Annotated in this window: 49 protein-coding genes (1 of these 49 running past the window's edge); 23 read left to right on the forward strand and 26 right to left on the reverse strand. The window is 64.5% G+C overall.

All coding sequences use genetic code 11. From position 1 onward, the window contains the following. Positions 1-243 precede the first annotated feature (243 nt). Positions 244-918, reverse strand: coding sequence for a YiaD family glycine zipper/OmpA-like lipoprotein (locus tag QRN13_RS00005; RefSeq protein ID WP_055807033.1), 675 nt, complete (start codon positions 916-918; stop codon positions 244-246). 226 nt (positions 919-1,144) lie between these two features. Here QRN13_RS00005 and QRN13_RS00010 point away from each other — a divergent pair, with 226 nt between their 5' ends. Continuing rightward, positions 1,145-2,056, forward strand: a complete 912-nt coding sequence (locus QRN13_RS00010) for an isopenicillin N synthase family dioxygenase (RefSeq protein WP_284876582.1) — start codon at positions 1,145-1,147, stop codon at positions 2,054-2,056. A gap of 4 nt (positions 2,057-2,060) precedes the next feature. Here QRN13_RS00010 and QRN13_RS00015 read toward each other — a convergent pair whose 3' ends face one another. The 6 genes from QRN13_RS00015 to QRN13_RS00040 all read right to left on the reverse strand — a co-directional run bounded on the left by QRN13_RS00015 (position 2,061) and on the right by QRN13_RS00040 (position 9,213). Further along, on the reverse strand, positions 2,061-3,968 hold the full coding sequence (locus QRN13_RS00015; RefSeq protein WP_284876337.1) for a ubiquitin-activating E1 FCCH domain-containing protein: 1,908 nt from the start codon (positions 3,966-3,968) through the stop codon (positions 2,061-2,063). Positions 3,969-4,067: 99 nt separating this feature from the next. Continuing rightward, the gene (locus QRN13_RS00020; protein ID WP_284876338.1) at positions 4,068-5,963 is read right to left on the reverse strand and encodes a M2 family metallopeptidase; all 1,896 of its coding nucleotides are present in this window, start codon (positions 5,961-5,963) and stop codon (positions 4,068-4,070) included. 64 nt (positions 5,964-6,027) lie between these two features. Further along, entirely contained in the window at positions 6,028-6,720 is a 693-nt protein-coding gene (mtgA, locus tag QRN13_RS00025; RefSeq protein ID WP_112863119.1) for a monofunctional biosynthetic peptidoglycan transglycosylase, read from the reverse strand. Then, complete coding sequence (locus QRN13_RS00030) at positions 6,720-7,685, reverse strand: WD40 repeat domain-containing protein (protein WP_205683036.1); 966 nt, start codon at positions 7,683-7,685, stop codon at positions 6,720-6,722. The genes mtgA and QRN13_RS00030 overlap by 1 nt, the downstream gene beginning before the upstream one ends. 49 nt (positions 7,686-7,734) lie before the next feature. Continuing rightward, positions 7,735-8,685, reverse strand: coding sequence for a pirin family protein (locus QRN13_RS00035; RefSeq protein ID WP_284876339.1), 951 nt, complete (start codon positions 8,683-8,685; stop codon positions 7,735-7,737). A 39-nt stretch (positions 8,686-8,724) separates the two neighbouring features. After that, positions 8,725-9,213 (reverse strand): Lrp/AsnC family transcriptional regulator, encoded by a 489-nt coding sequence (locus QRN13_RS00040; protein ID WP_055754211.1) that lies wholly within the window; start codon positions 9,211-9,213, stop codon positions 8,725-8,727. 149 nt (positions 9,214-9,362) lie between these two features. Here QRN13_RS00040 and QRN13_RS00045 point away from each other — a divergent pair, with 149 nt between their 5' ends. The 5 genes from QRN13_RS00045 (at position 9,363) to lpdA (ending at position 15,392) form a co-directional block, all read left to right on the forward strand. After that, complete coding sequence (locus QRN13_RS00045) at positions 9,363-10,610, forward strand: thiamine pyrophosphate-dependent enzyme (protein ID WP_284876341.1); 1,248 nt, start codon at positions 9,363-9,365, stop codon at positions 10,608-10,610. 2 nt (positions 10,611-10,612) lie between these two features. Next, the gene (locus tag QRN13_RS00050) at positions 10,613-11,737 is read left to right on the forward strand and encodes a transketolase C-terminal domain-containing protein (RefSeq protein WP_284876342.1); all 1,125 of its coding nucleotides are present in this window, start codon (positions 10,613-10,615) and stop codon (positions 11,735-11,737) included. A 1-nt stretch (position 11,738) separates the two neighbouring features. Continuing rightward, on the forward strand, positions 11,739-13,394 hold the full coding sequence (locus QRN13_RS00055; protein WP_284876343.1) for a dihydrolipoyl dehydrogenase family protein: 1,656 nt from the start codon (positions 11,739-11,741) through the stop codon (positions 13,392-13,394). A 130-nt stretch (positions 13,395-13,524) separates the two neighbouring features. Beyond that, complete coding sequence (locus QRN13_RS00060) at positions 13,525-13,983, forward strand: hypothetical protein (RefSeq protein ID WP_284876344.1); 459 nt, start codon at positions 13,525-13,527, stop codon at positions 13,981-13,983. Next, a complete protein-coding gene (gene lpdA, locus QRN13_RS00065; RefSeq protein ID WP_284876345.1) occupies positions 13,980-15,392 on the forward strand; it encodes a dihydrolipoyl dehydrogenase in 1,413 nt (470 codons plus the stop codon). Before QRN13_RS00060 ends, lpdA begins: the two co-directional genes overlap by 4 nt. On the opposite strand, the gene QRN13_RS00070 is transcribed toward lpdA, so the two are convergent. Next, on the reverse strand, positions 15,393-16,190 hold the full coding sequence (locus tag QRN13_RS00070; RefSeq protein ID WP_284876346.1) for an SDR family NAD(P)-dependent oxidoreductase: 798 nt from the start codon (positions 16,188-16,190) through the stop codon (positions 15,393-15,395). It abuts the gene before it with no gap. A gap of 7 nt (positions 16,191-16,197) precedes the next feature. Continuing rightward, the gene (locus QRN13_RS00075; RefSeq protein WP_284876347.1) at positions 16,198-16,668 is read right to left on the reverse strand and encodes an Rrf2 family transcriptional regulator; all 471 of its coding nucleotides are present in this window, start codon (positions 16,666-16,668) and stop codon (positions 16,198-16,200) included. 168 nt (positions 16,669-16,836) lie between these two features. Here QRN13_RS00075 and QRN13_RS00080 point away from each other — a divergent pair, with 168 nt between their 5' ends. The 6 genes from QRN13_RS00080 (at position 16,837) to QRN13_RS00105 (ending at position 25,582) form a co-directional block, all read left to right on the forward strand. After that, complete coding sequence (locus QRN13_RS00080) at positions 16,837-18,813, forward strand: potassium transporter Kup (protein WP_284876348.1); 1,977 nt, start codon at positions 16,837-16,839, stop codon at positions 18,811-18,813. A gap of 47 nt (positions 18,814-18,860) precedes the next feature. Continuing rightward, entirely contained in the window at positions 18,861-20,198 is a 1,338-nt protein-coding gene (locus QRN13_RS00085; RefSeq protein WP_284876349.1) for an RsmB/NOP family class I SAM-dependent RNA methyltransferase, read from the forward strand. Between the two features lie 47 nt (positions 20,199-20,245). Beyond that, entirely contained in the window at positions 20,246-20,923 is a 678-nt protein-coding gene (rpe, locus tag QRN13_RS00090; RefSeq protein WP_284876350.1) for a ribulose-phosphate 3-epimerase, read from the forward strand. Next, positions 20,920-22,767 carry a heparinase II/III family protein gene (locus QRN13_RS00095; RefSeq protein WP_284876351.1) on the forward strand — a complete coding sequence of 616 codons (1,848 nt, stop codon included), beginning with the start codon at positions 20,920-20,922 and terminating at the stop codon, positions 22,765-22,767. Before rpe ends, QRN13_RS00095 begins: the two co-directional genes overlap by 4 nt. Positions 22,768-22,913: 146 nt before the next feature. After that, positions 22,914-24,518 (forward strand): bifunctional phosphoribosylaminoimidazolecarboxamide formyltransferase/IMP cyclohydrolase, encoded by a 1,605-nt coding sequence (gene purH / locus QRN13_RS00100; RefSeq protein WP_284876352.1) that lies wholly within the window; start codon positions 22,914-22,916, stop codon positions 24,516-24,518. A gap of 164 nt (positions 24,519-24,682) precedes the next feature. Next, positions 24,683-25,582 carry a dienelactone hydrolase family protein gene (locus QRN13_RS00105; protein WP_284876353.1) on the forward strand — a complete coding sequence of 300 codons (900 nt, stop codon included), beginning with the start codon at positions 24,683-24,685 and terminating at the stop codon, positions 25,580-25,582. 1 nt (position 25,583) lies between these two features. Here the strand turns inward: QRN13_RS00105 and grpE are convergent, their stop codons facing one another. Together grpE and hrcA are read right to left on the reverse strand one after the other, a co-directional pair. Then, complete coding sequence (grpE, locus tag QRN13_RS00110; RefSeq protein ID WP_153924513.1) at positions 25,584-26,171, reverse strand: nucleotide exchange factor GrpE; 588 nt, start codon at positions 26,169-26,171, stop codon at positions 25,584-25,586. Positions 26,172-26,215: 44 nt separating this feature from the next. After that, positions 26,216-27,310: a heat-inducible transcriptional repressor HrcA gene (hrcA, locus tag QRN13_RS00115; protein WP_055754458.1), complete on the reverse strand. Its 1,095-nt coding sequence runs from the start codon at positions 27,308-27,310 to the stop codon at positions 26,216-26,218. Positions 27,311-27,376: 66 nt separating this feature from the next. Here hrcA and rph point away from each other — a divergent pair, with 66 nt between their 5' ends. After that, positions 27,377-28,102 carry a ribonuclease PH gene (rph, locus tag QRN13_RS00120; protein ID WP_284876354.1) on the forward strand — a complete coding sequence of 242 codons (726 nt, stop codon included), beginning with the start codon at positions 27,377-27,379 and terminating at the stop codon, positions 28,100-28,102. A gap of 64 nt (positions 28,103-28,166) precedes the next feature. After that, positions 28,167-28,628, forward strand: coding sequence for a hypothetical protein (locus tag QRN13_RS00125; protein ID WP_284876355.1), 462 nt, complete (start codon positions 28,167-28,169; stop codon positions 28,626-28,628). On the opposite strand, the gene glmM is transcribed toward QRN13_RS00125, so the two are convergent. Further along, positions 28,625-29,971, reverse strand: a complete 1,347-nt coding sequence (gene glmM, locus QRN13_RS00130; protein WP_284876356.1) for a phosphoglucosamine mutase — start codon at positions 29,969-29,971, stop codon at positions 28,625-28,627. The two genes, QRN13_RS00125 and glmM, sit on opposite strands and share 4 nt — an antisense overlap. Positions 29,972-30,133: 162 nt before the next feature. Between glmM and glmS the strand changes: the two genes are divergently transcribed. Beyond that, positions 30,134-31,948 (forward strand): glutamine--fructose-6-phosphate transaminase (isomerizing), encoded by a 1,815-nt coding sequence (gene glmS / locus QRN13_RS00135; protein ID WP_055754226.1) that lies wholly within the window; start codon positions 30,134-30,136, stop codon positions 31,946-31,948. Here glmS and QRN13_RS00140 read toward each other — a convergent pair. The 7 genes from QRN13_RS00140 to QRN13_RS00170 form a co-directional block, all read right to left on the reverse strand. Next, positions 31,909-32,577: a Crp/Fnr family transcriptional regulator gene (locus QRN13_RS00140; RefSeq protein ID WP_284876358.1), complete on the reverse strand. Its 669-nt coding sequence runs from the start codon at positions 32,575-32,577 to the stop codon at positions 31,909-31,911. The two genes, glmS and QRN13_RS00140, sit on opposite strands and share 40 nt — an antisense overlap. A 52-nt stretch (positions 32,578-32,629) precedes the next feature. Then, positions 32,630-33,373, reverse strand: coding sequence for a Crp/Fnr family transcriptional regulator (locus QRN13_RS00145; protein WP_284876359.1), 744 nt, complete (start codon positions 33,371-33,373; stop codon positions 32,630-32,632). Next, positions 33,370-33,633: a DUF6894 family protein gene (locus QRN13_RS00150; RefSeq protein ID WP_055754229.1), complete on the reverse strand. Its 264-nt coding sequence runs from the start codon at positions 33,631-33,633 to the stop codon at positions 33,370-33,372. The genes QRN13_RS00145 and QRN13_RS00150 overlap by 4 nt, the downstream gene beginning before the upstream one ends. Before the next feature lie 69 nt (positions 33,634-33,702). Next, the gene (locus tag QRN13_RS00155) at positions 33,703-35,202 is read right to left on the reverse strand and encodes a phosphomannomutase/phosphoglucomutase (protein WP_284876360.1); all 1,500 of its coding nucleotides are present in this window, start codon (positions 35,200-35,202) and stop codon (positions 33,703-33,705) included. A 37-nt stretch (positions 35,203-35,239) separates the two neighbouring features. Next, positions 35,240-36,325 (reverse strand): glycosyltransferase family 4 protein, encoded by a 1,086-nt coding sequence (locus QRN13_RS00160; RefSeq protein WP_284876361.1) that lies wholly within the window; start codon positions 36,323-36,325, stop codon positions 35,240-35,242. A gap of 120 nt (positions 36,326-36,445) precedes the next feature. Further along, a complete protein-coding gene (locus QRN13_RS00165) occupies positions 36,446-38,665 on the reverse strand; it encodes an AGE family epimerase/isomerase (protein WP_284876363.1) in 2,220 nt (739 codons plus the stop codon). 127 nt (positions 38,666-38,792) lie between these two features. Then, a complete protein-coding gene (locus QRN13_RS00170; RefSeq protein ID WP_039243792.1) occupies positions 38,793-39,254 on the reverse strand; it encodes an Lrp/AsnC ligand binding domain-containing protein in 462 nt (153 codons plus the stop codon). Between the two features lie 109 nt (positions 39,255-39,363). Here QRN13_RS00170 and putA point away from each other — a divergent pair, with 109 nt between their 5' ends. From putA to QRN13_RS00195, 5 genes are all read left to right on the forward strand, one after another. Then, positions 39,364-42,495: a bifunctional proline dehydrogenase/L-glutamate gamma-semialdehyde dehydrogenase PutA gene (putA, locus tag QRN13_RS00175; protein ID WP_284876364.1), complete on the forward strand. Its 3,132-nt coding sequence runs from the start codon at positions 39,364-39,366 to the stop codon at positions 42,493-42,495. A gap of 110 nt (positions 42,496-42,605) precedes the next feature. Continuing rightward, complete coding sequence (locus tag QRN13_RS00180; RefSeq protein ID WP_284876365.1) at positions 42,606-43,382, forward strand: ABC transporter permease; 777 nt, start codon at positions 42,606-42,608, stop codon at positions 43,380-43,382. Between the two features lie 15 nt (positions 43,383-43,397). Further along, on the forward strand, positions 43,398-44,591 hold the full coding sequence (locus QRN13_RS00185; RefSeq protein ID WP_284876366.1) for a KpsE/RkpR family capsule polysaccharide export protein: 1,194 nt from the start codon (positions 43,398-43,400) through the stop codon (positions 44,589-44,591). Continuing rightward, entirely contained in the window at positions 44,588-45,262 is a 675-nt protein-coding gene (locus QRN13_RS00190; protein WP_284876367.1) for an ABC transporter ATP-binding protein, read from the forward strand. The genes QRN13_RS00185 and QRN13_RS00190 overlap by 4 nt, the downstream gene beginning before the upstream one ends. Continuing rightward, the gene (locus QRN13_RS00195; protein ID WP_284876368.1) at positions 45,259-46,167 is read left to right on the forward strand and encodes a hypothetical protein; all 909 of its coding nucleotides are present in this window, start codon (positions 45,259-45,261) and stop codon (positions 46,165-46,167) included. The genes QRN13_RS00190 and QRN13_RS00195 overlap by 4 nt, the downstream gene beginning before the upstream one ends. Before the next feature lie 3 nt (positions 46,168-46,170). Here QRN13_RS00195 and rfbA read toward each other — a convergent pair whose 3' ends face one another. Genes rfbA through QRN13_RS00225 form a run of 6 tightly spaced genes read right to left on the reverse strand, consistent with a single transcriptional unit; the run spans position 46,171 to position 51,343 of the window. After that, on the reverse strand, positions 46,171-47,043 hold the full coding sequence (rfbA, locus tag QRN13_RS00200; RefSeq protein WP_284876369.1) for a glucose-1-phosphate thymidylyltransferase RfbA: 873 nt from the start codon (positions 47,041-47,043) through the stop codon (positions 46,171-46,173). Beyond that, positions 47,040-47,942 (reverse strand): dTDP-4-dehydrorhamnose reductase, encoded by a 903-nt coding sequence (gene rfbD, locus QRN13_RS00205; RefSeq protein WP_284876370.1) that lies wholly within the window; start codon positions 47,940-47,942, stop codon positions 47,040-47,042. Before rfbD ends, rfbA begins: the two co-directional genes overlap by 4 nt. Continuing rightward, the gene (gene rfbB / locus QRN13_RS00210) at positions 47,935-48,990 is read right to left on the reverse strand and encodes a dTDP-glucose 4,6-dehydratase (RefSeq protein WP_284876371.1); all 1,056 of its coding nucleotides are present in this window, start codon (positions 48,988-48,990) and stop codon (positions 47,935-47,937) included. Before rfbB ends, rfbD begins: the two co-directional genes overlap by 8 nt. Before the next feature lie 22 nt (positions 48,991-49,012). Further along, positions 49,013-49,597, reverse strand: a complete 585-nt coding sequence (rfbC, locus tag QRN13_RS00215) for a dTDP-4-dehydrorhamnose 3,5-epimerase (protein ID WP_284876372.1) — start codon at positions 49,595-49,597, stop codon at positions 49,013-49,015. Continuing rightward, positions 49,590-50,363, reverse strand: a complete 774-nt coding sequence (locus QRN13_RS00220; RefSeq protein ID WP_284876373.1) for a class I SAM-dependent methyltransferase — start codon at positions 50,361-50,363, stop codon at positions 49,590-49,592. The genes rfbC and QRN13_RS00220 overlap by 8 nt, the downstream gene beginning before the upstream one ends. 23 nt (positions 50,364-50,386) lie before the next feature. Further along, positions 50,387-51,343, reverse strand: a complete 957-nt coding sequence (locus QRN13_RS00225) for an NAD-dependent epimerase/dehydratase family protein (protein WP_284876374.1) — start codon at positions 51,341-51,343, stop codon at positions 50,387-50,389. A 112-nt stretch (positions 51,344-51,455) separates the two neighbouring features. On the opposite strand from QRN13_RS00225, the gene QRN13_RS00230 reads away from it, so the two are divergent. Together QRN13_RS00230 and QRN13_RS00235 are read left to right on the forward strand one after the other, a co-directional pair. Next, positions 51,456-52,352, forward strand: coding sequence for a glycosyltransferase family 2 protein (locus QRN13_RS00230; protein WP_284876375.1), 897 nt, complete (start codon positions 51,456-51,458; stop codon positions 52,350-52,352). Next, complete coding sequence (locus tag QRN13_RS00235) at positions 52,349-53,584, forward strand: glycosyltransferase family 4 protein (protein ID WP_284876376.1); 1,236 nt, start codon at positions 52,349-52,351, stop codon at positions 53,582-53,584. Before QRN13_RS00230 ends, QRN13_RS00235 begins: the two co-directional genes overlap by 4 nt. Here QRN13_RS00235 and QRN13_RS00240 read toward each other — a convergent pair. Further along, the gene (locus QRN13_RS00240; RefSeq protein ID WP_284876377.1) at positions 53,576-57,262 is read right to left on the reverse strand and encodes a glycosyltransferase; all 3,687 of its coding nucleotides are present in this window, start codon (positions 57,260-57,262) and stop codon (positions 53,576-53,578) included. The two genes, QRN13_RS00235 and QRN13_RS00240, sit on opposite strands and share 9 nt — an antisense overlap. 181 nt (positions 57,263-57,443) lie before the next feature. Between QRN13_RS00240 and QRN13_RS00245 the strand changes: the two genes are divergently transcribed. Beyond that, on the forward strand, positions 57,444-57,671 hold the 5' portion of the coding sequence (locus QRN13_RS00245; protein ID WP_284876378.1) for a glycosyltransferase. Its footprint extends 1,866 nt past the window's final position; 228 of the gene's 2,094 nt are visible here — the first part of the coding sequence; its start codon is at positions 57,444-57,446; its stop codon lies off the right edge, out of view.

A 57,671-nucleotide genomic window follows, 5' to 3' on the forward strand; every position in this document is an offset into this window, starting at 1 on the left:
CGACGGTGTGCGCGAACCGCTCAACCGCCGCGCGACCATCGACATCAACTTCTAAGGCTTTCGGAGCCGACCGGTTCGTCCGGGTCGGCTTCGAGCTTCGAAGTCGTCGAAAGACAGAACGCCGCTTCCGAAAGGAGGCGGCGTTTTTCTTTGCGCCGTCTCACCCTCTGCGTGATGCGTCCACGCAGCCAAAAAGGCGGCGCCTTGCGACGCCGCCCCCAAGTATTCTGACTTAAGGCCTGATCAGCCGGTGAACGGGCGGATCAGGATTTCGACGCGGCGGTTCTGCGCCTTGCCTTCGGCAGTGGCGTTCGAGGCCACCGGGTTACGCGAGCTATTACCGGCGACATAGAGGCGCTGCGCGATCACGCCGCGACGCACCAGTTCAGAGGCGACGCTGCTCGCGCGGCGCTCAGACAGAGGCTGATTGATCGCGTCGCCGCCCGACGAATCGGTGTGACCGATCACGTCCACGGTCGACTGGTCATACTGTTGCAGAACGCGGGCGACGTCATCCAGCACCGGCAGGAAGCGCGGATCGATGGAGGACTGGTTTGTGGCGAAGGTCACGTCCGACGGCATGCGCAGCACGAGCAGGTCGCCTTGACGGGCTACGCCGACGCCGGAGCCGGACAGTTCGGCTTCCATCGCGCGTTGCTGACGATCCATGTATTGGCCGACGGCGGCGCCGCCCAGCGCGCCGATCCCGGCGCCGATGAGAGCGTTCTTGCGGCCCTGTTCGCCGTTCGAGGTGTTGGTCAGATAGCCGAGAACCGCGCCACCCAGAGCACCGGCGATGGCCCCGGTTCCGGTATTGTTGCGAACCGGACCCGAACGATAGGGGTCGGTGGTGGTGCAGGCTGCGGCCCCCAGCAGGGCGGCGATGGAAACGCTGGCGACGATAAACTTGGCGCGCATGGAATGGTCCCTTTCTTTTGAGCGATCTGGCGCGGAAACGTGCGCTTACTGTGAAGGTTCCAATCTGTACGGCGCATGAATGCCCGCCACGTCCGCGCTCGCCATGGCCCTGACAAAGGCGTCGATTGGGCGTATGGGAACCGCCGCACATCCCCAGATCGAGGACGACGCCGTGAGCGTGACCCAGACGGACAACACGACCAACCGCGCCATTCAGCCGGTTTCGATGACGCAGTACGACGCCGATTTTCAGGCGTTCAGCGACGCACTGGGCGCCTCCTTCTCGCGCTATGGCTTCGCTGTGGTCGCCGACCATGGTCTGGACGAGGCGCGCATCACCGCGGCCATCGACGACGCCAAGGCCTTCTTCGCCCTGCCGGAAGAGGTGAAGCGTCAATACCATCAGCCCGGTACGGGCGGCGCGCGCGGCCTGACCCCGTTCGGGGTCGAGGCGGCCAAGGACGCCAAGACGGTCGATCTGAAGGAGTTCTGGCACGTCGGTCGGGAACTGCCCGAAGGCCACCCCTATCGCCGCTATATGCGCGACAACGTCTGGCCGACCGAAGTCGAGGGCTTCCGCGAGCACCTGTATGGCATGTTCGAGGACCTGGATGCTTTGGGCGCCAAGATCCTGCGCGCCATCGCCCGCTACCTGAGGCTGGGCGACGACTTCTTCGCGGACAAGGTGGAGATGGGTAACAGCGTCCTGCGCATGCTTCATTACCCGCCGGTTCCGGCAGATGCGCCGGGCGTGCGCGCCGGGGCGCACGAAGACATCAATGTCATCACCCTGCTGCTCGGCGCCGAAGAGGCTGGTCTGCAGCTGAAGGACAAGGACGGCAGCTGGCTCGACATCGCGCCGCCGCCCGGCGCCCTGGTCGTCAATATCGGCGACATGCTGCAGCGGCTGACCAACCACGTCCTGCCGTCTACGACCCACCGCGTGGTCAATCCGGCGCCCGAGCGTCGCGGTTTCGCCCGCTATTCGACGCCCTTCTTCCTGCACTTCAACCCGGACTTCCCGATCGAGACCCTGCCCAGCGCCATCACGCCGGACAATCCCGATCGCTATGCGGGCAAGACCATCCTGGCCGAGGATTATCTGACCGAACGCCTGCGCGAAATCCGCCTGCTCTAGGCCGTCAGCGGGAAATCCGTAGTCGGGTGATGTCGCGTCCGATGGCCTGGAAGTCGTTGGACAGGTCCGCGCCCGACTGCGGCAGGAAGGCCTTGTCCTTGTCGGTGGCGCAGGTGCTGAGGATGTTGGCCGCGTCGCTGCCGGGCGTAATCGAGAAGCCCACGGTATAGACGATCACACCCTTGGCCTTCATGCCGGTGCAAAGCTTTGCGGCCTGATCGAACGGGTCGCCGTTCGTCGCATCGCAGGCGATCTTGTCGTAGAGATTACCGGACCCGGAGCCGGCGTCGCGGGCGATCACGCCGCCGCAATAGGGGGTGTTGAACTCACCGTCCGTCATCAGAATGACGGCCTTCAACACCTTGGTCGGCGCATAGGCAGCGGCGGGATTGGACGACCACAAACCATTGAATTGGTTGGATACCGTGTACCACCCCCAGGCCAGGCCGATCTGACCCGCCGTCGAGCCCGTGACAGACAGCCCGTTCACGAGGCTGGTCAGTGTGTCAATATTGGATGTCAGCGGTTGAATGATCGCTGCCGGACAGGGATTGCGTGGAGACGCATAGTTTCGGCCGACGTAGGCCGAACCGGGAGCCGTGTCGGTGTAGGCCGATGAGCCAGTGCGCTCGCTGACGCAGGTCGTGTTGTCGAATACGTTCAGACGATTGTATTGCGGATCGCGGAAGACACGCTTGGCGCATCCGTCACGGCCGCACTGAACCGCGCCGCCGTTGGAATAGTCGGCGTAGGTCGCGCCACCGACAGGCACAACGAAGGCGTCCTTGGATGTGCGCTCGTAAACTTCAAAGAGGCCGCTGCTGTTGTTCAGCGCCGTCATGCCATTCACGCCAGTGATCTGCACACCCTCGTCCTCAGACAGGCCGTGATTCACGGAGGTGATGGTGACAAAGCAGTCCGAGCGCATGCATTTGCGGATCTGACCGCCCGAGCTGTAGCTGCTGTATCCGCTGCTCGTGTTCAGCGCATACCAGTTCGCGCCCGATTGATATTGCAGGGACACCTTGTTGGCGTCGATCCGCACGACCTTGTAGGCGCGGTTGTTGATCTGGGTCATGCCGCTGACGCCGCTGATCCAGACGTAGTCGTCGGTCGATAGCCCGTGGCCGTTGGCGGTCACGACGCCCGGCGAAGCGCGCGTGATGCCGGAGATCGACTTGGCCGCCGCCGCCGCCCATGCGGCGCCGGTGATGCCGGTCGATCCGACCGAAGCGCCGCGCGCGGCGTCGGCGCGAGCGCCCAGATTTACGCCGATCGAATAGGGCACGATCGCCATGCGTGAATAGTAGGGCGTTTGTTTCGCCGCCGGCTGAACGACCAGTTTGATCAGCTGGTTTGCGGCGTTCTTCAAATCGCCGATCCGGTTGTTGCTGGCCATCGAGCCAGTGATGTCGAGCACCAGCGAAACCTCGATGTCCTTGGACGATCGATTCACCTCGGAGTGGACGCTGACCGGCAGGGTGTCGTCCAGTATCTTGCCATAGGGCGGCAGGACCACGTTGGCGATCAGGGTCTTCACCTGGACCTGGATGTCGGCGATGACGACCTGGTCTTTCGTCAGCTCGATCTTGATGGCGTCGTCAGCAAACGGTTCCACAGAGGCGTTGCGCAGATTGGCTCTCAGCGCCACCAGGGCGACGGTCTTCAGGTCGTTCGGATCGGTATACGACGACCGCGCCGCAGCTAGGGTGGCGGCGTCCAGCGCGTCTTGAACGCGAGCCTTGGCCGTCGTCACGCGGTTGATGTCGATGCCGCCCAGGGTCAGCATGATCAGCGCCGGCATCACCAGAGCGAAGATCATCACGACATTGCCGCCGCAGTCCGACGACAGGCGCGACGTGAACGCGCGCAGAGTTTTCACCGCCCTGCCGATCCGATTGGAAACCTTCACCATGCCCATCCCAAAGGACGCGGACCGCCCGATTAGCGCTCAGTTTGCCATCGGGCGGTTAAGGGAATTGTGAAGGGGACAGTTAACGCCGCCGCGTGATCAGGCGGCGCTCCATCCGCATTGGTGACCGCGGTTCTGTTCCTGGAGCCAGACGTTCAGCGGGGCGAAATAGTCGGCGATGGCCGAGGCGTCATTGCCGTCATCGCCGGTGAAGGCCTTCATCGCCTCCTGCCACGGCTGGGACTGACCCATTTGCAGCATGGCGTTGAAGCGGGCGCCCACTTCCTTATTGCCGTAAACGGAGCAGCGGTGCAGCGGCCCGGTCCAGCCGGCCTGTTTGCAGGCGGCGCGCTGGAACTGGAACTGATAGATCGCCGCCAGGAAGTAGCGCGTATAGGGCGTGTTGCCCGGCACATGGTATTTGGCGCCCGGATCGAAGGCGTTGGCCGGACGCGGGCCGGGCGGGACCAGACCCTGGTATTGCAGCATGTCAGCGGTCCAGGCGGTATTGTAGGCGGCCGGCGCCGTCTCGCCCGAGAAGACGTCCCAGCGCCAGCGGTCGACCATCAGGCCGAACGGCAGGAAGGCGATCTTGTCCAAGGCCATCTTGAGCAGGAAGGGAATGTCTTCCTCTGCGCCCGGGGTGGTTTTGAGCAGGCCGATCTGGTTCAGATAGGTGGGGGTCAGGGCCGACAGGCCGACGAAGTCGCCGATGGCCTCGTGGAAGCCATCGTTCGCGCCGTTCCGGAACAGCATCGGCTGATTCTTGTAGGCGCGCTGATAGTAGTTGTGACCCAGTTCGTGATGGACGGTGTAGAAGTCGTCGCCGTTGACGTTCGTGCACATCTTGATGCGGATGTCGTCGGCGTTGTCCAAGTCCCAGGCCGAGGCGTGACAGACGACTTCGCGGTCGCGCGGGCGGGTGATCTGACTGCGTTCCCAGAAGGTCTGAGGCAGGGGATCGAGGCCCAGCGAGACGTAGAAGCCCTCGCCCGTCCTGACCATTTTCGTCGCGTCGTAATCAGCTGCCTTCAGCAGTTCGGTCAGGTCATAGCTGGAGGCGCCGCCGCTGGGCGGGGCGACGACGTCGTAGATGTTGCCCCACTGTTGGGACCACATATTGCCCAGCAGATCGGCCCGGATCGGACCGTGATCGGGTTGCACCGCGTCGCCGTATCTGGCGTTCAGCCGGGCGCGCACATAGCAGTGCAGGTTCTCGTAGAAGGGCTTCACCTGGGCCCACAGCCGGTCGGTCTCGGCGGCGAAGTCGTCGGCGGGCATGTCGTAACCTGACCGCCACAGGGCGCCGGTGTCGGCGAAGCCCAGTTCGCGCGAGCCCTCATTGGCGATCTCGACCATGCGGGCGTAATCGTCGCGCATGACCGGCGAGATGGTGCGCCAGCCTTCATACAGCGCCTTGGTCTCGGCGGGATCGCGGCTGTCGGCCAGGATCAGCGAGGCCTCGTCCAGGGTGATCGGCTTGCCCTTGAAGTCGAACTTGCCGGTCGAATAGGTCGAGTCCAGCCGCGTCGTGATCTGGGCCAGTTCGTCGGCCGCGCCGGGGCGGTTGGGCGCCGGCAGAACCAGGCTGAGCCGCAGCAGGTTCAGCTTGCGCCGCACGACGGGATCAACCTGGACGTCGTTGAACTTGGCCGCTTGATTGGCCAGCTGGACCTGAAGCTCGGTCGCCTCGGCGTTGGCCTTGGACTCCAGCCACATGGTGTCGAAGGTGATGTTGGTGGCGCGCGCCCACTGGATGCGGGCGACATATTCGCTGACCTCGGCCCATTTGGTTTCGGCGTCGGCGATGAAGGCGGTCGCGCCCTCGGCGGTGATGGGATAGTCGGCGCGCATGCCGCTGACGGCCGGCGCGGGCGTCGTCGAGGCCGTCTGTTCGACGCCCGGGGCTGCGGCGGCGGGTTCGCTGGTGCTGGCGCAGCCGGCGGCGAAGGCGAGGGCGCAGACCGCGACGGCGGTCATCATCTGACGCTTCATGATGGATCTCCTGAACAGCGCGGGCAGGAGAGGTCAGGCCCGGTCGCCCGTCAAGCGTGACGGTTCAGCGACCGACGACGCAGGTGTTCAGACCTTCATTGCGCACCGTACCCATAGCCGCCTGAATACGCGCGGCGCGCCGACGCACATAGGGGCCGGGCGCGGCGGCTTCGTAACGACGCGGGGCCGGTAGGATGGCGGCCAGACGCGCCGCCTCACGCGGGCTCAGATCGCGGGCGTCCTTGCCGAACCAGTGGCGCGACGCGGCCTGGGCGCCATAGACGCCGGGCGCCCATTCCACCACGTTCAGATAGACCTCCATGATCCGGCGCTTGGACCACACGGCCTCGATCAGGACGGTGTAGCCCGCTTCCAGACCTTTTCGGATCCAGTCGCGGCCGGGCCAGAGGAAGACGTTCTTGGCCGTCTGCTGACTAATGGTCGATCCGCCGCGCAGGCGCCCGCCCTCGGCGTTATGGTCCAGGGCCTTCTGGATCGCCTCCATGTCGAAGCCGTGGTGGCTGCAGAACCGGGCGTCCTCGGCGGCGATGGCCGCATTGACCAGATTGGGCGAAATCTGGTTCAGACCGCGCCACTGGTAGTCCATGCCGTCGCCCCTCGCGAGCTGGCGCAGCATCAGTATCGTGGGCGGCGGCGGGACAATGGCGACGATCAGCACGCCCGCGACCGGGATCAGGGCCAGGATCAGAAGCGCGGTCAGCACCACGCGACGCCAGCTCTTGCGGCCCGTCGCCATCAGAGGATCAACACCCCGGCGGCGCCGTCTTCGTCGGCCCAGGCCACCTTGTCGACGGCGGGGCTGAGCGACAGGGCGACGATGGCCGGCCCCTTCTCGGCCTTGACGAAATTCAGACCCTGGGCCGCCGGATGCGCGACCCAGACCCGACCGTCGGTCAGGCCGGCGGCCAGCAAACCCTGATCGGCGCGGGCCGAGACCAGATTGACCAGGGTCGTGTCGTCATAGCCGATCTCGGTCGCCTCGCGCCCCATCGGTCCGTTCGATCCGATGAAGGGCCATAGGACCGCGCCCTGCGCGCCTGAGGTCGCCATCAGCTGACCATTGGCCAAAAAGGCCATCGAGCGCACCTTGCCCGGATAGCCGCCCATGCGCAGGTTCTTGGCGTCCTTGATGCGCCAGCCGTGCATCTGATTGTCCTGCATGGTCGTGACGACGAAGGCGCCGTCGGGCGAGAAGGCGACGCCGGTGTGCGACCCAGCCCAGGCCAGCTTCACCGGTTGCTGTTTTTCGATCCGTGCATACCACAGGGCCGCCCCGCCATAGGTCGAGGTGGCGATGCGCCGGCCCTTGGGCTCGAAGGCGACGCCGGAGACGGTGCGCTCATGCTGGAAGTCGCGCCGGAAGCCCACCTCCTTGGGGTCGATCACCGACAGGGTGCGGCCGAAGGAAAAGGCGATCAGGCCCGAGGCCGGGGAGGCGTCGATGGCGTCGATCCACTGGTTCTTGGCCGTGGCGAGAACGACCGGGTCCTCGTCGCGACGGGTCCAGACGACCTTGCCGTCATCGCCGCCTGTGACGATCCCGTCGCCGGACGGGTGAACGCAGGCGCACAGTACGGCGCCGTCGTGCGCCTCCACCCGCGTCCGGTCCTCGAACCGGATCGAGCCGTCGCCGAGGGCGAAGACAGCGCCGGTGTTGTCGAACAGGGCGGCGGTAACCTGGGCGTCGAAATCGAAGTTCATAGGCCGCATGTAGCGATCCGACCTTGCCGCGTCACCTTCTGCTTGACCGCTAGACCGGATCGGTCGGCTTGGGCGTCACTGGCGCAGGCTCCGCCTGCGCCTTTGCCGGTTCGTCGGGCAGGGGGATGAACTCCAGATCATCGGCGTACGGCAGCGTCATCCGGCCCGCCTTCCAATCGGCTTTCGCCTGATCGATGCGGGCCTGGCTGGAGGCGACGAAGTTCCACCAGATCAGCCGTTCCCCCACCGGCTCTCCGCCCAGCACCATGACGGTCGACTGGGTCAGGGCCTTGACCGTCGGTTCGGCCGTCGGCTCCAGCACGATCATCTGGCCCTCGTGGAAGGTGCGGTCGCCGACCTCGATGGCGCCCTTGGCCACATAGAGGGCGCGCTCGCTCATGCCTCCGCTTGGGCCCCCGGCGCGCTTGCCGGACGGCGGGGCCGTGCGCACGCCGGGCTGAAGCTCCCAATGGATATAGAACAGCGGCGAAGACACCGGCACAGCCGCCTTGGCGCCGTAAGCCTCGCCCGCGACCAGCCGCGCGAACAGGCCGCCGTTCTCGTAAGCCGGCTGGGCGTCCTCACCCAAGTGATGAAAGGCCGGGTCCATCTCCTCGGCCTCGTCGGGCAGGGCGACCCAGGCCTGCATGCCGTGCATCGGCCCGCCCTTGCTCTTCTTCAGCGGATCGGTGCGCTCGGAATGGACGATGCCCTTGCCGGCGGTCATCCAGTTGACCTCGCCCGGCCGGATCGCCTGATCGTAGCCGAGATTGTCGTGGTGCATGATCTCGCCCTCGAACAGATAGGTCAGGGTCGACAGGCCGATATGCGGGTGGGGTCGCACGTCGATGGCCGTGGCGCCCGGCGCGAACTGCGCCGGTCCCATCTGATCCAGAAAGATGAAGGGCCCGACCATCCGGCGCGAATGGAAGGGCAGGACGCGCCCGACCTCGAACCCGCCCAGGTCCTTGCGGCGTGCGTCGATCACCAGTTCGATCATGTGTCGGCTCCCAGTGCGGCCCGCGCCGCCTGAGCGACGTTATCCGACGTGAGGCGTGATGATGCCAAGAGGCAGGGCGGTCACATTCTTCACGCCGCGCGTGACGATGTGGCTTTCGCAGTCCGAGACGATGCCCAGGGCCAGCAGCTTCTCGCGCAGGAACAGGTCGAAGGCGTGCATGTCCGAGGTGATGATGCGCAGCACATAGTCCTCGCGCCCCGTGATGGTGGCGCACTGGACCACTTCCGGCCACTTGGCCACGGCGGCCTCGAAGACATTGAGATTGTCCGCCGAAGGCAGCATCAGTTTGACGATGGCGTAGACCTCGAAGTCCAGGCCCAGCAGCTGCGCGTTCAGCAAAGTGACGCGCTTGGTGATCAGGCCGGAGTCTTCCAGCCGCTTGATCCGCCGCCAGCAGGGCGAGGCCGACAGTCCGACGCGATCGGCGACCTCTGCGACCGACAGCCCGGCGTCTTGTTGCAGGATATCCAGGATGCGGGCGTCGATGGGGTCGAGTTCGTCGGCCAATGCGTTTCTCCGATTATGATTATCGCGAAATAAAATACCCGATATCGGGATTGCGCAAGGTCAAATTGAGCGAGCACCTGCTTAGGGGTCGTGTTATCACACGTCCAGAGGAAACACGGACGGACCCCAGAATGGATATGGACGCCCGCATGAACGATAAAATGAACAAAAAGAACAGCCAGCCCCTGTCCTTGCGCGTGCCGGAGCCGTCCGGCCGTCCCGGCGATACGCCGGACTTCAGCCATCTGCAGATGGACCCTGCCGGTGTCGTCGAACGGCCCGAGGTCGGGTCGACGCCCTATCAGATGCGCGATCTCGCCTTCCGCCTGATTCGGGTGCTGGATGATGATGGCGCCGCAGTCGGTCCGTGGAACCCGCGTCTAGATCCCGAGACGATGCGCCGGGGCCTGAAGGCCATGATCCTGACGCGCGCCTTCGACGACCGGATGCACCGCGCCCACCGCCAGGGCAAGACCAGCTTCTATATGAAGTGCACCGGCGAAGAGGCCATCGCTGTGGCGCAGGGCATGATCCTGAGCCGCGAGGACATGGGCTTCCCCACCTATCGCCAGCAGGGGCTTCTGATCGCGCGCGGCTATCCGCTGGTCGCGATGATGAACCAGATCTATTCGAACGCCGAAGATCCGATCAAAGGCCGCCAACTGCCGATCATGTATTCGGCCAAGGACTATGGCTTCTTCACCATCAGCGGCAATCTGGGCACCCAGGTCCCGCAGGCCGTGGGCTGGGCCATGGCCAGCGCCTATAAGGGCGACGACAAGATCGCCATCAGCTGGATCGGCGACGGCGCCACGGCTGAGGGCGACTTCCACAACGCCCTGACCTTCGCCTCGGTCTATCGCGCTCCGGTCATTCTGAACGTCGTCAACAACCAGTGGGCCATCAGCTCCTTCCAGGGCATCGCCGGCGGGCTTGAGACCACCTTCGCCTCCAAGGCCATCGGCTATGGTCTGCCGGCCTTGCGGGTGGACGGCAACGACTTCCTGGCGGTCTGGGCGGCGACCCAGTGGGCCGAGGAACGGGCGCGGTCGAACCAGGGGGCGACGGTGATCGAGCTCTTCACCTATCGCGGCGCCCCGCACTCGACCTCCGACGACCCCAGCCGCTATCGCCCCGGCGATGAGCATGAGAAATGGCCGCTGGGCGATCCGATCGAACGTCTGCGCCAGCATCTGACTGTCATCGGCGAATGGGACGACGAGCGTCACGCCGCCGCCCTGAAAGACGCCGTCGAGCAGGTCCGCGCCGCCGGCAAGGAATCCGAAGCCATCGGCACCCTGGGCCAGTCGCGCCCCAGCGTGAAGACGATGTTCGAAGAGGTCTATGCGACCGAAGACTGGCGCCTGATCGAACAGCGCCGCGAGGTGGGGGTCTGACCATGAGCGAGCAAACCACCTTCACCGACGCCGATCGCAACGACGGCGTCGAGCCCGACATGGTCGATCAGAACGCCGCCCCCGCCTCGGAAGCAACGGGCGCGGGCGTGGTCCCCATGAACATGATCCAGGCGCTGAACTCGGCCATCGACGTCAAGATGGCCGAAGACGCCAACGTCCTGTCGTTCGGCGAGGACGCCGGCTATTTCGGCGGCGTCTTCCGCGTCACCGACAAGCTGCAGCAGAAGCACGGCCTGACCCGCAGCTTCGACGCCCCGATCTCGGAATGCGGCATCGTCGCCGCCGCCATCGGCATGGGCGCCTATGGGCTGCGTCCCGTCGTCGAGATCCAGTTCGCCGACTACATCTACCCGGCCTACGACCAGATCGTCTCGGAAGCGGCCAAGATGCGCTACCGCTCGGGCGGTCAGTTCACGTCGCCGATCACGGTGCGCAGCCCCTATGGCGGCGGCATCTTCGGCGGTCAGACCCACAGCCAGTCGCCTGAAAGCCTGTTCACCCATATCGCGGGCCTGAAGGTCGTCATTCCGTCCAACCCCTATGACGCGAAGGGCCTGCTGACCGCCGCCATCGAGGATGACGATCCGGTCGTCTTCTTCGAACCGAAACGCCTCTACAACGGCCCGTTCGACGGTTGGCACGAGAAGCCGGTCTCGCCGTGGAAGGCCCAGGATCTGGCCCAGGTCCCGACCGGCAAATATGTCGAGCCCATCGGCAAGGCGCGCGTGATGCGCGAAGGAAACGACGTCACCATCCTGGCCTATGGGACCATGGTCTGGGTCGCCCTGGCCGGCGCGGAACACGCGGGCGTGGACGCCGAGGTCATCGACCTGCGCTCGCTCGTGCCGCTGGACATCGAAGCCATCGAAGCCTCGGTGAAGAAGACCGGCCGCTGCGTCATCGTGCATGAGGCGCCCAAGACCTCGGGCTTCGGCGGCGAGCTGTCGGCTTTGGTGCAGGAGCGCTGCTTCTATCATCTGGAGGCCGCGATCGCGCGCGTCACCGGTTGGGACACGCCCTATCCGCACGCTTTTGAATGGGAATATTTCCCCGGACCGCAAAGGGTCGCAGACGCCTTGAAGAGCGTCATGACGGGAGGTCGATAAGATGGGTCGTTTCGTCTTCAAACTGCCCGACGTGGGCGAAGGCACCGCCGAGGCCGAACTGGTCGGATGGCACGTCAAGGTCGGCGATGTCGTCGCCGAGGACCAGATCGTCGCCGACGTCATGACCGACAAGGCCACGGTCGAGATCACCGCCCCGGTCAGCGGCAAGGTCCTCGCCCTGCACGGCGAACCCGGCGCCATGGTGCCGGTGCGCGGCCCTCTGGTGGAGTTCGAGGTGGAGGGGGCGGGCAATGCCGATGACGCCCCGACGCCCGTCGCCCCCCCCGCCGCCAAGCCGGACCCCGCGCCCGTGATCGCCGAGGCGCCGAAGGTCGAGACACCGGCAGCCCCCGCTGTCGAGGCGCCGACATCCGGCAACTATGTCTTCAAACTGCCTGACGTCGGCGAAGGCACGGCCGAGGCCGAACTGGTTGGCTGGCACGTCAAGGTCGGGGATGCGGTCGAGGAAGACCAGATCATCGCCGACATCATGACCGACAAGGCCACGGTCGAGATCACCTCGCCGGTCGCCGGAACGGTCGTCGCCCTATACGGCGAGCCGGGCAAGTCGGTGCCGGTCGGCGGACCGCTGGTCGCGTTCGATGTCGAGGGCCGGGGCAATGTCTCGACGCCCGTCGCGGCGCCGAAACCGGCCTCCAAGCCGGCCGGGAATGCGACGACGGCTCCCGCCGCGATTTCGACGGCTCAGAGGGCGACTTCAGCGACTGCGTCCTCCAAGCCCGTTCCCGCCCTGACGGGACGTGCGCCCGGCGAACGTCCGTCGGCCTCGCCGGCCGTGCGCAATCGCGCGCGGGACCTGGGTGTAGATCTGACCTTCGTGCCCGGTTCCGGCCCGGCGGGTCGGATCACGCACGAGGATCTGGACGGCTTCATCGCGCGCGGCGGTTCGCAACCCGCGTCGGTGCCGTCCGGCGGCGGCTCGACCTATGCGAAGGCGCAAGGGACGACCGAGGTCAAGATCATCGGCCTGCGCCGCAAGATTGCGGAGAAGATGGCCGAGAGCGTGCGCCGCATTCCCCACATCACCTATGTCGAGGAAATCGACATGACGGCGGTGGAGGAGCTGCGCGCCCACCTGAACGCGACGAAGTCCAAGGACCAGCCCAAGCTGAACGTCCTGCCCTTCATCGCCCGCGCCATCGTGGTCGCCCTGCGCGACCAGCCCCAGATCAACGCCACCTATGACGACGAAGCCGGCGTCCTGACCCAGCACGCCCCGGTCCATCTGGGCATTGCCGCTCAAACGCCGAACGGCCTGATGGTGCCGGTGGTGCGACACGCCGAGGCGCGCGACCCCTATGACACGGCGCTGGAAATCGCGCGCGTCTCGGGCGCGGCCAAGGACGGTTCGGCCAAGCGCGAGGAATTGTCGGGTTCGACCATCACCATCACCTCGCTGGGCACGCTGGGCGGGGTGGTCCACACCCCGATCATCAACCACCCCGAGGTCGCCATCGTCGGTCCGAACAAGATCGCCGAACGGATCGTGGTCAAGGACGGCCAGATGGTCGTCCGCAAGATGATGAACCTGTCGTCCAGCTTCGATCACCGCATTGTCGATGGGCACGATGCGGCGGTGTTCGTGCAGCGGATCAAGGGGCTCTTGGAAAACCCGGCGACGCTGTGGATGGGGTGATGCCCATTTTCTAAGCGGGAAAGCGAGGTCCGCCCACGTCTATGGCCATCACCTCAAAATCGGCGCCATGGCTCTTGATGATCCTCTCTCCTCGCCGAGAGAGGATCATCGGGATCGGAAGGGTAATGTGATGCGGCAAATCAAAGTCAAAGCGCTGACCATCGGCGCCAGCCTGCTAGCAGCCGTCGGCGTCGTCGCCTCGTCCGCCAACGCCTGCATTCCCGAGCCGCCGCCGGCTTGGTCGTCTCTGCTACGGACCGATGGGCCGGCGCTGTTCATCGGGCGCGTGACGACCGTGGAGCGTTTGGCTGAACCCAGCCGGACGCCGACCATCGAGGTCATTCAATCCAAGGCGACCATCGCCAGATTGGAAACGCTTCAAGGCGCGCCGCAAGAGACATACACACTGACCGCTGCGGAAACCGCCCGTCCGTTGGGCGGCTATCAAGGCATGATTTGCGTCGATTTTCAGCGCGTCAAACCCGGCGACGTCGTACTGGCCATGGAAACCCAGACCGGCGCGGTCCGCGTTTTCGAACCCCAGCAAGTTCCTCCGCAGTTCAGCACCCGCCTTGAGGCCTATCGTTGACCCAGACCCTGAAAACCAAAGTCCTGATCATCGGGGCAGGCACTGGCGGCTATGTCGCGGGCATTCGCTGTGGCCAGCTGGGCCTCGACACCGTGCTGGTGGACGGCGGCGACGGCCATGGTGGCGGAGGATTGGGCGGCACCTGCCTGAACGTCGGCTGCATTCCGTCCAAGGCCATCATCCATGCGGCGGGCAAGTTCGAGACGGTGGCCAAGGCGGCCGGCGGCGGGACGCTGGGCATCACGGCGGCGGCGCCGGCCATCGACCTGTCGCAGACGGTCGAATGGAAGGACGGCATCGTCCGTAAGCTGAACGCCGGGGTCTCGGCCCTGCTGAAGAAGGCCAAGGTCAAGGTGATCAAGGGCTGGGCCGAGTTCGCCGACGCCAAGACCTGCGTGGTGAAGACCGACGAAGGCGAAATCCGTATCACTGCCGAACACGTCATCCTGGCGACGGGGTCCGAGCCGGTCGAACTGCCCTTCTTGCCCTTCGGCGGCGACGTCATTTCATCGACCGAGGCGCTGAGCCTGTCAGAGGTCCCCAAGAAGCTGGTCGTCGTGGGCGGCGGCTATATCGGCCTGGAACTGGGCATCGCCTATCGCAAGCTGGGCGCCGAGGTGGCCATCGTCGAAATGGCCGAGCGTATCCTGCCGCTCTACGACAAGGCCCTGACCGATCCGGTCGCCAAGTGGCTGGAGAAGCATGGTGTCGAGCTGCACCTGGGCGCACGCGCTGGGGGCTTCGGTGACGGTAAGCTGTCGATCACGACGAAGGACGGCGAGCCGCTGCAACTGGACGCCGACAAGGTGCTGGTCACGGTCGGTCGGCGTCCGCGTACGCAAGGCTGGGGTCTGGAAAACATGGGCGTGGCCATGGCCGGGCCATTCGTGAAGATCGACCAGCGCTGCGCCACCAGCATGAAGAACGTCTGGGCGGTCGGCGACCTGACCGGCGAACCCATGCTGGCGCACAAGGGTTCGGCCCAGGGCGAGGTGGTCGCCGAAATCATCGCCGGCCACGACCGCATCTTCGATCCCGTAACCATCGCCGCCGTCTGTTTCACCGAGCCGGAGATCGTCTCGGCCGGTCTGGGCCCGAACGAGGTCGCGGGCCGCGACGATGTGATCCAGTCGGTCTTCCCCTTCGCCGCGATCGGCCGCGCCTTGGCCATCGAGGCGGGCGAGGACGGCGGCTTCGTGCGGGTGATCGCGAACAAGGGCGATCATCGCATCCTGGGCATCCAGGCGGTAGGCCAGCATGTGTCGGAACTGTCCAACAGCTTTGCGCAGATGATGGAGATGGGGGCGGTGCTGGAAGACGTGGCCGGAACCATCCATGTCCACCCGACCTTGGGCGAGGCCTTCCACGAGGCCAGCCTGCGCGCCCTCGGGCACGCCATCCACATCTGATTAGATCCGGTCCAGCCGCTTCGCGTGGTTCGCCACCATGCGGAGCGCTAGGCCGTCGGGCAGGAAGCGGGCTAGTCCGGCCATGACGTTGTTCATGACGCCGGGGGTGACGCTGGGACGGTTGGCCTCGCAGGCGTCATAGCCGATGCGCGCCACGCGCGCGGCGTCCATCCACATCCAGGCCGGATAGGCGCTGGAGACCTGCTCGCGCGAGCCGTTAACGTCGTGGAATTCGGTCAGGGTGTAGCCGGGGTTCAGCACGGTGACGTGAACGCCGGTCCCCTGCGTCTCAAGATGCAAGCCCTGCGACGCCTTGATCAAGAAGCTCTTGATCGGTCCGTACAGGGTGTCGCCCCCAGTCGCGGGCATCTGGCCGGCCAGGGAGGCGACGTTCAGCACCCGGCCGAAGCCCCGCTGGATCATGCCGGGCAGCAACAGGCGCGACAGCTCGACCGGCGCGGTCAGCATGACCTGCATCATGGCGCGATGGGCGCCCAGGTCGGTGTCCAGAAAGCCGGTGACACGGCTGAATCCCGCATTGTTGACCAGGCCGTCGACGGTCAGGCCGCGGGTCTCGATGGTCGCGACCAGCCGCTCGGGCGCCGCGGGGTCGGACAGGTCTTCGGGGATGACGGTCGCGGTCACGCCGTGGGCGGCGGTCAGGTCGTCGGCTAGGGCCTGCAACGGGGCTTGGCGACGCGCCGTCAGAATCACATTCCAACCCTCGGCCGCATAGATACGGGCCAAGGCCGCGCCGATGCCGGCGGAGGCGCCGGTGATCAGAACGGTTCGGTTCACGGCGCGATCAGGCCGCGACGGGGCAGGACTTGTGCGGCGCAAAGGCCACTAGCGACATCGGGTTCTCGGCCAGAAGGTCGGCGATGGTGATCTTGGACAGGGCTTCGGTCGCGGCCTCGTCCGCAGCGGTCAGGGCCTTGGCGACCTGGCGCGGGATATGTTCGCTGATCGGGCAACCCTTGGCGCCGGCAGGGGGCGAACCGATGTGGGCGCAGCCGTTCACCGCCTTCAGCACCTGATCCAGCCGAATGTCCTCGGGCTGACGCAACAGCCAGGAGCCGCCGGTCGCGCCCGGACGGGTGGCGATCAGCCCAGCCTTGGCCAGAAGGGCGGTCACGCGGCGCACCACGACGGGATTGGTCGGGATCGAGGACGCCAGCACGCCGCTGGGCATCGCCTGCGCAGGCCCGAACGCGCCCTTGTGGGCCATATAGGCCAGGGCGTGGGCGGCGACGGGGAAGCGTTGGCTGTCTGACATGGTTCTGTTCCTGATGCGAAAATAGGCGTTCAGGGGCCGAATCACAAATCGCGCCGCAGAACGCCGAAACCGAATCCGCTGCGGCGCGATTGAAGACCGCGTGGAATGAGCCTAAAGGCTCGCCGCTTTGAAGGGACCGACGCCGCGTCGGAGACCCGGAGGATACGCATGGCCGGGGACACTCCCCACGACGCGAGCGCTCCCTCGCCCGCGTCGAACACGCCGGACAAGCCCACCCACGCCACGGGTCCGGAATCCCACATCCCGGGCGGCCAGGCCGCCAAGCACGGCGGCTTCTGGGCCCTGACCATCGGCGCGATCGGCGTGGTGTTCGGCGACATCGGCACCAGCCCGCTCTACGCCCTGCGCGAGGCGATCGACCATGCGCGCTCCGGCGTCGGCGGCGATCTGGCCGTGATCGGCGTCGTGTCGCTGGCGTTTTGGGCGCTGATGGTGGTGGTGACGTTCAAATACGTCTTCTTCCTGATGCGCGCCGACAACAAGGGCGAGGGCGGCACCCTGTCGCTGATGGCCCTGGCCCAGTTCGCGGTCGGTCGGCGTAGCGCCTGGATCTTCATTCTGGGCGTTTGCGGCGCGGCCCTTTTCTATGGCGACGGCATCATCACGCCCGCCATCTCGGTCCTGTCCGCCGTCGAAGGCCTTCAGGACGCGCCGGGTCTGGCCGGGCGGCTGGATTCCTTCATCGTGCCGATCTCGGCCGGCATCCTGATCGCCCTGTTCCTGGTCCAGTCGCGCGGCACGGCCAGCCTGGCCAAGTATTTCGGCCCGATCACCGCCGTCTGGTTCCTGAGCCTGGGGGCCCTGGGCCTGTATCATATCTTCGACGACGTAAGCGTGTTGCGGGCCCTGTCGCCCCACTATGGCGTCATGCTTCTGCTCAATGACGGCTTCCTGGGCTTTGTGATCCTGGGCAGCGTCTTCCTGGCCGTCACGGGGGCCGAGGCCCTCTATGCCGACATGGGCCATTTCGGAAAGGCGCCGATCCGCATGGGCTGGCTGGCCTTCGTCCTGCCGTGCCTGACGCTGAACTATCTGGGCCAGGGCGCCCTGATCCTGGACAATCCGGCCGCGTCCGAGAACCCGTTCTGGAACATGGTCCCGCAGTTCGCCTATTGGCCGATGCTGATCCTGGCGACCGCCGCGACCGTCATCGCCTCCCAGGCGGTGATCACCGGCGCCTTCTCGGTGACGCAGCAGGCGGTGCAGCTGGGCCTTCTGCCGCGCATCGACATCAAGAACACCTCCGAGACCCAGGCCGGACAGATCTTCGTGCCGGCGGTCAACACCTTCCTGATGGTTGGGGTTCTGGTGCTGCTGGTCGTGTTCCAAAGCTCGCATAACCTCACGGCCGCCTATGGCGTGGCGGTGACCGGCACCATGCTGGTCAATACGCTGATGGCCTATTCGGTCATCCGCAAGGGCTGGAAGTGGCCGATGTGGGCGGTGGTCGGAACCTTGCTTCCGTTCGCCTTCATCGACAGCGTCTTCCTGACGTCCAACCTGCTGAAGATTCCGGACGGGGCGTGGATGCCGCTGGTGCTGGGCGCCCTGCTGGTCGTCGTGATGTGGACCTGGGTGCGCGGGACGCAGATCCTGACGGCGAAGACGCGCAAGGACAGCCTGCCGCTGAACGATCTGATCGAGATGCTTCAGGCCCGTCCGCCGCACCGTGCTCCGGGCATGGCCATCTTCCTGACCTCGGATCCCGATGTCGCGCCGGTCGCCCTGATGCACAATCTCAAGCACAACAAGGTGCTTCACGAGAAGAACGTCATCCTGACCGTGCGCACCTCCGAGCGCCCGCGCGTCAAGGAAGCCGACCGGGTGCGAATGGAGCCGATCAACGACGACTTCAAGAAGGTCACGGTCACCTACGGCTTCATGGAAACGCCGAACGTGCCGCGTGCGCTGGGCCTGTGCCGCAAGCAGGGGCTGAAGTTCGACATCATGTCGACCAGCTTCTTCCTGGGTCGCCGTTCGCTGATCCCGTCGGCGCGTCAGGGCATGCCGCTGTGGCAGGACAAGCTGTTCATCTTCCTGATGCGCAACGCCGCCAATCCGACCGACTTCTTCCATATTCCCCCCGGCCGCGTGGTCGAGCTGGGTGCGCAGGTGGCCGTATGAGTGCTGAGGGACGAGGCGGACACAGTTCGCAGGCGCGCGGACGCCGCATGGCTGTCAAGGGCCGGCCTCGCCCTGCGCCGACCGAGGTCGCCGCCGCCCCGTCGCAGGACGACATCGGCGTCGAGGCCCGCGTCGTCGCCGGCATCCTGCTGAATGCGGCTCTGGAAAAGCGCAACGGTCTGGACGAGGCCCTGTCCCAGCCCGCCGCCCGCGCGTTGGAGCCCGTCGACCGCGCCTTCGCCCGCGCCGTGGCGATGGCGGCCCTGCGCCGCCTTGGCGAGATCGACCAGATCCTGAACCGCCGCCTGAAGAAGTCCCCGCCCGAGGCCGTGCGCACCCTGATGCGTATCGCCCTGGCGCAAACGCTGGTGCTGGACACGCCCGCCTTCGCCGCCGTTTCGACGGCGGTGAAACTGGCCGAACGCGATCCCAAGACCCGGCTCTACAAGAACCTCGTCAACGCCGTGCTGCGCGGCGTGGGTCGCGAAGGCCCCGGCCTGACGACGGCCGAGAGCAATCTGCCGGATTGGATAGCGGCGCGCTGGAAGGCGACCTATGGCGAGGCCGCCCTGGCGGGTCTGGCCTTGGCTGCGCGCGAAGAACCCGCGACCGATCTCAGCCTGAAGCCGAGCGTCGATCCCGCCGCCGTGGCTACCGCTGTCGAGGGCGAAGCGTTGCCCGGGGGCACGGTTCGCACCGGCCGTCGCGGCGATGTCGCCGGCTGGCCCGGTTTCGAGGACGGCGACTGGTGGGTCCAGGACGCCGCCGCCGCCGTGCCCGGCCGCCTGCTGGACGTGAAACCGGGCGAGACCGCTCTGGACATGTGCGCTGCGCCCGGCGGCAAGACCCTGCAACTGGCCGCCGCCGGCGCCTCGGTCGTCGCCCTGGACCGTTCGGCCCCGCGCCTGAAGCGACTGACGCAGAATCTTGAGCGCACCGGCCTGACCGCCGAGGTTGTCGCCGTTCCGGCCGAGGATTGGGAGGACGCCCGCACCTTCGACGCCGTCCTGCTGGATGCCCCCTGCACCGCCACCGGCACCTTCCGCCGCAATCCCGAAGTCCTGCGCGCCACCAAGCCTGCGGAAGTCGCCAAACTGGCCGACGTCCAGCACCGCCTGCTCGACGTCGCCGCCGAACGGGTCAAGCCGGGCGGCCGTCTGGTCTATTGCACCTGCTCGCTGGAGCGCGAGGAGGGCGAGACCCAGATCATCGCCTTCCTGCGCCGCAACCCCGCCTTCCGCACCGTCGCCGCCGACCCGGCAGCCCTGGGCGCCCCGCCCGAGGCGCTGACGCCCGAAGGCTGGCTGCGCATCCTGCCCTCCATGTGGGCCGAACACGGCGGACTGGACGGCTTCTTCGCGGCCAGGCTGGAACGGGTTTCCTGAGCGGGAGCGCCTTGCTCCTGCCCGCAACCCGCCTTATCCGGAAGGCCATGGCCGTTACCCCTCTGATCTGCCCGTCGATCCTCGCCAGCGATTTCGCGCGGCTGGGTGAAGAAGTCCGCGCGCTTGAGGCGGCGGGCGCCGACTGGATCCACGTTGATGTGATGGACGGGCATTTCGTGCCGAACATCACGCTTGGCCCCGACATCGTGAAGTCGATCCGGCCACACACAACGCTGCCGTTCGACGTGCATCTGATGGTCGCGCCGGTCGATCCATGGCTGGAGGCGTTCCGCGAGGCGGGCGCCGATGTCCTGACCGTTCACCCTGAAAGCGGGCCGCACCTGCACCGCACCCTGGGTCGCATTCGCCAGCTGGGCGCCAAGGCAGGCGTCGTGTTCAACCCGGCGACGCCACTGTCGATCCTGGAAGAGGTGGTCGATTTGGTCGATCTGGTGCTGATCATGTCGGTCAATCCGGGCTTTGGCGGTCAGAAGTTCATCGACAGTTCGCTGAAGAAGATCGCGGGCGCGCGGGCCATTCTCGACCGCGCCGGTTCGTCGGCTCACCTTCAGGTGGACGGCGGCGTAACCTCCGCCAACGCCGGGGCCTGCGTCGCCGCCGGCGCCGATGCGCTGGTCGCCGGCTCGTTCGTGTTCAAGGGCGATTACGCGGCCAATATCGCCGCCCTGAAAGCCGCGTCGGCCCCTGCTCAGAGCCTCTCGTGAGCCCGCTCGGCCCCTTCGCCCCGCGGGGCCAGGAAACGACGCTGGACGTCGCCTCGGGTCAGATCCCCGGCCTGCCTGGCGCGCCGGTGCGCACGCCGGTGCGGTCGGGCGACACGATCGCAGGACCCGGTCTGTGGCCCGCCATCGCCGGACGGTTGGCGACGCGGCAGCTGTGGATCGAGCTTTACGGTCTGCCCGGCTACGGCCTGACGCTTGGGGCTCCGCTGGGTGGGGGCAAGGTGACGGCGTTCGCCGCCACGCCGCGCGATTTTCGCCCGCACGATCCCGCGCCGGGCCGCAATGTTCTGGCCGGACGTTTCATGTTGGCGGGCGCCTCGATGGAGGTCGAACCGCCGTCCGATCCGTGGAACCGGCCCAGTCCCTCGCGGCCCTTTGCGGTCGAGCTTCACGCCTTCGCCTGGTTGCCGGGCCTGATGGCACAAGGCGACCGTGGCGCGCGCGAGGCGCTGCGTCTGACCTTGGCCTGGGCCGACGCCTTTGCACGGTGGTCGCCCTTCGCGTGGGGACCGGAAATCCTGGCCCGGCGGGTCGTCAATCTGGCGTGCGGCGCACGGCGGATTGGCGCCGTTGCGACCGAGGCCGAGCGGCTGAAACTGGCCGATAGTCTGGCGCGCCAGACCCGACAGCTGCTGCGTCCGCCCGGCGGTCTGGCCAGCCGGGCCGAGCGGTTGACGGCGGCGGCCATCGGCGGCTGCGTGCTGGCGGGGGCGCCAGGGCAGACCTTGCGCCGCCGCGCGCTGTCGCGGCTGGGCGGCGCCCTGAAGACGACGGTGCAGGCCGACGGCGGCCACGCCTCGCGCAGTCCCGAGGCGGGGCTTGAGCTGCTGCTCGACCTGTTGACGCTGGACGACGCCCTGTCGCAACTGTCCGAACCGACGCCGGAGAGCGTCTCGGCCGCCATCGCCGGGCTGACGCAGGGCCTGCGCCTGCTGACCTTGCCCGATGGTCGTCTGGCCAGCTTCCAGGGCGGTGGCCCCTCCACCATTGAACGCGTCGCGGCCGCCCGCGCCCACGACGACGAAGCGATGGCCAGCAGCGACGTAGCGCCTGCAGCGACCGGTGCTGTCGCCGGCCTGACGCGCATCGCCAGCCCCCTGCTCACCATCATCGCCGACACCGCCCCGCCGGCGCGCGACGCCTGGGGGGCGGCCGCCTGCGCCCAGCCGCTGGCGCTGGAGATCGCCTGCGGCAAGGATCGTCTGGTGACCGGCTCGGGGTGGACGCCGGCCTCGACCGACCGCCAGGCCCTGCGGCTCACGCCGGCCCATTCGACCCTGACCTTGGGCGAGCGATCGCTGAACGAACCGCTGGGCGGCTGGAAGGGTGAGCTCTTGGGCCCGCGCCTGGTCGGACCGCCGATCCATGTGACCACCGACCTGCGCGGCGGCGACGGCGCCGTCTGGCTGGAGATGGAACACGACGGCTGGAATGAGTTGTTCGGCCTGAACCATCAGCGCCGGCTTTATCTGGACCAGCGCTTGGACGAGTTGCGGGCCGAAGAGAAGCTTTTCCCCACGCCCGACCGCAAGGAGATGGTGCGCCAGATCGCGGCGCCCTACGCCATCCGCTTCCATCTGGAGCCGGGAGTGCAGGCCTCTCTGGCGCGCGACCGGCGGTCGATCCTGCTGCGCGGCGCCTCGGGCCGGGGCTGGTGGTTCAGGACCGACGGACCGGACGTGGCCATCGAGCCCAGCGTCCATATCGACGCCGGCCTGACCCGCCGCTCCCTTCAGATCGTGGTGCGCGGCTCGGCCCGCACCGACAGCGAGACCAAGATCCGCTGGAAGCTGAGCCCGGCCGGCGCGAGCGGCGAACCGACATGATTCAAGAGCCTGATTCACGGCGTCGATAAAATCGCGCAGTGATTTGATCTCTGCCGATCAGGCTCTGAAACCGCCCATGGGGTGACGGCGAAGCGGTTTGGGTCTAGACGGCGCGCCATCCTCCCCTGCCATCACGGACGCCGCCCATGCCCGCCGCTCCCGACTTTCCGCCCGCCCCTGATCGGGTCAAGCCGCAACGCGCCCTAATCTCGCTGTCCGACAAGGCCGGGCTGGAGGACGCAGCCCGCACCCTGCACGATCTGGGCGTCGAACTGGTCTCGACCGGCGGAACGCGCGCGGCGATCGAGAAGCTGGGCCTGCCGGTCAAGGACGTGGCCGATCTGACGGGCTTCCCCGAGATGATGGACGGCCGGGTCAAGACCCTGCACCCCATCGTTCACGGCGGTCTGCTGGGCGTGCGCGATGCGGCCGACCACGCCCAGGCCATGACCGACCACGGCATCGGCGCCATCGATATTGTCTGGATCGACCTTTATCCGTTCGAAAGCACAATCGCGGCCGGCGGCGCGTTCGAGGCGGCGGTCGAGAACATCGACATCGGCGGCCCGGCCATGATCCGCTCGGGCTCCAAGAACCACGGCTATGTCGCCGTCGCCGTCGACGGCGAGAGCATCGGCCTGATCCTTGAGGCGCTGAAGACCGAAGGCTCGACCGATCTGGCCCTGCGCAAGCGCCTGGCCGCCCGCGCCTTTGCCCGCACCGCCGCCTATGACGCCGCCGTCTCCGGCTGGTTCGCCGGTCAGTTCGAGGATGCCGCGCCGGCCCGCAAGTCGATCGCGGGCGCCCTGGCCCAGACCCTGCGCTATGGCGAGAACCCGCATCAGACGGGCGCCTTCTACCGCACCGGCGAGCGCCGTCCGGGCGTGGCCTATGCCGAACAGGTTCAGGGCAAGGAACTGGGGTACAACAACATTGCGGACGCCGACGCCGCCTATGAGCTGGTGGCCGAGTTCGAACAGCCGGCCGTGGTCATCGTCAAACACGCCAACCCCTGCGGCGTTGCGGTGGGCAAGGACCTGTCCGAAGCCTATGCTCGCGCGCTGGAATGCGACGCCATCTCGGCCTTCGGCGGCGTGATCGCCGTCAACCGTCCGCTGAACGGCGACGACGCTCGCGCCATCACTGGCATCTTCACCGAGGTCGTCATCGCCCCCGGCGCCGATGACGAGGCCAAGGCCGTCTTCGCCGCCAAGAAGAACCTGCGCCTGCTGATCACGGACGGCCTGCCTGACCCCCACGGCGCGGGAGAGGTCTTCCGCTCGGTCGCCGGCGGCTTCCTGGTCCAGAGCCGCGACCGGTCGCTGATCAAGCCGTCGGACCTGAAGATCGTCACCCAGCGCCAGCCGACCCCGACCGAAATCCAGGACATGCTGTTCGCCTTCACCGTGGCCAAGCACGTCAAGTCCAACGCCATCGTCTACGCCAAGGACGGCCAGACCGCCGGCATCGGGGCCGGCCAGATGAACCGTCGCGACAGCGCCCGCATCGCCGCCATCCGGGCCAAGGAGGCGGGTGAGGCCAAGGGGCTGACCCAGTCGCTGGCCGAGGGTTCGGCCTGCGCTTCCGAAGCCTTCTTCCCCTTCGCCGACGGCCTGCTGGAAGCGGTCGCGGCCGGCGCCACGGCGGTGATCCAGCCCGGCGGCTCGATGCGAGACGCCGAGGTCATCGCCGCCGCTGACGAGAAGGGCATCGCCATGGCCTTCACCGGCGTGCGGGTCTTCAGGCATTGATCTTGAGAAGAAGGGCGCTAACGCTCGCGACGCGGTCGCTCGCTGCTTGAGCGCCCTTCTTCTCGTTTGTGGAGTCGTCGAGACTTCAACAGCGCGCCTTAACGTGACTGGACGGTCGCCGTTTGTCGTGATGCTCTGAGCGCTTTCCCGCGTTGGAGCGTCCCATGACCGTGCTGATCCGCCCTGAAGGCCAGACCGCCGACGACCTGAAACTGAGCCGTCGAACCCTGGGTGCCTTGGGGGGCTTGCTGTTTTCCGGCTATGCGGTCGCGGCCCTGGCCAAGGAAGCCAAGCCCATCACGACCGACGCCGAGGGTCTGTCCACCGAGACCGTGACCTATGCCGCGCCGGACGGGTTCCAGCTTCCGGCCTATGTGGCGCGGCCTGCGGGCGACGGCCCGTTCCCGGTCGTGGTGGTGGTGTCCGAGATCTTCGGGGTTCACGAATATATCCGCGACATCTGCCGCCGTCTGGCCAAGCAGGGATACGCCGCCATTGCGCCGGCCTTCTTCGTCCGGGTCGAGGATCCCGCGCCGCTGTCGGACATGCAGCGGATCATGCAGATCGTCGGGGCGGCGAACTATGAGCAGGTGATGGGCGATCTGTCGGCGACCTTGGAATGGGCCAGCCAGCAGTCGTGGTCCAAGGACGGCAAGGTCGGCATCACCGGCTACTGCTGGGGCGGCAAGGTGGTGTGGCAGGCGGCGGCGCGCTTCGCCGCCATCGGCGCGGGCGTGGCCTGGTACGGCCGTTTGGCGCCCGCCGCAGACGCTACGCCGGTTCAGATATCATCGGGCCAACCCTGGCCAGTCGACATCGCAGACGATCTCAAGGCGCCCGTACTCGGCCTGTATGGCGGCAAGGATCAGGGCATCCCATTGGCCAGCGTCGAACGGATGCGCGAGGCCCTGGCGCGCGCCGGCCAGACCGGCAGCCAGATCGTCGTCTATCCCGACGCCCAGCACGGCTTCCACGCCGACTACCGCGCAAGCTACTCGGAAGCAGACGCTAAGGACGGCTGGTCCAAGCTGCTGGCGACGTTCGATAAAGCGTTAAAAGCCTAGATCAGGCCTTGCCGTCGAAGGCCTGACCGTCGGCGGCGGGGGCGGCGCCATACGGGTTGGGAGCCTGGGCGCCGGATCCCTTGGCGGCGACGACCACCATGGCGGGGCGGACGGTGCGGCCGAACAGTTCAAAACCGGACTGCATGGTCTGGATCACCGATCCGCCGGGCACGGTCTCGGACGGCTGTTCCATCATCGCCTGGTGCAGGTGCGGGTTGAAGGCCTCGCCCGCCTGGGGCGCGACACGCTTCAGACCGTTGGCGTCGAAGGCTTGCAGCAGGGCCTTCTGCGTCAGCTCCAGCCCAGTCACCAGACCGGCGGTCGCGCCCTCGGCGTCCTTGGGCGCAGCCATCAGGGCGCGTTCCAGATTGTCGGCGACGCCCAGCAGGTCCTTGGCGAAGCGCTGGATGGCGAAGGCGCGGGCGTCGTTCTGCTGCGTCTCCGAACGGCGCTTCAGATTCTCCATCTCGGCGGCGACGCGCAGGGCGCGGTCCTTCCATTCGTCACGCTCGGCGATCACGGCGTCCAGCGGCGCCAGATCGTCTGAAGGATGGGCGTCCAGGCCGTGTTCGGCGTTGGTTTCGGCCATGTCGGCGTCCACGGCGTTCAGTTCGTCGTTAAGGGGCTTGTCGCTCACTTGTCGTTCCCGTCCAGCATCCGGCCCAGCACCCGGGCGGTATAGTCCACCAACGGAATGACACGGGCGTAGTTCAGTCTTGCGGGGCCTATGACGCCGATGGCGCCAAGAACCCGCTGTCGGCCGCTCATATAGGGCGCCGCGATCACGGCGGAACCCGAAAGTGAAAACAACCGTGTCTCGGCGCCGATGAAAATGCGCACGCCTTGGGCCGCATCGACGCCGTCCAGCAGGCCGATCAGCTGTTCCTTCTGCTCCAGATCATCGAAAAGGACGCGGACCCGCTCCAGATCGGCCAGGCCTTCCCGGTCCTGAAGCAGGTTGGCGCGACCCCGCACGATCAGGGCGCGCTCGCGATCCTGGCCGCCGGACCACGCAGCGAATCCGTCCTCGACCAGGCGGGCGGCGGTCTGATCCAACTCGCGGCGGGCGATTTCCAACTCCTGGGTCATCTCTCGCTTGGCGTCGGCGAAGGGGCGGCCGCGCAGGCGGGCGTTCAGGAAGTTGGAGGCCTCGACCAGGGTTGAAGGTGTGACCCCCGCCGACAAGGTCATGATCCGGTTCTCGACCGTGCCGTCGTCGGCGACGATCACCGCCAGGGCCTGATCCCCCCCCAGGGCGACGAACTCGACATGTTTGACGCCGGAATCACGGACCGGGCTGGAGACGACGCCCGCGCCGCCGGCCAGACCGGACAGCAGGTTCGAGGCCTCGTCCAAGGCGGACTCGAAGTTCCGGCCGCGCCCGGCGAGCCGGCCGTCGATCTCGCGACGCTCTTCCTTGGTCAGGTCGCCGACCTCCAGCAGGCCGTCGACGAACAGGCGCAGGCCCGCATGGGTCGGGATGCGCCCGGCCGAGGTGTGGGGCGCCGCCAGCAGGCCCGCGAGAGTCAGATCCTGCATGGTGTTGCGGATCGAGGCGGGCGACAGGGCGATGCCGCCCAGCGACAGGGTCCGCGACCCGACCGGCTCGCCGGTCTCCAGATAGGATTCGACGATGCGACGGAAGATGTCGCGCGCCCGCGCATCCAGCCCCGCCAGTCCCGCGAGGGACTGGCCGGCGTCGAACGGCGGGTTTTTCGGGGCATACAGGCTCACGGTTTCAGGATAAGCACCGCCGCCACAGCTTCCAAGGTCAGACTTCCAAGGATCCCTCCCATGCGCCATTCGCAACGCACCGACGATCAACTGCGTCCCGTCACCATCGAGACCGGCGTCAACCGGTATGCTGAGGGCTCGTGCCTGATCAGCTTCGGCAACACCAAGGTGCTGGTGACCGCCTCGATCGAGGACAAGGTGCCGGGCTGGATGCGCAACACGGGTCAGGGATGGGTGACGGCCGAATACGGCATGCTGCCCCGCGCCACTCACACGCGCGGGCGTCGTGAGGCCGCCGCCGGCAAACAGTCGGGCCGCACACAAGAGATTCAGCGGTTGATCGGCCGCTCCCTGCGCGCCGTGGTGGACCTCAAGGCCTTGGGGGAACGCCAGGTGTTGATCGACTGCGACGTCATCCAGGCCGACGGCGGCACCCGCACGGCGTCGATCACCGGCGCCTGGGTCGCCATGAGCATGGCGCTGAACTATCTGCGCGACGAGGGCGTGCTGAAGGCCGATCCGATCACGGATCAGGTGGCGGCCGTATCGTGCGGCGTCTGCGACGGCGTGCCGGTGCTGGACCTGGATTACGAAGAGGATTCCGAGGCCGAGGCGGATTCGAACTTCGTCCTGACCGGCTCCGGCCAGATCGTCGAGGTCCAGGCCACCGGCGAAAAGCGCGGTTTCTCGCGCGCCGAATTCGACCGTCTCTTCTCGCTGGCCGAGATCGGCTGCACCGAACTGTTCGCCTTGCAGAAGGCGGCCCTGGCGGCGGTGAAGCGATAGGGGGTTTCACCTCGGGGCGCGGACGGGCATCCTCGTCCGGTCAGTCCTGACCGGAGACAAGTCGATGCGTCGATCCCCCTGGCTTTCGATGGCCGCCTGCGTTGTGTTGATGGCCGGATGTCAGCGCGCTGATCCAGCCGATCAGCCTGCGTCCAGAGACACTGCGGCAAGCAGCAACGTCATCGACGCGGTTCCACTGGCGCCGGATGCTCCGCCGCCTGCCCCGCCCGCCAAGCCGGCGGCTGCGGAGAAAGAAGCCGCCAAACCGGCCGAGGACCCTGAGGCCAGCATTCCCGAAGGACCGGACATGCCCGCTCAGCCGGTGCCGATCAGCGAGGTTCCCTGCCGCGAAGCCATCGGCGCCGCCGCCTCGGCCCGGCTGGTCGAGCGCTGCATCCAGGTCAGCCCGGCGACCCGCCCGCCCTGCAACGCCGCCAACCCCTGCGACCTGATCCAGGGGGAGATCGACCGGTCCTGCAAACTGTGGGAACGCGACGGAGACCCGCCGGCGGCGTGCAAGCCCTAGGCTGAGCGCACCGCGCCCGCCACATCGGCCACCACCCGCTTGACCAGCGCCTCGTCGTCGCCCTCGGCCATGACGCGGATCAGTTTTTCCGTGCCCGATGGCCGCACCAGCAGGCGCCCCTGACCGTTCAGCGCTGCCTCGGCGTCGGCGATGGCGGCCTTGACCGTGTCGGTCTCCAGCGGCTTGTCGGCGGTGAAGCGGACGTTCTCCAGCTTTTGCGGCACCGGGTCGAACTGGCGCGCCAGTTCGCTCATCGGCTTGCCGGACTCGACCAATACCGCCAGCACCTGCAGCGCCGCCATCAGGCCGTCGCCGGTGGTGGCGTGGTCGTGCAGGATGATGTGGCCCGACTGCTCGCCGCCGATGTTGAAGCCGCCTTCGCGCATCCGTTCCATGACATAGCGGTCGCCGACCTTGGTCCGCTCCAGCGTCAGGCCTTCGGCCTTCAGTTTACGCTCCAGTCCCAGGTTGGACATGACGGTGGCCACCACGCCGCCCCCGGTCAGGAGGCCGCGCCTGGCCCAGTCCAGCCCGACCAGGGCCATGATCTGATCGCCGTCCACCACCCGACCCGTCTCGTCGCAGATGATCAGTCGATCAGCGTCGCCGTCCAGGGCGATGCCGATATCGGCGCGGTAGCGTTTGACCGCATCGGCCAAAGTCGCCGGATGGGTTGAGCCGCACTCGGCGTTAATGTTGGTGCCGTTCGGGGTCACGCCCACGGGGAAGACTTCGGCGCCCAGTTCGAACAGGGTGGTCGGCGCAACCTTGTATCCGGCGCCGTTGGCGCAATCGACGGCGATGCGCAGGCCTTGCAACGTCAGCCGCTTGGGGAAGGCCTGTTTGGCGATCTCGATATACCGCGCCTGGGCGTCGTCGATGCGTTTGACCCGGCCCAGCTTGTTCGACGGCGCCAGGCCTTGGTCGAGACCCTGATCCATCATGGCCTCGATCTTCAGTTCGATCTCGTCCGACAGCTTGTAACCGTCCGGCCCGAACAGCTTGATCCCGTTGTCGGCATAGTCGTTGTGCGAGGCCGAGATCATCACGCCCAAATCGGCGCGCATCGACCGGGTCAGCATGGCCACGCCAGGCGTCGGCACGGGCCCGAAGGTGCGCACGTCCATTCCGACCGAAGCGAAACCGGCGACCAAGGCCGGCTCGATCGTATAGCCTGACAGACGAGTGTCCTTGCCGATCACCACCAGATGGCGGCGGTCGTCGTCGGTGCGGAACAGTTTCCCGGCGGCCAGACCCACGCGCAGCGCGACCTCGGCCGTCATCGGATAGGTGTTGGCGCGCCCGCGAATCCCGTCGGTGCCGAAATATTTTCTGTCGCCCAAGGCCTGGTCCTTTGTTTCGGGTAACGTTCCGAAACCCCTTTTTTGATGCGGCCCGCCTTAAGATTGCATAGACGGCCGGTGGGGCTTGATGTGTGGCTTAGCCCCGGATCGCCGCCAGTGCAAAGCGGCGCCCCTTTCCCTGACCTCTCGGAGCCTTCGCTTATGTGCGGCATCATCGGCGTCACCGGCAACGGACCTGTCGTTCCCCGGCTGATCGACAGCCTGAAACGGCTGGAGTACCGCGGCTATGATTCCGCTGGCGTCGCCGCCGTTGTGGACGGCTCGGTCGAGCGCCGCCGCGCCAAAGGAAAGATCCGCAATCTGGAAGCCGTCCTGGCCGAGGAGCCGATGACGGCGACGGTCGGCATCGGCCATACGCGCTGGGCCACGCACGGCGCGCCCACGACCGCCAACGCCCACCCACACAAGGCCGGTCGTGTCACCCTGGTCCATAACGGCATCATCGAAAACTTCGCCGAGCTGAAAGCCGAGCTGGCCGCCGAAGGCCATGTCTTTGAAAGCCAGACCGACACCGAGGTCATCGCCCACCTGCTGGACGCCGAATTGAATACGGGGCGCGCGCCGCTGGAGGCGTTCAAGACCACTCTGGATCGCCTGACCGGCGCCTATGCGCTGGCGGTGCTGATCGACGGGACGGACGACCTGATCCTGGGCGCGCGACGCGGCAGCCCCTTGGTGGTCGGCTGGGGCGAGGACGAAATGTATCTGGGCTCGGACGCGCTGGCCGTCGGTCCGTTCACGCAGAAGATTTCCTATCTGGAAGAGGGCGATTACGTCGCCATGACCAAGGCCGGCGCCCAGATGTTCGACGTGGCGGGCAAGCCGGTCGAACGCGCCATCGTCCAGGTCTCGGCCTCATCGGCCATGGTCGAGAAGGGCGAATATCGCCACTTCATGGAGAAGGAAATCCATGAACAGCCCGACAGCGTCCAGCACACCCTGTCGGAATATCTCGACCTGGTGACCGGCAAGGCCAAGACCAATCCCGTCGATTTCGCCGCCATCGACCGCATCCAGATCGTCGCCTGCGGCACCGCCTTCTACGCCGGCCAGATCGGCCGTTATGCGTTCGAGAAGCTGGCCGGCCTGCCCTGCGATGTCGAGATCGCGTCGGAGTTCCGCTATCGCTCGCCGGCTGTCTCGAAGTCTACCCTGGCCGTCGCCGTCAGCCAGTCGGGCGAGACGGCCGACACCCTGGCCAGCCTGACCTGGTGCAAGGCGCAAGGGTTGCAGACCGCCGCCGTCGTGAATGTTCACTCGTCCTCGATGGCGCGTGAGGCCGCCGTGCTGTGGCCCACCCATGCCGGTCCGGAAATCGGCGTCGCTTCGACCAAGGCGTTCACCGCCCAGGTCGCGGCCCTGCTGGCCCTGGCCGTGGCGGCTGGCGTGGCGCGCGGCCGGATCGATGCTGCGACCGAGGCCGAACTGGTCAAGGCTCTGTTCGAAAGCCCGCGCCTGATCGCCGAGGCCCTGACGATGGGCGACAGCATCCGCGCCGTCACCCACGATCTGTCAAAGGCCGACGACGTGCTGTTCCTGGGCCGGGGCGCCATGTTCCCGCTGGCGATGGAAGGCGCGCTGAAGCTGAAGGAGATCAGCTATATCCACGCCGAGGGCTATGCTGCCGGCGAGCTGAAGCACGGCCCCATCGCCTTGATCGATGAAGAGACCCCGACCATCGCCCTGGCTCCGCTGGACGACGTGTTCGAAAAGACCGCGTCTAATCTACAAGAGGTCGCCGCGCGTGGCGGCCCGGTCATCATGATCGCGCCGGAAAAGGCGCCCGATCCGCACGGCGCCGGCATTCGCCGCATCCACGCCCCCGACTGCCACCCGCTGATCGCGCCCTTGGTCTATGCCGTGCCGGTGCAGCTGCTGGCCTATTACACCGCCGTTCAAAAGGGCACCGACGTTGATCAGCCCCGCAACCTGGCCAAGTCCGTCACGGTCGAATAGGCCTCGTCCGTCATCCGCCGAAGGGCGTCTGCATCGGTGATCTGGATCGCGCCGCGCCGCAGCCGCACGGCGCCGGCGGCGCATAGTTCGGTGCAGGCGGTCGATATGCTGGCGCGCCGCACAGCCATCAGATGCGACAGCTCTGTTTGACGCAGAGCGAGGACGTCGCCTCCCTTTCGGTCGTGGACGTCGAGCAATAGGGCGGCCAGGCGCTGGCTGACTTTTAATGTGGCGTGGCGCGAAAGCTCAGCCTGAAGGGCGATGTTGCGACGGCGAAGATCAATCAGCGCCATCTCGACCAGACTGTCGCGATCGATCTTTTGCGCCAGCTTGCGAGCGGAGACGGTCAGGTATCGTCCGGCCGTCAACCAAACGGCCGACTCTGGCCCACCCCCGCCCAATACGGCGTCGAAGTTGATCACGTCGTCGCTGGACGCCAGCCCATGCGACAGAGTGCCGTCGAGCCCGATCCGCGCCAGGACGCCTGACAAAATCAGCGTGACGACAGCTTCGCCATGCTGTGTGGTTGAGGTTCGTGCGCCAGCCTCGGCGAAGAAAGCATCGCCTTCGTCCAGGCCCTGAACTGCAAGGGCAGACAACAGGGCGTGCGCGAGGTTTGACTGAGACATGCCCCGTCTAGACGACCGATCGCCGTTCGGTGCGATAACATGCGTTAAGTGATCAGACGGGCTCGGATTGCAGGCGCAAATAGGTGGGGTCGAACTCGGCGATCTCGGCCAAGCGACGCCAGTCGAGAATATCGATGCGCCCGCCCGCCCAAGCGACGACCCCCTCGCTGCGAAGCTCGGAAATCAGGCGGCTGACATGGACGGTCGAGAGGCCCAGCGCATCACCCAAGGTCGTTTGCGTCAGCGGGAGTTCGAAGGTCAAATCACCTGTTTGGCCGACGGCCTGGAGGCGCAGGTAAAGCTCGCATACCAGATGCGCCAGATGGCCCAGGCCGCTGCGCCGGCCCATGGCCACCAGCCACTGTCGATGGATGGCGGCGTCGATGATGGTGTCCAGCCAAAGCAGTCGGCCCAGGTGTGGATGTCGCTCGGTGATGTCGATCAAGCCGCTGTGCGGCGCCTCTGCGATCACGCAGTCGGTCAGGGCGACGACGCCGTGATCCATCTGCTTCATCAACAGGCTGTGAAGGTCGATGAAGTCGCCGGACACATTGATTTCCGTGATCTGACGCGACCCGTCCTCCAGCGTGGAGTAACGCGCGGAAAAGCCCGAAATCAGAAGGGTGCTGTGCAGCGGGCGGGTGTGCTCGCGCACGATATCGGATCCGGCGGAGACGGTTTTGGGCGCATCGAGGACCGCGCTCAACGCCTCGATCTCTTCGGCATTGAGCCGGTCCCGAAGCGACAACTTGTCGACCAGCGTGGTGATCTTTGAGACGCCGCCAGGCTTGGTCATCCCGCGTCCCCCGTCAATGTCCAGCCCTCGGGCGCCTGATCGGATGCGGACGCCGTGACGCTGACGACCGTTTGACCCTCGGTGTCCGTGACGATGACGCTGAAGGCGCGGGTCGTCCAAAACGACGCGCCCCGGTAGCGAAGGATTTCGCCCAGCACGGCGACGGCTTCCTCGCGCGCCGCATCAACGCTCCTCAGTTCCTCGCCCTGATCGTCGCGGATGCAATCTCCGTTCTGGGTATGGAAAAAGTAACGCGGCAATCTTCCCTCCTGGCCTCAGCCGAAAGGGAAGCGGTCACGGGCGCGATTGGTTCAGTCCGCTGTGATCTTTCAGATTTCCTGATTGAAGGCGCCGATTTCAGGATAGGCGGCCAGGCGCGGTTTGATCTCCTTGCGGAACAGGTCGCGCATATCGTCTTCGGACCGCATGCTCTCGACCACCACGACCAACTCCGGCTTGTTGGACGAGGCGCGGACCAGGACCCATGAGCCGTCGTCCAAGTGCACGCGCACGCCGTTGACGGTGATGGCCTCGACGATCTTGCGGCCCAGGATTTCGCCGCCGGCTGCGGCCAGATCGGAGTATTCCTTCACGATCCGCTCCAGCACGCCGTATTTCAGCTCGTCGTCGCAGTGGGGCGACATGGTCAGGCTGGTCCAGGCGTCCGGCAGGGCGGTCTTCAGTTCACTGAGTTTCTTGTCCGGATTGCGATCCAGCATGGCCAGCACGGCCCCGGCCGCGACCAGACCGTCGTCGTAGCCGTGGCCAAGATCGCCGGCCATGAAGAAGTGGCCCGACTTCTCAAATCCGGCCAGGGCGCTTAGTTCGGCGGTCTTGCGCTTGATGTAGGAGTGGCCCGTCTTCCAGTAGACGACTTCGGCGCCGTTCGCCTTCAGGATTTCGTCGGTCTTGTAGAGGCCGGTCGACTTCACATCGACCACAAAGGTGCTGTCCGGATAGACCTTGGACAGGTCGCGGGCCAGCATCAGGCCGATCTTGTCGGCGAAGATTTCCTCGCCCGTGTCGTCCACCACGCCGCAGCGGTCTCCGTCGCCGTCGAAGCCAAGGGCCAGATCGGCGCCCGTCTCACGGACCCGCTGGGCCATCTGCACCAGCATGGCGTGATCTTCCGGGTTCGGGTTGTATTTCGGGAAGGTATAGTCGAGGTCGGTGTCCATCTCGATCACCTCGACGCCCATCCGGCGCAGGGCGTCAGGAGCGAAGGCGCCGGCGGTGCCGTTTCCGCAGGCGCAAACCACCTTCAGCGGACGCTTGATCTGCACCTTTGAGGCCACGTCGGCGACATAGGTTTCGCGGAAGTCATCGACGCGCACCAGCTTGCCGCCGGGGCGGGCCACGCCTTCACCGTTGAGAACGATCTCTTTCAGTCGGCCCATCTCGTCGGGACCAAAGGTCAGGGGCTTGTTGGCGCCCATCTTCACGCCGGTCCAGCCATTCTCGTTGTGGCTGGCCGTCACCATGGCGACGCAGGGGGCGTCCAGTTCGAATTGGCCGAAATAGGCCATGGGCGACAAGGCCAGGCCCACGTCCAGAACCTCCATCCCGCCTTCCAGCAGCCCGAGGATCAGGGCCTGTTTGACGCTGAGGCTATAGCCGCGGAAGTCATGGCCGGTAACGATCTTCGGCGCGACGCCGATCTCGTGGACATAGGTGGCCAGGCCAAGGCCCAGAGCCTGAATGCCGAGAAGGTTGATCTCTTTCTCCAGGATCCAGCGTGCGTCGTATTCGCGGAAGCCTGTCGGCTTGACCAAGGCCTGGGTTTCGTAAGCAGCCGTGTTGGGCTTTAGGTCCTGACGGGGTTTCATCATGGCTTGTCCTTTGGGGGCGGCTCGACTGGCCCGTCGATCAGGCGGCGGCGCGTTTGCGAATACGGGCGATACGCCGCAGGCGACGCCAGAAGCGTCCACGCTCGGGTTCGGGATAGGGTTGCAGGTTCTCGACGAACTGCTCGGCCGAGGCGCGCCAGCTGAACTTTTCCGCATAAGCGCGCACAGCCTTGCGATCGAGTTCAAGGCACTGCAGGCAGGCGCTCTTGAGGTCCTTGTCGATTGCGCCGGCGTTCGATCCCGGAATGATGTCGATCGGACCGTGAGCCGGATAGGCCGCGACCGGCGTGCCGGCGGCCATGGCTTCCAGAATCACCAGACCGAAGGTGTCGGTCCAGCTGGGGAAGACGAAAACGTCGGCGTCGCGGAAACAGCGGGCCAGGTCGTCGCCGAACTTGGCGCCGAGGAATTTGGCATCCGGATACTTTTCTTCGAGCTCGGCGCGGGCCGGGCCATCGCCCACGACGATCTTGGTGCCGGGCAGGTCGAGTTTCAGGAAGGCCTCGATGTTCTTCTCGACCGCCACACGGCCGACGTTCAGGAAAAAGGGCCGCGGCCAGTCTTTGCCGCCAAGCTCGTCGTATATGCGCTCCAGGTCGGGATTGAACACATCCGTGTCCACGCCCCGCGACCAAGGGGAGACGTTCTTGAAACCATGCTCAACCAGCTCGTCGCGCAGGGTCGGCGTCGCCACCATCAGCCGTCCCGACGGCTTGTGGAACCATTTCATATAGGCGTAGCCGACCTGGACCGGGATCGGGAAACGCGCCGAGACATATTCCGGGAATTTGGTGTGATAGCTGGTCGTGAACGGCAGCTTCCACTCCACGCAGATGCGGCGCGTGGCGATGCCGATCGGTCCCTCGGTTGCGATATGGACGGCCTCGGGTTCGAAGGCGCGCAGCATCTCGCGGATTTCTTCTTCCGCTCCCAGCGCCAGCCGGATTTCCGGATAGGTGGGGCAGGGGATGGTCTTGAACAGACTGGGTTCGATGACCTCGACCTCATCGCCCATGCCGCGACATTCCGCGACGGTGCGCGTCAGGGTGCGGACGACGCCGTTGACCTGGGGTTCCCAGGCGTCGGTGGCCAGAACGATGCGCATTGAGGCGGGCGGACCCTGAGCCGTTGAGTAAGGGGCGAACTTCTAGACGGTTCGAATGACGAAGGCGAGACGGACTTACGATAGCCCGTCAGGCCTTGAAGGGGATCGCTGATGGTCTCGTCAAAACAGATTGAAGGAAGCGGTCTTTTGAGGGGCGATCGCCCCGAAGGTCTCCTTCATCTGAGTGTAGGCGGCCATGATATGGTAGAACGAACTCGCCGGCGCCGGTTCGTCGATGAAACTACCGTTCTCCAACATCTTGTCATGCCATAGGCCCTGCGGCGTCAGATAGCGCCACACAGCCCGCTGTGCGCGTGCGGCCTGATCAAGACATTGAGCACGTCTGACGTCGTCATTGAGCGTTGCCAAAATCAACGACGCCTTCAGCCATTCTGTCTGCGGCCACAGACGAGAGCGCGGACTGTGCACGCTGCCGTCGATATTCAAGGCATCCATCGCAACGCCTCGTTTGGCGTCCACGCCCTTCAGTCCCGACTCGTACAAGCGCCACGCGTCGGCAAGAACCCCCGCGTCTTTCCGGCTGCGGCCATAGCGCGCCAAGAGCCAGGCCCACTCGAACTGATGGCCGGGTTCGATCAAACGCCCGTCTTCGCCAGCGGCCGGCGACCACTCCGCGTCAAAGAACTCACGCAGACTGCCGGTGCCGGCATCGATGAACCGCGTGCGGGCCAGATGCACAATCTGATCGGCAAACGCGCTCCATTCGCGGCCTCCGCCGTTCTCCTCCCAAGCGAGGGCGGCCTCGAATAAATGCATGTGGGCGTTGGACTGATAGGGGTGGCTGCCGGATTCCTGCAGGCCGCCGTGGGCGTCTACCTGCCGCAGCAACTGATCTCGAACCGCCGATGCCTCGACCTCAAGCGCGGGCTGCGCCGTCGCGTTGGAAATACTGGCCAAGGCGAAGATCAAAAAGGCCTGATCATAGATCATCGCCGTTTCGTCCAGCGGCGATCCGTCCGCCGCCAACAGGGTCCGCATCTGCCCATCAAGGCGCTGATAGGCGGTTCGCAGCTGATATAGTCCGGTCTTGACCACCGACTTCCAAGGGCCTCGCCAGCCTTGGCGGCCGGCTTCTGCGTAGACCTGCAACTGGCGCGCCTGAACGCGCGCCCGTCGCGAGGCCGAGATGTGTCGACCGTCCAGCCCTAACACCTCTTCAAAGGCTCCGTTCTCGGCCTGGCCCAGCGTGGACCAGATCGGCAAGGCCGACTGCCTAAGCCACGCTGCAAAACGCGCCGCGCCACCCTCCAGCGATTCCACGGGTTCGGGCGCCGGGAAATCGAGATGTTGCGGTGACAGCTTGCGCAGTCTTTCCACTACCTTTTTGACGTCCTGGCTCTTTTTCAGATCCGTCACCAGAACCGCATCACGTTCCACGATGATTCCGACGTCGCGCAGGCCGATCGCAGCCACCATCACACCGTCGCATGCTCGAAGCAGGCAGCCCTCGGAGTCCTCAAGGATGTGAAGCCCCACATCGCCTTCGCCGGATGCATGGACCGAATCCCATGCGCCCAAGTCGGACCACTCGAAGCGGACCGGCAGAACGGAGGCGCGCGTCGTCTTCTCCATGACGGCGTAGTCGATGGAGATTTTGGGTGCTGCTTTGAACCCGGCCCCTAAGGTCAAGCATGAACCATCGATCTCGGCGCCAGCCACCGCGGTGCGAACGGCTTCGCTTACCGCAGGCGCCCATTCGGCGATTTCCTGACACAGCACGTCGGCGCGGACGATGAAGTTGCCGCTGTTCCAGAGGTAACCCTCCGAAATATAGCGACGCGCAGTCGCCTGATCGGGCTTTTCTACGAAGGCGGATACGGTTGAGAGGTTGGGCCCTGATGGCGCGATGTATCCGTAGGCGGATGAGGGTTCGGTCGGGACGACACCCAGAGTGACGATCCGGCCCTGGGCGGCCGCAGATGCGGCTTTGCCGACGGACTGTCGGAACGCTTCGGCGTCTGGAATGTGATGGTCTGAGGCCACAAAGAGATTGATGGCGTCGGGCGCGCGCTGTGCGGTCCATTCGGCAGCGGCGGCCATGGCCGCCGAAGAATCTCTCCCTTCGGGCTCCAGCAAAATCAAGGCGCTGACGCTAATCTCTTCAAGCTGATCCAGAATAGCGCGCTTGTGGCTGAGACCCCCGACCACAACCAACTCGCCGCCGTTCTGACAAAGCCCTGCCACGCGCGCCACGGTTTCTTGGAACAACGATCGATTGCCGGCCAGCGGAATGAACTGCTTGGGAAGCGAGGGTCTCGAGGCGGGCCACAGCCGCGTTCCGGAACCGCCGCACATGATGACGGGATAGATAGTGGCCATATATCAACGCTGTGATCTGGAAGACGTGTTCCTATCTTAGGTCAGACCGAACTCAGCGTCACCTTTGTTGCCGATCTGGTGGCGGAACGAACCGGCGCATCGCCGCCCCAAAATCTGTAATCAGCGCCTAAAGCGGCAGCACCGTCGTCGATTTGACCTCTTCCAGCACCGCATAGGTGCGGGTTTCTCGCACCCCCGGCATCCGCACCAGAACGTCGCCTAGGAATGCGCGGTAGGCGTCCATGTCGCCGACGCGGGCCTTGATCAGATAGTCGAAGCCGCCGGCGACCATGTGGCACTCCAGCACCTCCGGCTGGCTGCGAACGGCGGCGGCGAAGGCTTCGAAGACGTCGCCGGTGGTGCGGTCCAGCAAGACCTCGACGAAGATCAGCAGGTCCCGGCCGACCTGGGCCGGGTCGATCATGGCGGCGTAGCCGGTGATGATCTTCTTTTCGCGAAGCCGTTTGACCCGTTCGAAACAGGCGGCTGGCGACAGATTGCAGCGTCGCGCCAGTTCGGCGTTGGAGATGCGGGCGTCGGTCTGAAGCACCCGCAGGATGCGGCGGTCGACGGCGTCGATGTCGATCATCGGAAATCATTGCCTTACACCGAACGATCTTCGGCTTGGGTTTGTATCATACGAAGCACCTTCAATGAACTCCGGCATATACGGCTGAAATCCACAGGATTTGTCGCCGATGACCGCTCCCACCTTTATGCCTTCGAGCCTGGCCGCTTGGGACGGTCTGGATACGCACAAGTTCCGCAACGAGCGTGAGGCCGTCGCCGCAAATCTGGCGCGCATGCCCCTGGATTCGACCGAACGGGCGGATGTGGTCGCTGAGGCGACGGCCCTGGTCGAACACGCCCGCCGCAGCCAGAAAAAACAGGGGGTCGTCGAAAGCTTCCTTCAGCAATTCTCGCTTGGGACCCGCGAAGGTCTGGCCCTGATGTGTCTGGCCGAAGCCCTGCTGCGCGTTCCGGACGAGGACACCCGCGATCGCTTGATCGCCGAGAAGATCGGCTCGGCAGACTGGGCCGCCCACCTGGGTCAGTCCGACAGCCTCTTCGTCAACGCCTCGACCTGGGGTCTGATGCTGACCGGCAAGCTGGTCGATGTGGATGACGAGGCGCGCAGCGACCTGCCCGGCTTCCTGAAGCGGATCGCCGGCCGATTGGGCGAGCCGGTCATCCGCCAGGCGGTGGCCACCGCCGTCAAGATCATGGGCGAGCAGTTCGTCGTCGGCCGCACGATCCAGAGCGCGCTCAAACGGTCGAATAAGGAAGGCTGGCTGTGTAGCTTCGACATGCTGGGCGAGGGCGCCCGGACCATGGCCGACGCAGACCGCTACGAGAAAATCTACGCCGACGCCATGGAGGCGGTCGGCAAGACGTCGAAGGGCCAGGGACCGGAGCACGGCCACGGCGTCTCGGTGAAACTGTCGGCCCTGTCGCCCCGCTATGAGGCGACGCATGAGGATGACGTCTGGGCGACCCTTTATCCCCGCATCCTGCGCCTGGCTCAGATCGCGGCCAAATACGACATCAACTATACGATGGACGCCGAGGAGGCGGACCGTCTGACCCTGTCGCTGAAGCTGCTGGACCGGCTGGCGCACGAGCCGTCGCTTGGCGGCTGGACCGGCCTGGGTCTGGCGGTTCAGGCCTATCAGAAGCGCGGTCTGGAGACGATCGAACGCGTCGCCGACCTTGCCCGCCGCTCGGGCCGTCGTCTGATGGTGCGCCTGGTCAAGGGCGCCTATTGGGACACCGAGATCAAGCGCGCCCAGGTGTTCGGCCGCGCCGACTATCCCGTCTATACGACCAAGGCGGCGACCGACCTGAACTATCTGGTCTGCGCCAAGGCCATGATCGAGGCCGCGCCGGCCATCTATTCCCAGTTCGCCAGTCACAACGCCCATACGCTGGCGGCCGTGCGGCGTATTGCGCGTGATCACGGCGTGACGGTCGAGCACCAGCGGCTGCACGGCATGGGCGAGGCGCTTTATGACGCCGCTCAGGAGGCATGGGCCGACGAAACCGTCATTGTCCGCGCCTATGCCCCTGTCGGCGGGCACGAGGAGTTGCTGCCCTATCTGGTGCGGCGCCTGCTTGAAAACGGCGCCAACTCCTCCTTCGTCCACGCCCTGCTGGACGAGCGCGTACCCGCCTCGGCCGTCGCGGCCGATCCCATTTCCCTGGTCGAGCAGGCGCCCGACCGTCACCCCAAGATTCCGGTTCCGAAAGACATGTACGGCGATCGTCAGAACTCCCTCGGCCGCGATTATTCCCAGGCCGCCGACCGTGAAGCCCACGCCAAGGCGCTGGAACTGATCGACCGCGAGAAGTTGACCAGCGGCCCGATCATCGGCGGCAAGCTGCGCGCCGGCGTCGATGCCCAGGCCGTGACCAATCCGTTCGACCGCTCGCAGGTGCTGGGCCACGTCTCGGAAGCTGAGGCGGGTGACATCGACGCCGCCGTCCAGGCCGCCGCCGAGGCTCAGGTCAAATGGGACCGCCAGGGCGGCGCCAAACGCGCCATCGTCCTGCGCGCCATGGCCGATGCACTGGAAGCCGATCTGGACCGGCTGGTCGCCCTGCTCAGCCGCGAGGCGGGCAAGACCTTGAACGACGGCGTCGCCGAGGTGCGCGAGGCCGCCGACTTTTGCCGCTACTACGCCCTGCTTGCGGCACGCGACTTCACCGCCCCCGAGACCCTGAAGGGGCCGACCGGCGAGACCAACCAGCTGTTGCTGCACGGACGCGGCGTCTTCGCCTGCATCTCGCCGTGGAATTTCCCCCTTGCCATCTTCACCGGCCAGATCGCCGCGGCCCTCGCCGCCGGCAACGCCGTGCTGGCCAAGCCCGCTGAACAGACGCCGCTGATCGCCGCCGAGGCCGTACGCCTGTATCACAAGGCCGGTCTGAACCCCAACCTGCTGGCCCTGGTCCCCGGGCGCGGCGAGACGGTCGGCGCAACGCTGGTCACCCATCCGGGCATCGACGGCGTCGCCTTCACCGGCGGCACCGACACGGCCGCCGCCATCAACCGTTCGATCGCCGCCCGCCCCGGCGCCATCATCCCCTTCATCGCCGAGACCGGTGGCCTAAACGGCATGTTCATCGACACCACGGCGCTGAAGGAGCAGGTCATCGACGACGTGATCCAGTCGGCCTTCGGCTCCGCCGGTCAGCGCTGTTCGGCCCTTCGCGTCCTCTATGTGCCCAAGGATTCGGCCGACGCCTTGCTCGAGGGCCTGAAGGGCGCGCTCGCTGTCCAGACCGTCGCAGACCCTGCCGATCCCAAAACCGACATCGGCCCCGTTATCGATCCCGAATCCCGTCGGGCCCTGGAAGCGCACGTCGAGCGCCTGTCGAAGGAAGCGAAGATCGTCGCCCGGGCCACCCTGCCGATGGGCGCCGACAAGGGCGACCTGTTCGCCCCCGCCATCGCCGAAATCCCCACGCCCGACTTCTTGGAGCGTGAGGTCTTCGGCCCCATCCTGCACATCTACCGCTACGCCCCGTCCGACCTGAAGTCGGTCGCCGGCAAGCTGGCCGCGCGCGGCTACGGCCTGACCCTTGGCGTCCACAGCCGCATCGAAGCCTTCGCCGCCGAAGTCGTCGATCTGGTCCCAGCCGGCAACGTCTACGTCAACCGCTCGATCACCGGGGCGGTGGTCGGCGTCCAACCCTTCGGCGGCGAGGGGCTGTCAGGCACGGGCCCTAAGGCGGGTGGTCCCAACAGCCTGATCCGCTATGCGGCGGAGAAGGCGATCAGCGTGAACATCGCCGCGCAGGGCGGAGATCCTGCATTGTTAAACCTGTAGGTTTTGGATCGCCGGAGTTCTTGCTAAGCCTCATGCAAGCCCTATGCTGTAGCGCCAGGGGGCGCGGTCTCGGTCACTCTCCGTTGTCAGATCGTTACGAGTAGGACTGCATGTTTTCCGCCCAAATTCGCCGACAAACAGACATTATCGGCGCATTGATGATGCGGGAGACCACAACGCGGTTCGGCCGCCGGGGGCTTGGGTTCCTTTGGGTTGTGGGTGAGCCCCTTCTGTTTTGTCTTTTCGTTCTCGTGATGTGGTCGCTGCTCAAGCCAGAATACGAGCATGGGATCCGTCTGGGTCCCTTTGTTATGACCGGCTACATGAGCCTTCTTCTGCTGAGGCACCAGATCGGGTTCAGTATGTATGCGCTGCAGGGCAACATCGGACTCCTTTATCACCGGAAAATAAACGTCCTGCATCTTTTCATTGCTCGCAATCTCCTTGAGTTTGCCGGAGCGACTGCGGCGTTTATAGTCGTATACACAATACTCATAATCCTTGGACAGATATCTCTGCCCAAGGATGTATTGCTGCTGTATTCCGGCTGGATTCTTCTGGCTTTCATGGGGTCCGGTGCGGCGACTATCCTTTCGGCGCTTTCGATGAGGTCTGAACTCATGGAGCGCCTGGTGCCGGTTTTGACCTATGCGCTCATTCCGATATCGGGCGCGTTCTTCATGGTCGCGTGGCTGCCGCACAGATTTCGGGAAATGTATCTTCTGGTGCCTTTTCCAAACGCTGTCGAGATGATACGCGCCGGCGTCTTCGGCGAATTCACGGCGACCTATTACCACCCTCTCTATGCCGTCACCTGTGCGGCGATCATGAATTTGGTCGGGCTTTTGCTGCTTGCCGCCTCCAAAAATCATGTTGATATCGAGTAAGATCGGCTGGCCACTGTGAAGGACGAACTTTCAATGAATACAAGGGCGTCGCTGACTTATGTCGAGCCTCCGCCGTCACCGCGCGGATCAGCGGCCGACCGCGTTGTCCAAAAGTTGAAGTCGGCTTGGCCGTTTCTGCTTGTCGTGGCGGCGCCGACCTTGGTGGCCGCGATCTATTTTCTGCTGATCGCCTCGCCGCGCTATGTGTCCGAGGCACAATTCGTGGTGCGCGCGCCCAACGCAAGCCAGCAACCGTCCGCGCTTGGCGTGGCGCTGCAGGGAGTCGGCATTCAAACGGCCCAAGGCGATGCTTTCGCCGTTCACGAATACATCCGATCCAGAGACGCGCTGAATGAGCTGCAGCGTAGTTTTAACATCGCCGACATGCTGGGGCGTCGAGGGGGCGACCCATTCTCGCGGTACCCTAGGCCTTGGGAAGGGCGGAGCGAAGAAGGCCTGTACGAGGGGCTGCAGCGCTTTGTCGTGGTCGGCTACGACTCGACCACTGGCATCAGTACGCTCCGCGTTGAGGCGTTCAGCGCGGCCGATGCGCAAAAGATCGCCGAAGGCCTGCTTCAAGGCGGCGAGCGGTTGGTCAACCGCATGAATGTGAGAGCGGCGCGGGACACTCTGCTTCATGCTCGCAACGCTCTGGAAACAGCACGCGAAAAGAGCGCCGAAGCCCAAGCCGCCTTGAGGAATTTCCGCAACCAGGAGAACTTCCTGGATCCGGAACTCTCGGCGAAGGAAAGCGCCGATGTGATCGTGAACCTGCGCCGCGCTGTGGCGGATCTGCAGGCGCAGCGTGAGCAGATCGCCGCCGGCGCTCCCAGCAGTCCCCAGTTGTCGGCGCTTGACGCCCGCATCAAGGCCTACAACGACCAGATCGCTTCCGAACGGACCAAGGTGGCCAATCGATCGGGAGGAGAGTCTCTAGCGTCGAAATCGGCGATCTATCAGCAGCTCACGCTCCGGCAGGAGCTGGCGGACAAGGAACTCGCCCAAGCCACCGCGACCCTCATCAGCGCCGAACAGGATGCTCAACGGCAAAAGCTGTACCTAGAGCGCATCGTCAATCCCAACTCGCCTGACGAATCAACGCAGCCAAAGCGCTTGTTGTCTATCCTGGCTGTGTTCGCCTCGATGATGGTCGTCTATGGGATAGGTTGGCTGGCATGGGCTGGATTGCGGGAGCATGCTCAAGGATGAACGCGCATGCAGGCGAGCCCGGGCTCGTCGTTCGTGATCTGGGCGTATCCTATCGCGAAGCCAAGGCGCCGACATTCACCGGAATAAACTTTGAACTCGGTCGCTCCGGCCGGCTGGCCTTGCTGGGGCGAAACGGCCAAGGAAAATCCACCTTAATTCGTTTGCTAGGGGGGATTCTGCCGCCGACCGAAGGGCGAATCGATTGGCGCATGTCATCGTCATGGCCGATCGGCTTCGGAGGCGGCTTTCAAGGCAGTTTGTCCGGGCTCGACAACGTGCGGTTCATTTCGCGCATCTATGGCCGCGAGTACGCCGAAGTCCTCGACAAGGTCGAGGACTTTGCGGAACTCGGGCGCGCCTTGTCGTCGCCTGTGAAGACATATTCCTCAGGCATGCGGGCCCGTCTGGCCTTCGGTCTTTCGTTGGCCATTGAGTTCGACTGCTATCTGATCGACGAACTGGTGGCAGTGGGCGACGCGCGATTTCAACGGAAGTGTCAGGAAGAGCTGTTCGAGCGCCGCTCGGATCGCGCCTTCATCATGGCTTCGCACGAAACCGGCCTGATCGCTTCTCACTGCGACCGAGCGCTCATTATTGAAAGTTGCAAGGCAAAGGTCTTCGACGATGTTGAAGAGGCGCTTGAAATCTATCGTTGGTTGAGGGCGTCATGAGGCAACAGCAGGCTGCGACAGAACCGACAGGCGATCCCCTGAACCGACCGGAGCGCGTCTACGCAAAATACTGCGTGATCCTGGCCATGACCCGTCCGGACCCTCGGTGGATCGAGGCCATCGAGACGTCGATCAAAGGACTCGGACTAAACTTGGTCAGGCATCGAAGCGGAGAGAGGCTGAACCTCGACAACGGCGATACGACTGTGGTCGTCGTGGAGGATTTGAAAAGTCTCGATGATCTGGGAATTCACGAGTTCGTCGTCATCGCGTCCGATCTGCCGCCCTTTGTCGGAGCGGGTGAAAAGCCGTCGGAACCGGAGGCGCTGAACAGGCTCTCGGAGCTGTTGGCCTGGTGCGGCGCCTTGCCGGCCTCACAGACCACTTTCTATTCGCGGGCCGACGCCATTGAAGGAAGGCGGGAGATTTCGACGCCGGGCGGCCTTCGGCTCACGGCTCCCGACTTGGGAGCTGAACCTGACGGGCCTTTGAACATGTACCGGACAGGCAAGCCGGAAATCGGTCAGGGCGCAGACTGGCCGCCCGAAATCTTCGTCTATGGGCGAAAAAAGGCAGGTGAGCGCGGCTTCGAGATCGACTTGACTGGGCCGCCCGGGCTTATCGTCTCCGGCCCCCATCTGTATCTGCCGCCCGGATGTTGGGAAGTAAAGGCCCAGCTGATTCTTGACGAGGGCGCCACTCGTCGGAAGTATCGGATCGAATGGGGTGGGCTGGAACAGTTCGAGAGTCTGGATTTCTATCCGGAAAAGGTCGGCGTCTATGCGCTGGTGATGCAGCACGACTTCGCCAACGTGGACTTCGCGGAACTCAGGATCGTGCTGTTGGACAGTACGATTGACGGGATGATCGCCTTTTCTGGCGCAAAGGTCGGGCGGATCGCCTAGCGATCAGCGGCGGTTCAGGACGCTGTGGCGCAGATAGCCGCCATAGGCGCTCTTGCCCAGCTGGGAGGCCAGGCGATCAAGCTGTTCGGCGTTGATGAAGTCCTTTTGATAGGCGACCTCTTCAGGGCAGGCGATCTTGAAGCCCTGACGCTTTTCCAGAACGCGGACGAACTCGGCCGCCTCGACGAGGCTGTCTGGAGTTCCTGTATCCAGCCAGGCGTAACCGCGTCCCATGATCTCGACCGACAGCTTGCCGTGATCGAGGTAGGCGCGGTTCACGTCGGTGATCTCAAGCTCACCGCGCGCAGAGGGTTTGAGATCGCGCGCGATGCGCACCGCGTCGCTGTCATAGAAGTACAAGCCAGTGACCGCCCAGTTCGATTTGGGTTCGACCGGCTTTTCCTCGATCGAGAGCGCACGCATCCTTTCGTCGAACTCGACGACGCCGTAACGCTCGGGATCATTCACATGATAGGCGAAAACCGTCGCGCCGTCGGCGCGGGCCATAGCGTTGATGAAAAGATCGGTGATGCCGTGGCCATAGAAGATGTTGTCGCCCAGAATTAGGGCTGAAGGGTTGTCGCCGACGAAGTCGGCCCCGATGAGATAGGCTTGGGCCAGCCCGTCGGGGCTGGGCTGTACGGCGTACTGGATTTCCATGCCCCATTGCGAACCGTCGCCCAGCAAGGCTTGAAAATTCGGCGTGTCGCGCGGCGTGGAAATGATCAAAACCTCGCGTATGCCGGCCAGCATCAGAGTCGACAGCGGATAGTAAATCATCGGCTTGTCGTAGACCGGCATAAGCTGCTTCGAAGTGACCAAGGTCATCGGGTGCAGGCGCGTGCCGGAGCCTCCGGCCAGGATGATACCCTTCATGAGAAAGTCCTTTCGGCGTTCAGTTCGGCGACGATTTCGGCGACCGCGGTTTGCCAGGCGCGCGGGGCGATCCCGTAATCGCGGGTCAGCTTTTCGGTGGAAAGGCGCGAGTTCGCCGGGCGGCGCGCAGGCGTGGGGTAGTCGATGACGGGAATGTCTTGAACCTCGGCCCAAGGGCCGCCTGAGGCTTTGCTGAGCGCCAGGATTTCACGGGCCAGGTTAGCCCATGTGGTCTCGCCGGCGTTGACGAAATGATAGATGCCGGTTGGCGCCGATGGATCGGCGATCATCTTCAGCGCGATAGTCTTGAGGGCCGCGGCGATGTCGCGCGCCGAGGTGGGACACCCGAGCTGATCCCCCACAACATTGAGCGCGGGCCGATCCCCGGCCAGCCGCAGCATCGTCTTCAGGAAGTTGGTGCGGTGGATACTCAACACCCAGGCCGTCCGCACGACGACCGATCGCGGATTGCCGCTGCGTACGGCCAATTCGCCCGCCAGCTTCGAGGCGCCATAGACGCCAAGAGGGCCGACCGGGTCCGTCTCGACGTAAAGACCCGCCTTGGCGCCATCGAAAACATAGTCGGTCGAAATCTGAATCAGCGGGATGCCGGTCTCGCGTGTCATATCGGCCAGCACCGCCGGGCCTAGAGCATTGGCGGCGAAGGCGACGGCGACCTCGGCTTCGGCCCTGTCCACCGCCGTGTGGGCCGCCGCGTTGATCACGGCGGCGAAGGGCGTCGCCGCAAAGGCCTTCCGCACCGAAGCCGGATCGGCCAGGTCCAGTTCCTGGCGGAGCGGCGCATGCAGCACGACGTCTTGCGGCCATTCGGCCGCCAGCAACTCCAGCCCTACCTGCCCGGCGCCCCCGGTGATCAGGATGTGGATCGGCTCAGCCATTCCCGACCCCGAGCCGCTGCGTCGAATAGCGGGCGCCTAGAATATTCTGCCACCAGCCGGGGTTTTCCAGGTACCAGGCCACGGTATGTTCGATCCCTTGTTCGAAGGTGAGGGAAGGCGTCCAGCCCAGATCGGCGCGAATCTTGGAGGCGTCGATGGCGTAGCGATGATCGTGCCCGGGTCGATCGGTGACGAAGGTGATCTGGTCGGCGTAGCGTCCGACGGCCTTGGGACGCAGCCGGTCCAGTATGCTGCAGATCGCCTGGACCACCTCGATGTTCTTGCGCTCGGCGTTGCCGCCGACATTGTAGGTTTTACCCGGCCGGCCCTTTTCGAAGACGGCCTGAAGCGCGCGGGCGTGATCATCGACGAACAGCCAGTCGCGCACGTTCGACCCGTCGCCATAGACCGGCAGGGGTTCGCCGTTCAGCGCCCGGATGATGATCAGCGGAATCAGCTTCTCGGGGAAGTGGTAGGGGCCATAGTTGTTCGAGCAGTTGGTCACGAGAACCGGCAGGCCATAGGTATGGCCCCACGCCCGCACCAAATGGTCCGATCCCGCCTTGGACGCCGAATAGGGTGAGCGCGGATCATAGGCGGTGGTTTCGGTGAAGAAGCCTTCCTCGCCCAACGAGCCGAACACCTCGTCGGTCGAGATGTGATGAAAGCGGAAGTCCATCTTCCGGGCGTCGGGCAGATTCCGCCAATAGCCCAGCACCTGGTTCAGCATGACGAAGGTGCCGACCAGATTGGTCTGAACAAAAGCGCCCGGCCCGTCGATGGAGCGATCAACATGACTTTCGGCCGCCAGGTGGGCGACGACGTCGGGTTGGAAGTCGGCCAAAGCCTTGGCGACAGCCTCTGCGTCGCAAATATCCGCTTGGACAAAACGGTAGCGGTCGCTGCTTGCCGCCGGTTCCAGGGAGCTGAGCACCCCGGCGTAGGTCAGCTTGTCGAACACCAGGACGTCATGATCGGTATGGGCGATCAGCCGTCGCACCAGGGCCGAACCGATGAAGCCGGCGCCGCCGGTGACAAGAATACGCATCGCTAGGTCTCGCGGAAGGGGATCAAAGGTCGGACAGGGGCTCTAACGGATGGCCGTCGTAATCGAACGGGCTGTCGAACTCATGCAGACCCGGCAGGGACAGGTCCTTGTCCGACAGGACGGCGCCGGTTTCGGGCAGCGGCCAGTCGATGGCGATGTCGGGGTCGTCCCAGCGAACGCCGCCGTCGCAATCGGGCGCGTAAATATCCGAGACCTTGTAGGCGATCTCGACATCCGGCTCCAGGGTGACGAAGCCATGGGCGAACCCGATTGGAATAAACAGCTGTTCGCCGCCTTCGGCCGTCAGCCGCGCCTGAACGAAGCGTCCATAGGTCGGCGAACCGCGTCGAATGTCGACGGCATAGTCCATGATCGACCCGCGTAGACACCGGACAAGCTTCGCCTGGTCATGCGGCGGCCTCTGGAAGTGTAACCCCCGCACGGTGCCCTTGGCTGAGGAGAAGGATTGATTGTCCTGAACGAAGGCGACGTCGATTCCGGCAGCCCGCGCGAACTGGACCGAATAGGTTTCAGCGAACCAACCGCGCGCATCACCGTAGCGCCTAGGCTTTAGAGCTATAGGTTGCTGACTTGTCGGCCTAGACATACATAATATCGGGGTAGCGTTCCAATACGGGGCCAATTTTCTTGCACATCACAAAAATATTGTCTCCTCTATCGTGCGGACTGTAGCCGTTTTTCTCGACAAACTGCTGAAGGCTATCGTGTGATGCTGACCAGCAGTTCTCTGTCACACATATGGAAATCTCAAATCCGGCAGTTTCTAAAAATTCACAGAGTAGTTTTGGCGTATATTCGATGTGGTGACGGTCAAGAGATCCGTCCTTTCTGAATTTATAGAAATTCATCGGGACTTGTCGTTGTAGAGCCATATCTATGTTGCGATAGCTTGATATGTTTGGCGTTGTAATAAGGCAGTGGCCGCCGATTGGAAGGAGCCGGTTTATCTCCTGCAGCAGCGCCATAGGGTCGCGGGCCATGTGCTCAATCACCTCACCGCATACTACCGTGTCAAAGGATCCGTCGGGGACCGGAAGTTGTGTAGATTCCAAGTCAACGCCATAGAACTGGAATTGGAAATAGTCGTTTCCAACGAAAGCTGTCGGTTCGCCTTCATGATGGACCGTCCCCGCGACTTCGGTGGCCGACAATACATATCGCCCTAGACGAAGAAAAAGGCCATCGCTGCCGATTTCCAGCATTCGCCCAATATTCTCTAGATAAGAAAGCCGCATAAGAGTGTGAGCGAATCTCAGCCGGTGGACGTGAAAGTAGTGATCTTCACCATATGGACCACCAGCGATGTTGCTACACGCATTCTGAACGTGAGACAGCGCATCTTCGATTTGCATTTAACAATCCATCATTCGTTCGATTAAACTTGATCGTCGTTCATCTGATTTTTCAGCCAAAAAACGATGCTATCGATCCCAGTCGGCCATGAACTGTTCGGCGTCCACCCCAGTTCAAACTTGGCTTTGCCAATATCGAGGCAGTTGACAGGAACATCATGCTGTCGACTCGGATGGTGTATGATGGATGGTGATGTGATCTTCATTGCCTGAGCGATGTCATCCACAATCTTCGATATTGGAATGGCGACGCCGCTGCCGATGTTGAAAATCCGTTCATCGCCTTCGTAGTCGGCCGCCGCCCGAAGGCTCCTTGCGACGTCGTCAACGTGAATGAAGTCGCGGGCGGCCGAGCCGTCGCCCCAGATCTCGAAGGGGCGACCGGACAGAGCCTGATAAAGCAGATTGGCGACGACGCCCTGCTGCCGGTTGGGAAGCTGGCCGGGCCCGTAAGGGTTGGCGACGCGGAGAATTCGGTAGGACAGTCCGTGATGCCGCTCGAACAGGGCCAGATATTTCTCGACCGTCAGCTTGGCGACGCCATAGGCCGATATGGGATCAGTGGGGGCGTCCTCGCGGATCGGAACCGAAGTCGGCACGCCATAAACGGTGCCGCCCGAAGAAACATAGATGATCCGACGAACGCCTTTTGCCACTGCGGCTTTCAGCAGCTTCAGGGTGGGGATCACCGAGCTCAGAATCTCCTGCTCGACATCCCAGTTGCCTTTTGCCGGCACAGCGCCGCTTATCAAGTGATACACGTCCATGCCGGGGCGCAAGACGCTGTCCAGCAACGCTTCGTCGGCGAAATCACCCGTGATCCAGGTCTCGTTGGCGTGGAGGATCGACGGCGGGGAACGGGAAAGGACCGTCACCTCGCGGTTATCGGCCGAAAGGCTGCGACGAAGCGCCGAACCTACAAACCCTCCGCCGCCCAGCACCAAGCTGACGGAGGGCTTATCGTCCGAAAAAATCTGCACTACGAAATCGCTCTCGTCTTGTTTAGGAACAGGCCGTAAGGCGTTCCATAAGTGGTTAGACGCTCTTGGGCGGCTCCGCCACGGAAATCATGAGGCAGGATTGACGCACTTAATGAACCCGACAATCTCCATCGTGATTCCTCTATACAATCACAAAAAGTACATCGCCTCGACGATCTACAGCGTTCTTTGTCAAACTTATCCGGCCGCCGAGATCATCGTGATCGACGACGGCTCATCGGATGACGGCGTGCGGCAGGTCGAATTGCTGGCCGAGGCGCGACCCGAAATTATCGTCTGGAAACAGTCTAACCGCGGCGCGCACAATACGATCAACTCGGGTATCGGCCGGGCGACATCGGACGTCATCTGCATCCTCAATTCCGACGACCTCTATCACCCCGAAAGGCTGGATGCTGTGGCCAGTGCTTTTAGGAACGACGGCGATCTGGCCGCCGTTTTCACCGCGATGGATTTCGTCGATGGGCAAGGAAGCCCAACGGAGTTTCCTTGGTATGAGCAAGCCTTGGCCTTTTATCGAGAGACCGGCCTTTGGGGGGCCTCGCTCGTTAACGGCAACTTTCTGGTGACGACGTCCAACCTCGCGGCACGACGGACGGTGTTTGAGGATATCGGCCTATTCGGCGACTACCGCTATGCGCACGATCTCGACTTTTTCCTCAGGATGTCGCGCAGCGATCAGAAGGTGCGTTTCATGGATCAGCGCCTGATGAGCTATCGCATCCACGATACCAACACCATTTCAGAGGGACATGATCGGGTGAAGGTGGAATGGGCCTACATCACGGCGCTGCACCTTTTCAGGCTTTGCCAGGGTCGATCTGAAGCGATCGTCGAGTATGCCGAAATCCTGGACCGCCACGGCCTGCTCAAGGCCGTTTTGACGACCTGGGCATTCATGATCGGGGCGCCGGATACAGCCACCGACTTCCGTGCGTTTCGGCGAAATCAAGACCAGTATGGTGCGCTAGTCGAGGCCTTGTCGTGAAGATACTGATCGTCAGCAACCTGTACCCGCCCAATGTTGTGGGAGGCTACGAGCGGCTCGCCCATGATGTGGCAGACGCACTGGCCCAACGGGGTCACGACATCCATGTCCTCACGAGCGATTACGGGATCGAGGCGCCGCCGCATCCCCGTCAGACGATCGTCCAGGGCCTAACGCTTCTGGCGGATCGGGAGGACATATACCGCCCCTTCCAGGCGGAGAACGACGAGATCGACGCCATAAATCGCTCGAACGAGGCGGCGGTCGAACGGGCCGTGCGGGAAATCGATCCGGATCTCATCTTCGTCTGGAACCTGTACTTCCTCGGCGACGCTGTGAAGCGCGCCATCGAGTCCAGCGGCAAGCCGACGACCCTCTTTCTTACGGACAATTGGTTGGCGTATGCCGAGCAGCCCAGCGTCGTCTCCGGCTTCTTCAGTCGGCACGTTCACGGTTTCGAACCCTTTTCCGGCGGGGCGCTGGAGGGGCGGGTGTCGAGAAAATCCCCTTTCAACGCCGTTTTCGGGGCCGAGTTCGTCCAAAAATTCTACCACGCGGCCGGGTACGAATTCGAACACGAGTGGGTCGTGCACAACGGCGTCCAGATTGACGTCAACAGTCCGGCCAGGCGGGAGGAAGCGAAGTCGTTCGGCAAGACAAACCCTCTACGCCTGCTGTTCGCCGGCAGGATCGTCGATCTCAAGGGGGCCGACTTGTGTGTGGCGGCGCTCCGACCGTTGAGAGCTAAACTCGGACGAGCCATCCCCATCGAGCTGACGATCGTCGGCGACGGCCAGGACCAGGCCTACAAGGCGCGACTTGACGAGGCTATCGCTGCGGACAACTTCGGCGCCGAAATCAAAATCCTGCCCCCGGTCGCCGAGGCGGACTTGTCGATGCTGTGGTCGCAACATGACATCTACCTGTTCCCCTCGCGTTACGAACCCTTTTCGCTGACGCTCATTATGGCCATGGCGGCGGGCATTCCCACCGTGGCTTCCGACGCCGGGGGCAACACCGAAATCGTCTTTTCCGGCCGCACCGGCATGGTTTTCCGAAACGGGGACGCCGACGACTTGGCCGAGCAAATCGCCGCTCTTGTGCGAGACCCCGATCTGAGACGCACGCTTTCGCGCAGGGCCAGAACCCTCGCCAGCCGATTTACATTCGAACGTATGATCCGGCAGCTGGAGGGCGTTCTGTCGGCCTGCGCGCGTCCGACTTTAAGCTGACGTCGGCAGCCCGAGGTCTTTCAGCAGCTCTTTCAATCGGTCTTCGGCGGCGGTGACGGAGAACCGCGCCTTTGCGGCCTCCACCGACCGCCGGGACAGGCTTTCCCAAAGCGCATCGTCATCGTTCAGGCGGACGACGGCGTCGGCGAAAGCGCTGGGGGTGTCGGCTACCAGCGCATCGATCCCGTCCTCAAGGCCCATGCCCTCCACGGCGATCGGCGTCCCGATGGTCGGCAGCCCGACAGCGAGGCTGGCGACGACCTTGCCCTTGACCCCGGCGCCGACACGGAGCGGCGCAAGATTGATCCTCATGTTTTCGTAGTAGAAATCTAGGCTCTTTTCGAAACCTTTGAAGTGCACGCCGTTCCTAGGGTCATGAAGCTCCACAACGTCCTGAGGCGCATCGGCGCCGATGATGTAGAGCGTCGATTCGGGTGATCGTTTGCGAACCTCGGGCCAGATTTCTCCACACAAATAGTGAACGGCGTCGATGTTCGGCCTGTGCTTGAATCCGCCCACGAACATGCAGCCCGAGCGGCCTTCGCTTCCTTTCGATCGGCCTGGAACTTCGCGAACAATCGAGATGTGGGCCCGTTTCACCTGCGGGGCAATTTTGCCAACCAGATCATACTCGGCTGTGCTGAGCAGGATGGTCGCGTCGCTGGCCTCCATGATCCGAATCTCTTCAGCCTTGGTCTGTTCCGCAGCGGCCAGACCCTCAACGGACCCGATAGACTCTGCGGCGCGCTGTTCGCGCAGGAAGTGGAGATCGACGGTGTCGAAGATGACCTTGGCTTGGGGAGCGAACTCCTTGACCGGATCGATGAGGTGACAGGCGGCCGACGCCCTGTAGAGAATGCAGAGATCTAGCGCCTTGCCCTGATCCCGCAAAAACTTCCAAGGCTCGTCATAGTCCTGCGAGCTGGGGCAGAGCACGCCCAACTGGCGAAGGTCTTGCGTATAGCGGCCGGCGTCGCCTCGTTCGTGGATGGGTAGGAACGTGACCTCATAGCCCAGCCGCAAAAAGATCTTCATGAACCAAACGATGTCGATCGAGCCTGAATCCCGGTCTGGCGTGGGCGTGACGGCGTCGGCGAACAAGACCTTCGGGCGGCGCGGCCCCGAACCCAGCTGGCGCGCCTGTTCAGAAAGATGCTGCGGCAACTCAATCTGTTTTATGGTCTGTGTTGTCTGCGCCGAGACTGAGGGCGTGACCAGTGTGTCCAGGCCGTGGCTGCGCGCGTTGAGACCAAAGGCGATCAAAGCACATTCGCTGCTCGCCAAGGCGGGCAACGGGCCAAGGTGGCGGCAGATGTCCAGGTTCAATGCAACGACAGTCGGCCATAACGCGCCGCAGGGTCTTGTGGAGCTGAAGGTGTATGACGCTGCTGTCTGGCCGGTCTCGTCGGCGACGATCTGTCCATCATCGCCGACGACGGCCCCGAATGCATGCACCATATCTCCATTGAGCACTGCGGCGCAAAGGGCGGCTGACTGCGGATGGCGTTCGAAGTCAGACAGTAAAGCGCTCAGGTCACCGCTGATCGACACCGACGGGTCCGTCACGACAACGGTCACGTCACCGCCGTGAGTTTGAAGATGTTCGTTCAGACGTGTGACCGCGCCCGTCTCGTCGCATGAAATTGTACGGACGGGCAACGAAGCCCAAGCCTTGATCTTCCCGCAAGCGATCACATCCGATCCGTCGCGCGCCCACCGCCTAATCTGGGCGGCCAGGGCGGGGGAAGGACCGACGCCCAGAACGTCGAGAACGAAGATGGCGACATTGGAATGCCCCGAGGCGGGCATTGCAGGCGTCGAGGGGAGCGCCTTCGGCTTTTTCTTGCGCCCCTTTCCGGTGAGGATACGCACGACCCGCCGCCCCCGCTGCTTCATGCGGAAGGGCGAAAAGTACTCTCTGATGCGGCGGCTCCTTCTTACCAGGCGCCAAGCGCGCGAGTTCGCTATCCGCTCGTACTTTCCCAAGGCGGCGTCTCTTTGCCGCTGGGCTTCTTCAATTTCCCCGCGCCAACGGTCGATGTCACGTCCCGTGGCTTGAACCTGGGTCGACAGGGCGAGATTGCGAGCCATCGTGCCTTTGAGAGCCTCTTCCTGCTCCGCAAGCAGACGCTTCAATGAACCGACCTCGGCCTGGAAAACGGCATTCTCGGATACCAGATTTTCGGTCTGGAGGCGTCGTTGTTCCGACACGACTTCGGCGCGGCGTTGAACTTGCTCGGCCTGTTCCAGGTTTGTGAGCGTCTCCGATAGACGATCCTCTAGCGTTGTGGCGCGCAGCAGCAAGGCGTTGCGCTCTGCAAGGAGCTCGCCTGCCTTTTTGCTTAGCGCGGCGAGCTCGTCGTCGCCCTCGTCATCCCTATACGCTGCATCGACATCATTGGGACGACTCTGCAGCCGCTCAAGGGTACGTCCAATTCGCGCCGACAGGGTGGCGACGGCGGCGCTGTAGTCCTCGCGCTCAGTCTGGAGGTTGTCGCGTTCGATCTGAACGGCGGTGAGTTGGGAAGACAGGCGATTCGCGGTTTCTTGGGCCGCCTGCGCGGCCGACAGTTTCTCTCGTATCGCATCGATCTGCTCGTCGGCGTACCTCTGCCGGGCGGTCACAGCTTCTTCTCTCAGCTGATCGGCCATAGCCAGGCGATCCGCTAACGCCTTGCTCTGCTCCTCCGCCATTCGCTTCTGTTCACGAGCGGTGTGAACATCTCGGGCAAGTTCCCCGAGTTTTTGCATGAGACGCTTCGCCTTGTCGTGAGCTTCCGGCGCGTTTAGCGACAGTTCCCGGGTCAGGTCGTTCACGGCGTGGAGCGCTTGTTCCGGCCCGCCCGCCTCTAACTGATGACGAATAATCTTCACCAGGGCGTCAGGACGAAGAGGAAAGGGCGCGCAGGCCAGGAAAGCCCACAACGATGGAATTCGAAGCTTGGCGCCGATCTCGTTTTCGTAGGCGACCCGGGCCTGCTCCAGCGTGGCGTGGAACGCCGGCGGAATCGAGAGATAGGCCGCCAAGTCCTGCCATTTGAAGGGAAGGTCGATATGGCCGTTGTCCCAGAATCCGAAGGGAACCCCATAAGCCGCGGCGACCAGGGCACCATGGAGCGATGCCGACAAAACGAAGTCCGCCGAGGCGATCGCATCTATAAGGCGTCGTATCTCCACGTCGCCGCCGACAATATTGGTTCTAAGGACGACATCGCATCCGGACTGACTGAACTCGTGATCTGGCCGATGATCCCAGAAGTGAGGGATGCAGACAGTCTTGTCTTTGGTCACGCCAGACTTTTGAGGTTTGTAAAGCGCGGGAAGAAAAAGAGCGATGTCGCCTTGAGGTTTCGTAGCGCCCAGTTTCAGAACCGAAGCGGTAAGCGGGCCGCGCACAGCCAGGATCTCGGCCTGTTCGATCCTGTCGTCACTCAAGCCGTTTTCGTCGCGTGCGCCGCAGCCCCAGAACACCGTCTTCGGAACGGGACGCCCCGACCCATCCGTGGCCGCCTCTGGCACAAGGAAATCGGCAATGACGCTGCCGATGACGTGCACGGGCCCATCGTGCCAGGAAATCGGCTCGAACATCTCCCGCGTGAGGAAAGCCGCGAGATAATCGCCGAAATTCTTGATGTAGTCTTCCTGACGCCAGTGCCAGATTTGCGGCGTGTCTGTCATGCTGAAATCGCTCGAACCCATTTACCGACCAACGCCGCGATGACAGGTCCTTATTCTGTCTTGCGGCATTCGCCAAGAATAGGCTCGCCGGCATCGCCGAGCGTGTCCGGTTGATGGTCTGGACAGTCTGGCCTATTGCCTTGAAGGCGTCGATCGATCCAAGGCGGAAAGTGGGTATAAGGTGAAATTTCGCGGCTTGGTTCATGTTTTTCAAGGCAGGCTCGGCCAGAAGAATAAGGCTCGGCTGGCCCGGGAGGCCGGCGATTGGGCGATGTCGGAAGCCCTGTACCGGTCCTTGCTTCAACGCAATTTTCGTCGGCCGGGGCTGCACTTGCAACTCGGCCACACCCTCAAGGCCGCAGGCCGCTTCGCCGAGGCGGAAGCCGCCTATCGGACCGCGATCGCCCAA

The sequence above is a fragment of the Brevundimonas sp. MEB006b genome (assembly GCF_030209705.1).
GTDB lineage: Bacteria > Pseudomonadota > Alphaproteobacteria > Caulobacterales > Caulobacteraceae > Brevundimonas.

Bases quoted from the DNA above. Each gene is read 5' to 3' on its own strand.
- QRN13_RS00005 (WP_055807033.1), bottom strand. From the start codon at position 918: ATGCGCGCCAAGTTTATCGTCGCCAGCGTTTCCATCGCCGCCCTGCTG.
- QRN13_RS00010 (WP_284876582.1), top strand. From the start codon at position 1,145: ATGACGCAGTACGACGCCGATTTTCAGGCGTTCAGCGACGCACTGGGC.
- QRN13_RS00020 (WP_284876338.1), bottom strand. From the start codon at position 5,963: ATGAAGCGTCAGATGATGACCGCCGTCGCGGTCTGCGCCCTCGCCTTC.
- mtgA (WP_112863119.1), bottom strand. From the start codon at position 6,720: ATGGCGACGGGCCGCAAGAGCTGGCGTCGCGTGGTGCTGACCGCGCTT.
- QRN13_RS00030 (WP_205683036.1), bottom strand. From the start codon at position 7,685: ATGAACTTCGATTTCGACGCCCAGGTTACCGCCGCCCTGTTCGACAAC.
- QRN13_RS00035 (WP_284876339.1), bottom strand. From the start codon at position 8,685: ATGATCGAACTGGTGATCGACGCACGCCGCAAGGACCTGGGCGGGTTC.
- QRN13_RS00045 (WP_284876341.1), top strand. From the start codon at position 9,363: ATGAACGATAAAATGAACAAAAAGAACAGCCAGCCCCTGTCCTTGCGC.
- QRN13_RS00050 (WP_284876342.1), top strand. From the start codon at position 10,613: ATGAGCGAGCAAACCACCTTCACCGACGCCGATCGCAACGACGGCGTC.
- QRN13_RS00055 (WP_284876343.1), top strand. From the start codon at position 11,739: ATGGGTCGTTTCGTCTTCAAACTGCCCGACGTGGGCGAAGGCACCGCC.
- QRN13_RS00060 (WP_284876344.1), top strand. From the start codon at position 13,525: ATGCGGCAAATCAAAGTCAAAGCGCTGACCATCGGCGCCAGCCTGCTA.
- QRN13_RS00075 (WP_284876347.1), bottom strand. From the start codon at position 16,668: ATGTCAGACAGCCAACGCTTCCCCGTCGCCGCCCACGCCCTGGCCTAT.
- QRN13_RS00080 (WP_284876348.1), top strand. From the start codon at position 16,837: ATGGCCGGGGACACTCCCCACGACGCGAGCGCTCCCTCGCCCGCGTCG.
- QRN13_RS00085 (WP_284876349.1), top strand. From the start codon at position 18,861: ATGGCTGTCAAGGGCCGGCCTCGCCCTGCGCCGACCGAGGTCGCCGCC.
- rpe (WP_284876350.1), top strand. From the start codon at position 20,246: ATGGCCGTTACCCCTCTGATCTGCCCGTCGATCCTCGCCAGCGATTTC.
- purH (WP_284876352.1), top strand. From the start codon at position 22,914: ATGCCCGCCGCTCCCGACTTTCCGCCCGCCCCTGATCGGGTCAAGCCG.
- QRN13_RS00105 (WP_284876353.1), top strand. From the start codon at position 24,683: ATGACCGTGCTGATCCGCCCTGAAGGCCAGACCGCCGACGACCTGAAA.
- grpE (WP_153924513.1), bottom strand. From the start codon at position 26,171: ATGGCCGAAACCAACGCCGAACACGGCCTGGACGCCCATCCTTCAGAC.
- rph (WP_284876354.1), top strand. From the start codon at position 27,377: ATGCGCCATTCGCAACGCACCGACGATCAACTGCGTCCCGTCACCATC.
- QRN13_RS00125 (WP_284876355.1), top strand. From the start codon at position 28,167: ATGCGTCGATCCCCCTGGCTTTCGATGGCCGCCTGCGTTGTGTTGATG.
- glmS (WP_055754226.1), top strand. From the start codon at position 30,134: ATGTGCGGCATCATCGGCGTCACCGGCAACGGACCTGTCGTTCCCCGG.
- QRN13_RS00140 (WP_284876358.1), bottom strand. From the start codon at position 32,577: ATGTCTCAGTCAAACCTCGCGCACGCCCTGTTGTCTGCCCTTGCAGTT.
- QRN13_RS00145 (WP_284876359.1), bottom strand. From the start codon at position 33,373: ATGACCAAGCCTGGCGGCGTCTCAAAGATCACCACGCTGGTCGACAAG.
- QRN13_RS00155 (WP_284876360.1), bottom strand. From the start codon at position 35,202: ATGATGAAACCCCGTCAGGACCTAAAGCCCAACACGGCTGCTTACGAA.
- QRN13_RS00160 (WP_284876361.1), bottom strand. From the start codon at position 36,325: ATGCGCATCGTTCTGGCCACCGACGCCTGGGAACCCCAGGTCAACGGC.
- QRN13_RS00165 (WP_284876363.1), bottom strand. From the start codon at position 38,665: ATGGCCACTATCTATCCCGTCATCATGTGCGGCGGTTCCGGAACGCGG.
- QRN13_RS00170 (WP_039243792.1), bottom strand. From the start codon at position 39,254: ATGATCGACATCGACGCCGTCGACCGCCGCATCCTGCGGGTGCTTCAG.
- putA (WP_284876364.1), top strand. From the start codon at position 39,364: ATGACCGCTCCCACCTTTATGCCTTCGAGCCTGGCCGCTTGGGACGGT.
- QRN13_RS00180 (WP_284876365.1), top strand. From the start codon at position 42,606: ATGTTTTCCGCCCAAATTCGCCGACAAACAGACATTATCGGCGCATTG.
- QRN13_RS00190 (WP_284876367.1), top strand. From the start codon at position 44,588: ATGAACGCGCATGCAGGCGAGCCCGGGCTCGTCGTTCGTGATCTGGGC.
- QRN13_RS00195 (WP_284876368.1), top strand. From the start codon at position 45,259: ATGAGGCAACAGCAGGCTGCGACAGAACCGACAGGCGATCCCCTGAAC.
- rfbA (WP_284876369.1), bottom strand. From the start codon at position 47,043: ATGAAGGGTATCATCCTGGCCGGAGGCTCCGGCACGCGCCTGCACCCG.
- rfbD (WP_284876370.1), bottom strand. From the start codon at position 47,942: ATGGCTGAGCCGATCCACATCCTGATCACCGGGGGCGCCGGGCAGGTA.
- rfbB (WP_284876371.1), bottom strand. From the start codon at position 48,990: ATGCGTATTCTTGTCACCGGCGGCGCCGGCTTCATCGGTTCGGCCCTG.
- rfbC (WP_284876372.1), bottom strand. From the start codon at position 49,597: ATGTCTAGGCCGACAAGTCAGCAACCTATAGCTCTAAAGCCTAGGCGC.
- QRN13_RS00220 (WP_284876373.1), bottom strand. From the start codon at position 50,363: ATGCAAATCGAAGATGCGCTGTCTCACGTTCAGAATGCGTGTAGCAAC.
- QRN13_RS00230 (WP_284876375.1), top strand. From the start codon at position 51,456: ATGAACCCGACAATCTCCATCGTGATTCCTCTATACAATCACAAAAAG.
- QRN13_RS00240 (WP_284876377.1), bottom strand. From the start codon at position 57,262: ATGACAGACACGCCGCAAATCTGGCACTGGCGTCAGGAAGACTACATC.